We start from the raw sequence: 55,566 nt of genomic DNA, 5'->3' as shown, positions 1-55,566 counted from the left end.
TCGACGATCTGTATGCGCAGATCTGGGAAAGCTTTGACGACGGGCTGGAGCTCGATCCGGACGAGCTTTCCGGCCTGAAAACCGACAAGGCGCTGAAACTGATCCAGCAGGATCTCGGCCCTCAATTTGCGCTGGCCAGTTTCGGCAAGCCGGTGAGCGCCGAAGAACCGTGGCAATGCGTGCTGGTGCGCAGCAGCGAAATTACCCAGTACCTGATGCTGTGCAACGAGTTGCAGCTGCGCGCCGAGGTGTGCGGCCGCTGACCGAATACATACCACCCCATAACGACACAACCAATAAAAACCATGAGCTGTAGACGCATACCCATCGCCATCCTGACCGGCCTGCAGCTCATGCTCGGGGCTGGCGCGCTGGCTGATACCTTCACCGGCACGCTGGGCGGCAAGCCGGTGGTGGTCGAGCTCACCACCGATCAGAAGGGCAAGCTGGATGGCGGGCAGTATGGCTATCTGTCGCAAGGGCGGGTACTGCTGCTGCGCAAAAGCGAGCGCGCCGGCCTGCTGGAAGAATACCGTGTCAAATCTCCCGGCGACGACGTGGTGAGCGGTTACTGGTCATTGCGGCGCGCCGGCCGGGGCTGGGAGGGACAGTGGCTGAAACAGCCGGGGGCAAGCGGCCTGCCGCTGCGCCTCGAACCTGCGGTCTTGCCCGAAGAAACGACGCAGGCCCTGGGGCAAACCATTCAGCCCAGCTTGCGCCCGGACCCCTTCAACCTGCTGCTGGCGCAAAGCCCGGCACTGGCCATTCGCACCGGTAAAACACAGAGCCAGGCAGGCCTGCGCATCACCCCCTTGCGCTGGCAACGCGGCGAAGCACTGGCAGCCAGCAGCGTGCAGCTGGCTGAGCCAGCGGAGTCCGGTGATGCCTCGATCAATGCGGCACTGCGCTTGCGGCTGCAAGGGAATATTGTCGACGCGGAACACTGTTCGGCCGCGGCGGGGGATTTTCAGGACTTCCAGCAGGAAAGCACGATCACTCATTCCAGCGCCCGTTACCTGAATGTGCGCACGCAAACAGAATACAACTGTGGCGGTGCCCATCCGAACGCAGGATACAGCAGCAGCGTTTATGATCGCCAGAGCGGCCAGGAGATCGATCTGGGCACGCAGGTGTATCAGATTGACGGGCCACGGCAGGCGGCGTTCCGCCAGTTCGTCGCCACGGTGCTCAAACGGGAGCTGAACAAGGAAGAACGCGGCGACGACTGCTATGCCGGCTTTCTCGCAGACCCGGCCGGTACGGATTACCCCTGGTTGCGGCTGAACGGCATCGATGGCAAGGGCGTAATCATCAGCCTCGACTATGCGCACGTTGACCAAGCCTGCGGACTCGACATCACCCTGCCCTACGCCAGCCTTGCGCGTTTCCGCCGAACCGATGCGCCCGCCCACTTTGGCAAGCCCTGACATGAAGACACGCACGCACGCGCATCCCTTGGGCTACGCCCTGCTGTGGCTGCTGATCGCCGCGCCCGGCTTTTTCCTGTTTTACGGGCAGGCCAACCACTACGCCTCAACCCTGCCGGCCAGCGCGGTCGGCAATATTGCGTTTGCGTGGGAGCGGCAATGGATTCCCTTCTGGCCGTGGACCATCCTGCCCTATTGGTCGATCGATCTGATGTACGGAATTTCGATCCTGATCTGCACCGCCCGCAGCGAGATCCGTACGCAGGCCTGCCGGCTGCTGCTGGCGACCGCGCTGTCCTCGCTGTGCTTCGTACTCTGGCCGCTGCGCTTTGGCTGGGACCGCCCCGAAGTCGGCGGATTGTTCGGGCAGATGTTTGCGGCACTGGGATTGTTCGACAAGCCGTTCAACCAGGCGCCGTCGCTGCACATCAGCCTGCTGTTCATCATCTGGCTGCGCTTTGCAGCGCATCTGCCGGCACGCTGGCTGCCGCTGCTGCACCTGTGGTGCGTGCTGATCGGGCTATCCGTGCTCACTACCTGGCAGCACCATCTGCTCGACATTCCCACCGGCATCGCCATGGGCGTGCTGGTGTGCTGGCTGCTGCCGCTTGCGCCAGTGCGCTGGCAGCGCTGGCATACCGCAGCGCCAGCGCGGGCTCGCAGTCTGGCACTGCGCTACCTGCTGGGCAGTGCCAGCTGTGCGATGCTGGCAGGATGGTGGCAAGGCTGGGGCTGGCTGTTGCTGTGGCCGGCAGCCGCACTGGCCGTTGTCGCATTCGGTTATGCCGTGGCCGGCCCGGCGGTGTTCCAGAAAACCGGCGGCCGGCTGCGCATCGCCGCCAGCTGGCTCACCGCACCGTACCGCTGGGGCGCCAAGCTGGTGCGACGCTATTTCCTGCAAGCACTACCCGGCGCGGAAGAGGTCGTTCCCGGCGTCTGGCTCGGGCCGATTACCGCCGCGCGGGAAGTGCGTTTTGCCGGCGTACTGGACCTCACCGCCGAATACAACGCGCTGGCACACCCCGCCGCCGACTACCGCAGCCTGCCACTGCTGGATCTGCTGCCGCCCACGCCCGCCGAGCTGCTGCACGGCGCGCAGTTGCTGGAAGAGCTGCGCCTGCGCCATCCCGGCCAGCCGCTGCTGGTACATTGCGCGCTGGGGATGTCACGCAGCGCCGCGATCGTTGCCGCCTGGCTGATCCACTACCGCCACGTCGAAGACGCGCCAGCCGCACTGGCCCTGCTGCGCGAACGCCGCCAGCGTGTCACGCTGCGCGAGCATCATCTGCAGGAGCTGGCCTCCCTGCCCGCCCGCGGAGAGCAGCCATGATTGAGCGCAATGCGCGCGAAGCCGCCGCGCTGATGGCAGCCCTGCTGGAGAGTGTTCGCCCGCTCACGCTGCTTACCCCGCTGCTGCTGTGTAGCGCCGGACTGCTGGCCGACGGTGCCCCGCGCTGGAGCTGGCTCATGCTGCTGCCGCTTGCCCTGGCGCAGCTGGTGCACGGCTGGCGCCTGTGGCTGGATGCCGGCTATTTCCGCCTGCTTGCGCAGGATGCCGTGACGCTGGCAGGGCTGGATGAGCACCTGCATCACGTCTTCGGACGTACGCCCCCTGCCGTGCCGCGCAGCCTGGCCGAGCGAATCGGCGGCACCCGCGCACTGCTGCGCCGCTATGCGGCCCTGACTCTGGCCTGCTGGCTGGCCGCCCTGCTGCTGCCACTGCATGCGCTGCAGGCGCTGTTCAAATAGCGAAAAAAATCGAAAATCGCCCGAAAGCAAACCGCTCATCGGCCTGCCACCGCAGCATGACGCAAAAACTTACACCCGGCACCGTATATACACCAATACGTATGCAATCAAAACTCAATTAAATCGGTGACTTCATAGCAATACCCTAGAAAATGTCAGAATGCCAATGACATTGCTGTGGCGCAGCTAAAACCTTAGGGTGAACGCCGTATATGTTCGCGAGCGAAGAATACCTACAGTACGTCCATCGCTGCACCGGACACCACGCCCCGGCCGAATCAGGCTAGAGCGAGCAGCGCTCGCCAAGGGAGAGCATCACCTTCCCCGGCTCGGGCGCTCCGGGATGATCTGTCAGATCCGGATCAGAGCCAGCGATGCGCGAGGCGGGACCCTCGCGTCAGACCGGCCGCCCAGGCAGTTGGTCAGGGAGTTGGCAGTACCGTTTTTTGCAAGAGCTTCATCATTCCTCCTTCGCGCCACACCTCGGCAGGGTGTGGCGATTTTGTTTGTGCTGCTGGCCTAACTTACGGCCCCGGAGATCCGGCACACCCATGTACCAGCAGCGATCACGCCTAGCGCCAGACCATGCTGGATTACCCGCACCACGCCTTGGCGGCTGCGCACGCTGAAAATCAGGAATATCAAGGGCAGCGCCAAAAGCGTGCCGATCGGGCTCACCCAGCGTGCCCACTCAGGGCCATAGTTATACAGCACGGTGCTGATGCGAAACATGATCGCCACACCGAAAATCAGCGGCACCGAAAGCACGCACAGCAGCACGTAGGCAAGCCAGCCACGCGTCTGGCGGCAATAACTGAGTCCGGCAGAACACAGCAGTAGCGCAAACGTCTGATAGATCAAAAAAGGCATTTCCGTCCCCCTGCAAGCACTACTGCTTCAGAATGTATTTCCGCACCGCCGCATTGTGCTCATCCAGTGTCGCGGAAAATTCCGAGCTGCCGTCACCGCGCGCGACAAAATAGAAGGCTTTGGTCTGCGCCGGCTGCGTGGCAGCCAGCAGTGCCGCGTCGCCGACCATGGCAATCGGCGTGGGTGGCAGGCCGCCACGGGTGTAGGTGTTCCACGGCGTATCGGTCTGCAGGTGGATTTTCTTCAGGTCGCCGTCAAACGCTTCGCCCACGCCATAGATCACGCTGGGGTCGGTCTGCAGACGCATGCCGGTTTTCAGGCGGTTGATGAACACACCGGCGATCAGTGGGCGATCTTCGGCCTTGCCAGTTTCCTTTTCGATCAGCGAGGCCAGAATCAGGGCTTCCTGCGCACTCTTCAGCGGCAGGCCGGGCGCACGCGCCCCCCAGGCGGCATCGAGCTTTTCCTGCAGCAGCACATGGGCGCGGCGCAGCAATTCCAGCGTCGAGCTGCCCTTGTCGACCTGATAGGTGTCGGGGAAAAATTGGCCTTCCAGGCTGGGCGCATCGATAGCCAGTGCCTTGGCAATCTCGGCATCGCTCATGCCGCGAATATCGGATTTCAGCTCGCGGTTGCCTTCAAGCTGCCGGCGCAGTTCGCGCCAGTTACGCCCCTCGACCAGCGCCACACGCACCATGCTGGTATCGCCCTTGCCGATTTTCTCCAGCAGCTCCAGCGGACTGGGAGCCAGCGACAGATGATAGCTGCCGGCCTTGAGGCTGCCGGCCTGCCCCGTGAGGCGTGCGAGCAGGACGAAAAGTTCGGGTTGGTCGATGACCTGCTGGGCTTCCAGCTGCCCGGCCACGCTCTTGAGGCTGCCCGGCTGCAGCACGAAATCCTTCGGAATTGCCACCGTCAGCGGGCGCTGCGCCCAGGCATAGAACGCGGCGCCGCCGACCACCACAGCCAGCAGCAAAACCACCAGCACAATCGCCATCAGCCGGCTCAGGGGATGCACACGGGCAGGCGGGGCCGCACTGCGCGGCTTACTCGTCCTGGGTTTGTTCGGATTGCGGGCGGCCATGCTGGCGTTTCACCTCGAAAAAGCGTTGTACATTGTCCAGCTCGCGCGAGCGATACATCGGCGGCAGGCTCTTCCAGATCAGTTTGCCGTACTGTTTATCAACCAGGCGGTTATCCGCAATCATCAGAATGCCGTTGTCGGTTTCATCACGTATCAGGCGCCCGGCACCCTGCTTGAGCGTGATCGTGGCGTGTGGCAGCTGCAGATCCATGAAGGCACTGCGGCCACTGGCATTCACCTTGTCGATGCGGGCCGACAGCACCGGATCATCGGGGCTGGCAAAGGGCAGCTTGTCGATCACCACCAGCGACAGCTGCTCGCCCTTCACATCGATGCCTTCCCAGAAAGTCTGGCTGGCAACCAGGATGGCGTTCGGCGAGCGGCGGAATGTATCCAGCAGTTCGCTGCGCGAACCATTGCCCTGCAGCAGCAGCGGCCAGTCCAGCCCCTCGTCCTTCAGGCGCGCCTCGACCAGATCGTGGGCTTCGCGCATCGCACGCAGGGAAGTAAACAGCAGGAAGGCATGCCCCTGCGTAAGCTTGAGCAAGGGCCACGCCTTATCGATGACCTTGGGGGTGAAACCCGGGGTATTCGGCTCGGGCATGTCGCGTGGCACGTACAGCACGGCCTGCTGCTTGTAATCAAACGGGCTGTCCCAGCATGCCTCGCGTGCATCCCACAAGCCCAGCTCGTGCTTGAAATGCTCGAAGCGCCCGTTCACCGCCAGCGTCGCCGAGGCAAAGATCCAGGCTCGCGGATGGAGTTTCAGCTGCTTGTTGAAGAGGTCGGCAATATTCAGTGGTGTGGCATGCAGCATGAAACCGTGCGTGCTGACATCGATCCAGTGCACGTAATCGTCACGGTCGGTTTTCTGCCAGTTGCGGATCAGCTGGATCTGCTCGAATGCCCGCTCCTGGCATTTCTGCAGCGACTCAGATCGCTCGGCCTGTTTGGCCAGCAATTCGTGCAGGTCTTCCAGCTTGCCAAGCAAGCTGTCCAGCCCGGCGGCAAAACCCTCGACCTTGTCGAGCTGATGCTGGGGCTGGCGGGTTTGTTCCTTGAACACCAGCCGCAAGTCACGCACGGCTTTTTCCAGCTCCTCGGCGGCGCTGGGCAGCGCGACAAAATCCTTGGCCACGACAATCGCCTCGGCACGCGCATCGCGCGCCAGCTCGACGATCTGCCCGGACGCAAGCGACTCGCCGAAGAACAGGCTGGCCACGTCGGGCAGCTGGTGCGCCTCATCGAAAATGATGGTATTGCACGCCGGCAGCAGTTCGCCGGCACCTTCATCCTTGAGCCACACATCGGCAAAAAACAGATGGTGGTTGACCACCACCACATCGGCTTCCTGCGCCTCCTTGCGGGCCTTGAGGACGAAACACTCGCTGTGGTTGGGGCAGTCCTGACCCAAACAGTTGTCGCGGGTGCTGGTGACCTGCGCCCAGACGGTCGAATTCTCATCGACGCCGGGACAGCCGGCCTTGTCACCGCTATTGCTGAGCTTGGCGTAGCGCTTGATTTTCTGCAGATCGACCGCGTCCTCACGGCGCAGGAAACGCCCCTCGGTTTCCACGCGCGCCAGATGATAGTGACAGATGTAATTGCTGCGCCCCTTCAGCAGCGCCACGGTCACCGGCACGCGCAACAGATCGCGCACGGCAGGGAGATCGCGGGCGAACAGCTGGTCCTGCAGCGTCTTGGTGCCGGTGGAAACAATTACTTTGTCGCCCGACATCAGCGCGGGCACCAGATAGGCAAAGGTCTTGCCGGTGCCGGTGCCGGCCTCGGCGATCAGGATGCCGCGCTCCTCGATGGTGTCAGCCACCGCCTGGGCCATTTCCAGCTGCGGCTGGCGCAGCTTGTAGCCGGGAAAGGCATCGGCAAAGGGGCCATTGTCGGCAAAAATCTCGTCCAGCGTCATCGGGGCATCCACAAGTCAGCCGCGATTGTAGCAAGCCGGCCGCGGGAATGTGCCGCCATAGATACACCTATATGTAATGACATACAGCCTTTGCTTGAACTCAATCTCAGCAATATACCCATGGGTAGTGGCAACAGTGTGGCCCTGCTCACCCGAGGCGGCTGGCGACCTGCAACAGGCTTGGGTATGCTCACCATCTTTCTGCAGGCTGACCTGATGACTACCGAACCCTTGGTAAAGCCTCCGCTGCCACGCATTCTGCTCACGATCCTGATCCTGTTCGGCGGCTGGTTTATCACGACCATCACGCTGTTCGTGATCGGCGTGGGGCATATGAATACCCGCCTGCCTGCCTGGTATGGCTGGAGCTCGCTCGTCTGCAGCCTGCTGCCGCTCGCGGGCTTTGTCATCTGCACGCTGATCGGCCTGTTTCGCTGGACCCACCTCTGGCTGCTGCTGGCGCTGGCCCTGCTGGCCTTGAGCTGGCTCGGCACTCTCGCCGTCAATCAGCTGGTGCACATCCTCAGTCCGCAGAGCTTCCAGCTGCCGGCTGCGGAACCCGGGCAATAAACCCCACCTCTGCCGCCACCCCGTTACCGGGCGCTACCGGTACTTACAGGCGGATGAACGCCGCCGTTTTATGCTGCCGTACATGACGACCTCATTCAGCCCACGCTCTTTCCGTGCCCTGCTTGCCTTGCTGGTCCTGGCGATGCTCGCTTCCTGCATTGCGGCGCCGTGGCCGGATGAACTACTGCTGCAGCATATCCTCACGGCGGTATTTCTCGCCAGCTGGGCCGGCCTGCAGAAGCGGTACGCATTCAGCCGCAGCAGCACGCTGCTGATCGCGGCCTTCCTGCTGCTGCACATCTTCGGCGCCCGCTGGCTCTATTCAAATGTGCCCTATGACCGCTGGCTGCAGGCCTGCTGCCAAACCGACACCCGACACCTGTTCGGCTGGACACGCAATCACTACGACCGGCTGGTGCACCTGGCCTACGGCCTGTGCTTTACCCTGCCGCTGGCCGAATTCTTCCGCCAGCGCGGGCGTACCCAGCGGGACAGCCTGCTGCAGGCCGTGCTGTGGATCATGGTCAGCAGTCTGTTTTACGAGTGGTTCGAATGGGGTATCGCACTGACCCTGTCTCCTGCCGAAGCCGAAGGCTACAACGGCCAGCAAGGCGATCTGTGGGATGCGCACAAGGACATGCTGCTGGCCACCCTGGGCAGCCTTGTCGCAGTCATGACCTGTAGCCGCCCTCTCTACGGGAAAGACCCTAGAAAGAAATAAACAAGGAAAATCAGCGCCTTGCGCCCAGGAAAAACCCCTTCATCCCGCGGCCAGACTGGGCCAGAGTGCGCGACTGACCCAGATCAATTTCTTACAACCCTTCCCGGCGTAGCGTGCCTGCTTCTGGTTTTTTACCGTCCCAAGCAAGGAGCTAGGCCATGAGTACCAGCGCATTCTTTATCCCCTGCGTGAACCTGATGGGTGCCGGCTGTCTGACCGACGCCGCCAAAGCAGTGCAATCCTACGGCTTCAAGAAAGCCCTGATCGTCACCGACAAGCCTCTGGCGCAACTGGGCATCGTGCAGAAAGTCAGCGAGCTGCTGGCCCAGTACGGCGTTGGCACAGTCGTGTTTGACGGCGTTCAGCCCAATCCGACCACGGGCAATGTGGCCGAAGGCCTCAAACTGCTGCAGGATAACGGCTGTGATTTCGTGATTTCACTGGGCGGCGGCTCGCCGCACGACTGCGCCAAGGGCATCGCGCTCGTCGCCGTGAATGGTGGCCACATCAAGGATTACGAAGGCGTCGACAAATCCGCCAAGCCGCAGCTGCCGCTGGTGGCCATCAACACCACCGCCGGCACCGCCAGCGAAATGACCCGCTTCTGCATCATCACCGATGAAAGCCGTCACGTGAAAATGGCCATTGTGGACAAGCACACCACGCCGATCCTGTCGGTCAACGATCCGGAGCTGATGCTGAAAAAACCCGCCGCATTGACGGCCGCCACCGGCATGGACGCCCTCACCCACGCCGTCGAAGCCTATGTATCGACCATTGCCACACCGATCACCGATGCCTGCGCCCTGAAGGCGGTTGAAATCATCAGCCAGTCACTGCGCCGCGCCGTTGCCGATGGCAGCGACATCGAAGCCCGCGAGCAGATGGCCTACGCCCAGTTCCTCGCCGGGATGGCCTTCAATAACGCCTCGCTGGGGTATGTGCATGCGATGGCGCATCAGTTGGGCGGCTTCTACGACCTGCCGCACGGTGTGTGCAACGCCATCCTGCTGCCGCACGTGCAGGCCTACAACAAGCAGGTTGCCGCCAAGCGCCTCGGCGACGTGGCCCGGGCGATGGGCGAGAAGGTCGACGGCCTGAGCGATGATGCCGCTGCCGACGTCTGCCTTGCGGCCATCCGCAAGCTGTCTGCCGACATCGGCATCCCGTCTGGCGTGGCGCAACTGGGCGCCAAGGCCGAAGACATCCCGACGCTGACCGAAAACGCACTGAAAGATGCCTGCGGCTTCACCAACCCGAAACAGGCGACTGCGGAGGAAATCAGCGCGATTTTTGCCGCGGCGCTGTAAATTGCACCATCCATGACAAAGCCCCGCAATGCGGGGCTTTGTCATGGGTATATGGATGCAGCCTTTTGTAAACGGATTCCACAAACCCATACACTAACCAGTATATAAAGCCGATCAGCGCCCCCCCCGGCTGCTGGCCATTATTGTTCGACCTTGTAGCCCTTGATTCTGGCAAATTCGAAAATACCCTTCTCCGCAGTCCGGACGTCCTCTTCCACCGAATTCATCTCGGCCTTGAGTTTGTTCAGTTGACCCGCATCCCCGTTGCCTACCGCCCTACGCACACGCGGCAACAGATCCAGCCATGCCTGATAGCCATCGCTGATGGCTTTGACATGCTTGCGCATCTGCGCTGTGAAAAAGCGTGCGAAAGTGATCAGGTTTCCAGGGTAAGAAAAGGACGCCAGCAGTTAGTTTTGCGACGTCTCAACGAAAGAACAGGCATCCACAGCACAACCATCAATAGTTAGAAGAATGCCATAGATCAGCTAAGGTTAACGTTCAGCCCTAGTTTGGAGTTCCCTGATGAAACCCACTCGACTCTGCATGCTCCTCCTGCCACTGACACTTGGGGCTTGCGCCAATGATCCAAACAGCCACGGCAACAAGGAGATGGCCATCGCGCAATTGCAACCGGCCACAGGACAAACCATCTCCGGCAAGGTAATGCTGCATGAAAAAGATGGTCAGCTAATGCTGCATGTGATGCTTGCCGGCCTTAAGCCCGACTCCGAACACGGCTTCCATGTCCATGAAAAGGGCGATTGCAGCAAGGCGGACTTCACCAGTGCCGGCGGTCACTTCAATCCTGCCAGCAGCAAGCATGGCAGCCACGCAGGAGAACATCATGCAGGTGATCTGCCGAACCTGGTGGCAGATGCCAGGGGCAATGTCGACCAGCACATCATGGCACATGGCCTGACATTGCACGGCAGTGAAAATGGCGTTATTGGACGAGGATTCATCGTTCATGCCAATCCGGATGACTACAAGAGCCAACCCGCTGGAAATTCGGGGGCGCGCATTGCATGCGCGCGAATCGACCAGATGGGAATGTAATGTAACGACGGGAGCCCAGCCTTGCGAAAGACCAGAACCGCGAAGGTTGGTGCCGCCAGCCGGGGTCGAACCGGCACACCAAAAGGCGAGGGATTTTAAGTCCCTTGTGTCTACCAATTTCACCATGGCGGCATCAGGCACCCGGTCGGCATAACCGGGGGATGGATGCGAAAAAAGCCGCTGCTTGAGCGGCTTTTTCAAAACTGGAGGCGCGAGCCGGAGTCGAACCGACCTACACGGATTTGCAATCCGGTGCATAACCGCTTTGCTATCGCGCCAGAGAAAAGCTGCTGCTTTTCTTTGGAAACTGGAGCGGGATAAGAGGCTCGAACTCTCGACCTATACCTTGGCAAGGTATCGCTCTACCAACTGAGCTAATCCCGCAAATCGGTGTTCTGTACTCTGCGAAAGTGGAGCGGGATAAGAGGCTCGAACTCTCGACCTATACCTTGGCAAGGTATCGCTCTACCAACTGAGCTAATCCCGCACGCAGGGCACAAAACTAAGCGAATTTGCTGTGGAGCGGGATAAGAGGCTCGAACTCTCGACCTATACCTTGGCAAGGTATCGCTCTACCAACTGAGCTAATCCCGCGCTTGGGCAAATTCGTTTTCTCTGGAGCGGGATAAGAGGCTCGAACTCTCGACCTATACCTTGGCAAGGTATCGCTCTACCAACTGAGCTAATCCCGCACTTGCTTCAAAACTGCTAAAGCATCAGAGGAGGCGCATTATGAATGCAGAACACCCTCGCGTCAACTGCTGCGAGGACTTTTTTTCCCCTTGATGACACGGCGCCCCCAAACCCGGGATTTTTCCCAGCGCAATCAATTTCTTATCACGGCCACGCGCCGGGCGGTACAATCACGGGTTCACCAACGCGCCGGAATTGCTTTGCCATGTACCGTCCTGCTTCTGCCTGCCCGAGCGACCAGCCGCTGATCCGCATCCGCGGAGCACGCACGCACAACCTGAAAAACGTGAATCTCGACATTCCGCGCGGCAAGCTGGTGGTGATTACCGGGCTATCAGGCTCTGGCAAATCGTCGCTGGCCTTCGACACCCTGTACGCCGAAGGCCAGCGCCGCTATGTCGAATCACTTTCCGCGTATGCACGGCAATTTCTGCAGCTGATGGAAAAGCCTGATGTGGACCTGATCGAAGGCCTGTCGCCGGCCATTTCCATCGAGCAAAAAGCCACCAGCCACAACCCGCGCTCGACCGTCGGGACCGTCACCGAAATCCACGACTACCTGCGACTGCTGTTTGCCCGCGTTGGCACCCCCTATTGCCCCGATCACAATCAGCCACTGGCATCACAAACCGTTAGCCAGATGGTCGATCATGCACTGGCCCTGCCGGATGACACCAAGCTGATGATTCTGGCACCAGTGATTGTGGGCAAGAAAGGCGAGAATCTCGACCTGTTCGACGAGCTGCGCGCACAGGGCTTCGTGCGGGTGCGCATCGATGGCGAAGTTCACGAGCTGGATGCGGTCCCCAAACTCGACAAAAACAAGAAACACAGCATCGATGTGGTCATTGATCGCCTGAAAGTGCGTGCAGATTTGCAGCAGCGACTGGCCGAGAGCTTCGAAACCGCCCTGCGCCATGCCGACGGCCGCGCCATTGCCGTGGAGATGGACTCGGGCAAGGAGCACTGGTTCTCGGCCAAATTCGCCTGTCCGGTGTGCAGCTACAGCCTGCCTGAGCTGGAGCCACGCCTGTTTTCCTTCAATAACCCGATGGGGGCCTGCCCGAAGTGTGACGGGCTGGGACAGATCACCTTTTTCGACCCCAAGCGGGTCGTCGCGCACCCGGAACTGAGCCTGGCTGCTGGTGCAGTCAAGGGCTGGGACAAACGCAACCAGTTTTACTTCCAGCTGCTGCTGAATCTGGCCGAGCATTACGGCTTTGACATCAACACGGCCTGGTGCGAGCTGCCGGAACATATCCGGCAAGTCGTGCTGTATGGCTCGGGTCGCGACGAAATCCGCTTCGTCTACCTCAACGAGCGCGGCAGCCGCTTCGAGCGGCTGCACACCTTTGAAGGCATCATCCACAATCTGGAGCGCCGCTACCGCGAAACTGATTCGGCGACGGTGCGCGAGGAGCTGGCGAAATACCAGAACAACTCATCCTGCCCGAGTTGCGAAGGATCGCGCCTGCGCCGCGAGGCACGCCATGTCCGGGTGGGCGAAGAAACCCTGCACGGTATCAACGTACAGTCCTTGAAAAATGCCGCTTTGTTCTTTGATACCCTGCAACTGGAAGGGGCGAAAGCACAGATTGCCGAGAAGATCATCAAGGAAATCCGTGAACGGCTGGGCTTTCTCGTCAATGTCGGACTCGACTATCTGAGCCTTGAGCGTAGTGCAGACACCTTGTCCGGCGGCGAGGCGCAGCGCATTCGCCTGGCCAGCCAGATCGGCTCGGGACTGACCGGCGTGATGTATGTACTGGATGAACCCTCCATCGGACTGCACCAGCGCGACAATGACCGGCTGCTGGCCACACTGATGCGCCTGCGCGATCTCGACAACAGCGTGATCGTGGTCGAGCACGATGAAGATGCCATCCGTGCTGCCGATTTCCTTGTCGATATCGGCCCCGGCGCCGGCGTGCACGGCGGCGAAGTGATTGCCGCCGGCCATCCGGACGACATCATGGCCGAACCCCGCTCGATTACCGGACAGTACCTCAGTGGCGCTCGCCGGATCCACACCCCCGCCGAACGGCGAGCGCCCAACCCCGAGAAATGGCTCAAACTGGAAGGCGCCTCGGGCAACAATCTGAAGGATGTGGATCTGTTGCTGCCGGTTGGCCTGCTGGTCTGCGTGACCGGGGTATCCGGATCCGGCAAATCGACGCTGATCAACGATACGCTGCACAACATCGCTGCCCGCGAACTCAATGGCGCCTCCTGCGAACCGGCGCCCTACCGCGACATTCACGGGCTGGAGCATTTTGACAAGGTAATCAACGTCGACCAGTCACCAATCGGCCGCACTCCCCGCTCAAATCCCGCGACCTACACCGGCCTGTTCACCCCCATCCGCGAACTGTTTGCTGGCGTACCCGCCAGCCGGGAGCGCGGCTATGGGCCGGGCCGCTTCTCGTTCAACGTGAAAGGCGGGCGCTGCGAAGCATGCCAGGGAGATGGCGTGCTGAAGGTGGAAATGCACTTTCTGCCGGACGTCTACGTTCCCTGCGACGTCTGCCACGGCAAACGCTACAACCGCGAAACACTGGAAGTGCACTACAAGGGCAAGAACATCACCGAAGTACTGGACATGACGGTCGAAGTGGCGCTGGAATTCTTCGGCGCCGTGCCCAGTGTGGCACGCAAGCTGCAAACGCTGATGGATGTGGGGCTGGGCTACATCAAGCTGGGCCAGAGCGCAACCACGCTCTCGGGTGGCGAAGCGCAACGGGTCAAGCTGGCGCTGGAGCTATCCAAACGCGACACCGGCCGCACCCTGTACATTCTCGACGAGCCGACCACCGGGTTACACTTCCACGACATCGACCTACTGCTTTCGGTGATCCAACGCCTAACCGCTCATGGCAATACCGTGGTGGTGATCGAGCACAATCTGGACGTGATCAAAACAGCGGACTGGATCATCGACCTCGGCCCGGAAGGAGGCGCCGGTGGCGGACAGATCATTGCCTGCGGCACACCGGAACAGGTGGCGCGCAAACCAAGCAGCCACACAGGACATTATCTTGCCAAGGTACTGGAAACACAGCCAGTCACCTGAAAAGCACTTACTTGATCAGAGGCGGCCGGGCGGCAGATGGGGGGCAATCAGATCAACCCATTTGGCAGCCTGGAGCTTCTGATCCAGCGACCCCTTGTAGAGCATCAGTTCCAGTTTACCCATCGCTTCATCCTGCTGACCGGCTTCAAGCATTCGGGCAATATCCTGCATTGCCGGATCATCGCTGACAAAAACCGGTAGACGGGAAACAGCCTGCGGCATCATTGGCGGCAGTTCCAGCTCGGCATCAGGAGGTGCGGTCGCAGTGAGCTCCTCGTCCAGCGAAAATTCCAGAGCGTGATCCAAATGGTGAGACTTGTCTTTACTTTCGGGATCAACTCCAACTCTCATCTCTGGGGGGGGCAACCCCGCCTGATCATGCATGAGCGAGGCAAAGAGGGCCGCATCGCCCATTGCACCGGCAGTATCGCCTGCGTTGACAGGAGGAGGATGCATGACGTTGAACTGCTGCTCATGCTGCGCATCCAGCGAACGATACAAGGGGTTTTCCGGCTCAAGATCCCGCCCGAGCTCCTGCACCTGCTGCCACAAGCTATCACTGGAGAATTGCAAACGGAAGGCAACGGCACGCTCCTGGAACGCATCTTTCATTCCTAGCTGCACATATACTCCGAAGAGTTTCATCCACAGCGCCAATGCTGCTGGATAGCTCTGGATTTCATGCAGAAGGAGATTGATGGCCTGCTGGCTCAAGCCGTGATCAAGCAGCAGCTGCGCCTCTTCCGCCACGTTTCCGGGCTGGATGACATCCATCTGTGAATCGCCAGCATCATCCCACGCACCTCCGGCACCGCGATGCACAGGAACAGCAATTTCGCTGATATCAAAACCCGTAGACGCGGCATAGTCAGGCAACTGGCTATTCATCTCCCCGCGCGCGGCTTCTCGCGGCGGCAGACGCGACATCGAGGAGGCGATGGTCGCCGTGGTAAAGACTTCTTTCGCCGCATCCGTCCTGATCTGGCGCCTGCGCCAAATCAGGAAAATGACCGGCAAGCCAAATAGCACCAACAGCGGGAGCAGTACCCAGTACCAGGCAAACCCGGCTGACGCCGCATTCGCCGCCACGGGCTGCCCAGTCGCCGCCTGTTGCTGCCGCAGATCGTTTAACTGCTTTTGCAGTTGGCTGATCTGATATTTCAATTGCAAGGTCGCTGCAGCCTGATCATCGGCATCCAGATTCAGTAAACGCTGGCGCAACTCCAGGGTCTGCTCCGGGGTCAGTTTACTGCCGGCAGGGCCGAGTACAGGGGCAGACAATTGCAGGGAATACTGGCCCGAATCAATCTTTTGCACCGGCGCATCTGCAAGCACAGGAGCGGCGCCGAGTGACAAACTTGGCCGAGCCTCCGGATCAGCCGGCACAGGGATAGGCTTGAGGGTAGGCAAGCTCATCGGGCTTGCCTGCTGTGCATCAGGAATGCGAACAGCAATCTCAGCCTCAAGCCTGGCGTTTGGTGACTGAGGCAAGTCGGGATTAAGATCGTAGAGACGCTGGATGAAGTCCTGCCGAGCTCGGCCATCGGAAGAGGTATAGCTGCGCGCGATGCTGTTGACGGTATCGCCGCTACGCGTCAACCAGGTGCCCCCGCGCGCAGGAAGCGCGCGACGCGGAGCACTTCCGTCTGCGGTACGTGCAGTGCCTCGCGCTTGCGGCAAGGCATCGGACACAACATAACTGGCATAGTCGCGCGGATCCAGCAGGACATGATATTCGCGCTGGAAATCCTGGCTTTCACTGCCAGGACAACGGTAGCGGATTGCCAGACGCAGCAGAGGATCCTGCACCGCATCCGCACCACGCACCTGCAAGATCGAAGTCGAGTCATTCAATTGCAACAGGCGCAAACTGGCTGAACCCAATACAGTCATTGGCTCGTCAGAGGAGACAACGGGCCGGACCAGCCTGAAGCAAGAAGCACTCAGCTCCTCACCTGGCGCAGTATTGATCTGGATTTGAGCCGAAAAACGATCCCCGAGCGCCGAGAGCACCCGGATATCGCCGAGCGTTGCGGAACTGGCTAGGGGACTTCCCACCCCCAAGGCAACGAGAACTGCGACTGAATTGCGCCAGCTGAACAAATTGATCTTCTTAATCTAGTTAACAGAATGCAGGACCCACAGACAAACCGGGATCAGACAATATCCAGATGCTCGAGCCCCGATCCGAGCATATCGCGATTTTTGGCATCACTTCCATGCAGTTTAATCTGCAGTCGCAGATCATTCACCGAGTCGGCATTGCGCAGGGCATCTTCATAGCTGATCTTGCCGGCTTCATGCAGATCAAACAGGGACTGGTCAAAGGTCTGCATGCCGATCTCGCGCGAACGCTTCATGATTTCCTTGATCTCGTGCACCTTGCCATCGAAGATCAGCTCGGAAATAAGCGGGGAATTCAGCATCACCTCTACTGCAGCCACCCGCCCCTTACCCGAACGATGCGGAACCAGGCGCTGGGATACAAACGCCCGCAGGTTCAAAGACAGGTCCATCAGCAACTGCGAACGGCGTTCTTCCGGGAAAAAGTTGATGATCCGGTCCAGCGCCTGATTGGACGAGTTGGCATGCAGGGTCGCCATACAGAGGTGGCCGGTTTCCGCGAAAGCAATCGCGTAGTCCATGGTCTCTCGATCGCGGATTTCACCGATCAGAATCACGTCCGGCGCCTGACGCAGCGTATTTTTCAGCGCATTCATCCAGCTATCGGTATCCACACCGACCTCGCGCTGGGTAATGATCGACTTTTTATGCTCGTGCACGTATTCGATCGGGTCTTCAATCGTAATGATGTGATCGTAGGCATTGTCGTTGCGATGCCCGATCATCGCAGCCAGCGAGGTCGACTTGCCCGAACCGGTACCACCGACAAAAATGACCAGGCCACGCTTGGTCATCGCGATATCTTCCAAGACCGGCGGCAGGCCAAGCTCTTCGAGCTTGGGAATCTCGGAATTGATGGTCCGCAGCACCATACCGACACGGCCTTGCTGCATGAAAGTATTGACCCGGAAGCGCCCCAGATTGCCGGGACTGATCGCGAAGTTGCATTCCTTGGTCGCTTCGAAATCTTCTGCCTGACGGTCATTCATGATGGAGCGCGCCAGCTCCTTGGCGTGCTGTGCGGTCAGCACCTGATTCGACACCGGCGTGACCTTGCCGTCAATTTTCATCGCGGGAGGAAAATCCGCGGTAATGAACAGGTCAGACGCATTCTTGCTGCGCATGTGGCGCAGCAAGTCATGCATGAATTTCGCCGCTTGTTCCTTTTCCATTGCGCCACCTTACCCCTTGAAATTGTCCGGCACAGCGGCCTTGGTTCGCGCATCGGCAATCGAGACGACATTGCGCTGCACCAGTGTCTGCAAACACTGATCAAGTGTCTGCATGCCATACTGCTGGCCGGTCTGGATGGAGGAATACATCTGGGCAACCTTGTTTTCGCGGATCAGATTCCGGATCGCAGGAATGCCGATCATGATTTCATGCGCAGCAACACGCCCCGAACCGTCCTTGGTCTTGAGCAGCGTCTGGGAAATCACGGCGCGCAGCGATTCGGACAGCATCGAGCGAACCATTTCCTTTTCGGCGGCCGGAAAAACGTCAACCACCCGGTCGATGGTTTTGGCCGCAGACGAGGTATGCAGGGTCCCGAACACCAAGTGTCCGGTTTCCGCTGCGGTCAGCGCCAGCCGGATGGTCTCGAGATCACGCATTTCACCCACCAGAATCACGTCCGGATCCTCACGCAAGGCCGAGCGCAGCGCATTGGAGAACGACAGGGTGTGCGGGCCGACCTCCCGCTGATTGATCAGGCACTTTTTCGACTGATGAACGAATTCGATCGGGTCTTCGACCGTCAGAATGTGACCGTATTCGTTTTCATTCACGTAGTTGATCATCGCGGCCAGCGTCGTCGACTTCCCGGAACCGGTTGGGCCTGTTACCAGCACCAGACCGCGCGGATTCATCGCGATATCCTGGAAGACCCGCGGGCAGTTCAACTCTTCCAGGGTCAGCACCTTGGAGGGAATGGTCCGGAATACCGCACCGGCACCGCGGTTCTGCACAAAGGCATTGACCCGGAAACGCGCCAGATTCGGGATTTCGAACGAGAAGTCACACTCGAGCGTGTCTTCGTAAGTTTTGCGCTGACCGTCGTTCATGATGTCATACACCATGTCGTGCACTTCCTTGTGCTCCATCGGCGGCAGATTGATCCGGCGCACGTCACCATGAACGCGGATCATCGGCGGCAAACCGGCGGACAGGTGCAAGTCGGAAGCCTTGTTCTTGACGGAAAACGCTAAGAGTTCGGAAATATCCATTTATAATCTCTTCCTCGTTGCGCCCATCTGGCGCGAAACCTGACCGGCTGACGGTCAAGCAGGATGCAGTCTGACGCATTATGACAACGATTTTTACAGCATGGCAAGGCGTGCAGAGCCGCATCGGGATTGCCGCAACGGCTTGTGCCCGCCAGCCTGATGCCATCACCTTGCTCGCAGTCAGCAAGACCTTCCCCGCCAGTGCCGTGCGTGAACTCTATGAATTCGGCCAGCGGCACTTTGGCGAAAATTACGTACAGGAGCTGCAAGAGAAAGCTGCGGCACTTTCTGACTGCCCTGATCTGGTATGGCACTTCATCGGCCCTTTGCAAAGCAATAAAACCAGGATCGTTGCCGAAACGGCAGACTGGGTGCATTCGGTTGACCGACTGAAGATCGCCGAGCGCCTCTCACAGCAGCGCCCGGAACATCTCGCCCCGCTGCAGGTCTGCCTGCAGGTGAATGTATCGGGCGAACAGAGCAAATCGGGGGTCCGCCCTGCAGAGGCTCCCGCACTGGCAAGGGCAATTTCCCGCTTGCCGAATCTGCAGTTACGCGGAATGATGTGCATCCCCGATCCGGACGCCGGACAAGAAGCACTATCGCAACAATTTGCCCTGCTGCGGCAGCTGCAGGAGCAGCTCCGCGCAACGGATGCTCTGCCACTGGATACCTTGTCCATGGGGATGTCCGGTGACCTGGAACTGGCCATCCGCGAAGGCTCAACCATGGTTCGTATTGGAACCGCGATTTTTGGCGCTCGCACCGCCAAGGGATAAGAAAACAATGAAGCTGACATTTATCGGCGGCGGCAACATGGCCATCGCCATTCTCGGCGGCCTGATGCAGCGCGGCTACCGTGGCCAGGACGTTCTGGTCATAGAACCTGATGCTGACAAGCGCCAGCAACTGCAGCAGGACTGGCAGGTCAATGTCGCGGAACCTGGAACAGCCATCCCCGCCAGCGACATCATTGTACTGGCTGTCAAGCCGCAGCAAATGCGCGGTGTGGCTGAAGCGCTGGCCCCCCAGATCGGCAGCGCACTGGTCATCTCGATTGCGGCCGGCATCAAGCTCGAAACACTCGGCCGCTGGCTGGGCGGTCACGGCCGTCTGGTGCGCGTCATGCCCAACACCCCCGCGCTGGTGCAGGCTGGGATTTCGGGCGCGCTGGCCAGCGCCGGCGCCACGGATGCTGACCGCCGGCAGGCCGAAGCGATTCTGGCGGCAATCGGTGACGTAGTCTGGGTCGACAAAGAAAGTGAACTAGACGGCATCACCGCCATCTCCGGCAGTGGTCCGGCCTATGTCTTCTATTTCATCGAAGCACTGCAGGCAGCAGCACGCGCCCAAGGCTTCAATCAGGACACCGCCCGCAAGCTGGCATACCAGACCTTTGCCGGGGCCATCAAACTGGCAATGAATAGCAGCGACGATGCCGAAACCCTGAGACACAAGGTGACCTCCAAGGGGGGCACAACCGAACGGGCCATCAATGCACTGGAAACCAGCCAGGTTCGTGCCACCATCATTGCCGCCGCCTCCGCCGCCGCCGCACGCTCGCGCGAACTGGGTGAAGAGCTCGGGCGCGACCCGCAGGAGTAAGCCACGATGCCTCAGCTGTTGCGTGAAACGCTCTCTTTTCTGCTCCACACGCTGGGCGACTTTCTGGTCCTGCTGCTGCTGGCACGTTTCTACCTGCAGGCTGCGCGCATCCCGTTCAAGCAGCCGATCGGGCAGTTCGTACTGGCACTGACCAACTGGATTGTCCTGCCGGCGCGGCGCATCATAAAACCCATAGGGGTATATGACAGCAGCTCGCTTCTAATCGCTGCCTTGACGGCATACCTTATGCACTTCAGCCTGCTATGGCTGTCGCCGTGGCCCTATCTGTTCGCCGATGTGTTTTCGCAACTGGCACTGCTGGCAGCAGCCCTGCTCGAACTCTTCAAGATGTCGCTGTACCTGCTGTTTGCCGCAGCCGTCGGGCAGGCCATCCTGTCATGGGTTACGCCGTATCATCCGATGATGCCGGTTTTCAACGGGCTGACCGCCCCATTCCTGCGCCCGCTGCGCCGCATCATCCCACCGATCAGCGGTGTAGACATCACCCCGCTGATTCTGATCCTGCTGATCCAGCTGTTTCTCAACGTGTTTGTCGCCGATTTCGAGAAATACCTGCTCTATCAGGTTCGCCTGCCCAGCTGATGAGCACGGTTCACTGGTACCGGCTGCAGGGGGAGTGCATCACATTGCAACTACACATCCAGCCTGGCGCGAAACAGACCGCGGTCGCCGGACTGCATGGGGAGGCCCTGAAAATCCGCCTTGCCGCGCCCCCGGTTGACGGCAAGGCCAACCAGAGCCTGCTGGCCTGGCTTGCCGAGCATTTCGCAGTGCCCCTGCGTCAGGTCGAATTGCTCAGTGGAGCGGGCTCGCGCCAGAAGCGCGTTGCCATCCACGGCAGCAAGATCGCCCCGCAGACACTTCTCACCCCATAAGCAAGGCTCAGTCGCGCCGGTCTTCCAGCGACTGACGCCCATCACGCACTTCGCGGTATTCACCCTCGAGCACATCATCCGGTACGGGGCGCTGCGGCGCAGCTGGGGTTTTCCAGCGCCAGGGCAACAAGAGCAACAGCCCCAGCACGTCCCCACCTAGCCCGGGCAGAATCAGCAGCACGGCTGCAATATAATAGCGGGCGAGTGCAAACAGGGTACCCGGCCCGACCTGACCGCTGCGCAGATCTTTCATCAACGTCAGCGCAAAAGCCAGACGATACTGGCGGATCATGGTGACGCCCAGTACGAACGAGCCGACAATACCGGTCAGCACCCAGCCCCAGCCAATGGCATCAACAGCCGCCGACATCAGGGCGATTTCGGCCACCGGATAAATAATCAACAGAAAAAGGATCAGATACGGCATGCATTCCCCTGAAACAGTCTGGCTGGTGCTGTGCAATTGTCCCGATGAAACGCTAGCGAAGCAACTGGCGCAAACGGTAATTTCTGAACATCTCGCCGCCTGCGTGAACCTGTTGCCCGCATGCGAGTCCATCTACCGCTGGCAGGATGCCATTGAAAGCAGCCGGGAAATACCGCTCCTGATCAAAACCACTGCGGCGCGCTACCCGGAGCTGCAAGCCCGCCTGCACGAACTGCACCCTTACGAAGTGCCCGAAATCATTGCCATCCCCCTGAGTGCGGGCCTACCCGCTTATCTGGACTGGGTTCATACATGCAAACCCTGATTCTATTCTGCCGCAGCGCGCTGCTGATGCTGCTGCTCGCTGCCGGCGCGTACGCCAGCACGAGCGGCAGCAACCTGCTTCCACCCGAAGAAGCCTTCATTCCCAGCGCCCGGCTTATCGATGCCCGGCACATCACCGTGCAATGGCAGATAGCGGACGGGTATTACCTGTATCGCGACCGCATCAGCATCCAGCACAATGGCCAAACCCTTGCTGCCGAGTTTCCGCCCGGCAAGGTCAAGGACGACCCCTACTTTGGCCGCACCACCACCTACAGTCATCAGCTGGCACTGACGGCCAGCAGCCCTGCCAGCCTGACACCGCAAGACCGGATCACGGTGAATTTCCAGGGCTGCGCCGATGCCGGAGTCTGCTACCCGCCGCAAAGCGCCACCCTGACACTGGATGGCAGCGATGGCAGCAAACTCGGCCGACTGCTGGGGGCACGCCCAGCGGGCAGCGCCACCGAGAGCACGTTTGTCCGTGACGAACTCTGGCTCACACTGGGGCTATTTTTCCTCGCAGGACTCGGGCTATCGCTGACCGCCTGCCTCTACCCGCTCATCCCCATCATTTCTGCCATCATTCTCGGTCAACAGGGTATATCCCGCTGGCGCGCCACAGCACTGACATTCAGCTACATACAGGGCATGGCATTGAGCTACACAGCCGCCGGCCTGCTGGCCGCCGCCAGTGGCACGCTTCTGGTCGTGGCCTTCCAGCAGCCGTGGGTCATTGCCGTGTTCGCCGGCTTCTTTGTCGTGATGGCGCTGGCGATGTTCGGCGCCTTCGAACTGCAGCTGCCTTCCAGCCTGCAATCGCGCATTCAGTCGCTCAGCCAGCGCCTTCCGGGAGGACACTTCGGTTCGGTATTTCTGATGGGGGTACTCTCGGCGCTACTGGTCGGTCCCTGCATGGCGCCACCACTGGCAGCGGCCCTCGCCTACATCGGGCAGAGCGGGAACCTGTTGCAAGGGGGGCTGAGCCTGTACAGCCTCGCTCTGGGCATGGGCGCGCCGCTGCTGCTGATCGGCTTTTTTGGCGGCACTATCCTGCCACGCCTGTCCGGCCGCATGATGAACGGCATCCGCAAAGTCTTTGGCGTGATTCTGCTGGGCGTGGCGCTCTGGGTATCGCAACCCCTCTGGCTGCGCTATCTGCCCGCACCGCACAGCACGGCCAGCGCCGGGCGCTTTGTCACCGTCACGACACCACAGCAGCTCGACAGCGAAATCGCAGCCTCCAAGGGCCAGCCACTTCTGATCGATTTCTATGCCGACTGGTGCATCAGCTGCATCGAGATGGAGCGCAACACCTTCCCCGACCCGCAAGTTCAACAGGCCCTGCAGCCCTACCGACTGCTGCGGGTGGACGTTACCGGCAACGATGCCGCTGCACGCGAGCTGCTGCAGCGCTATGGCCTGTTCGGGCCTCCGGCGATCCTATTCATCACGCGGGATGGTCAGCAACAGGACAAGCGCCTGATCGGCTTTCTGCCACCCGACGGGTTTATCGCCGCCCTGCCCGGAACTCCCGAGCCATGAAACATGCACTGATCCCCGTGCTGGCAACCATCCTGCTGGCGGCCTGCAGCCGCACGCAGGATCCGCTGGCGGAATTGCAGCAGGCGGGCGCCAGAACCCTGTCTGGACAGCCATTGGCGCGCCAGCTCCCGGCACGCCCGCTGCTTGTTAACTACTGGGCCAGCTGGTGCGCCCCGTGTCGCGAGGAAATCCCAGCACTCAACCGCTTGCATCAGCGCTATGGCCAGCAGATCCAGTTCGTCGGGGTTGCACTGGATCAGCCCGCCGCCATCCGCACTTTCATGCAACGGATTCCGCTGAACTACCCGGTAATCACAGGGGATAGCCTTGAAATCGGCAAAATCATGCATTCCCAGGGGAATACAAGCAAAGGTATACCCTACACGGCATTGTATGACGGCGAGGGCCGACTCCTGTTCAGCCAGCAGGGGCCGGTCAGCGCTGCAGCGCTGGCACCGGAGCTGGACAAGGCGCTCGGGAAATAAGGGCAGCAAAACTCGGGCCATGCGGCGCAAGCGCCTGGCCGATAAATCTAGAAGCCGCAGAAGACGTCGCGCAGCATGCCGATCACTTCCAGCGTACGCAGATCACCAACACGGTAGTAGACACGATTGGCGTCCTTGCGGGTGCGCAGTACGCCCTTCTCGCGCATCAGCGCCAGATGCTGGGAGATATTGGACTGGGTGGTGCCAACCTGTTCGACAATATCCTGCACACTGACTTCCTTGTCGCCCAGCACGCAGACGATTTTCAGGCGCAGCGGGTGCGACATGGCCTTCATGGCGCGGGAGGTCTGTTCGATGAGCGCATCGTCCTGGATATCAATCAGCGAGTTCATGGTGTTTATCTTTCTAATTTGTCCATCAGGCTGCACGGGCAGAGCCAGTCACCGCCGAATTCAGGTCTGAGCCAGATCAGCAATACTGCGCAAACCGCATTGTCAATCCGGACAATGCGCTAGAATACTACCCGTGTTTGAAATCGGCTCGCAACCTTACGGCGCCAGCGGCGCGACCGGTTGTCAGTTATTTGCCCCAACTTCGGATAAAAATCAATGGCCCAGCAAGTTACTCCCGTTCTGCTTCTGATTCTTGACGGCTTCGGTTACCGCACCGGCGGCGACGACAACGCGATTCTGCTCGCCCGCAAGCACCATTTCGACCGCCTGTTCAGCCAGTACCCGCTCACCACCATCAACGCCTCCGAGCAGCATGTCGGCCTGCCGGCAGGCCAGTTCGGCAACTCCGAAGTGGGCCACCTGAACATTGGCGCCGGCCGGATCGTACAGCAGGACATCAGCCGCATCGACTGCGATGTCGCCGACAAGACCCTGGGGCAGAACGCGGTCCTGAAGGCCGCGGTTGACACCGTACTGGCCAACGGCAAGGCACTCCACATCATGGGCCTGATGTCAGACGGCGGCGTCCACAGCCACGAAAACCACATCCACGGCATGATCGAAGCCGCCGCCGCCGCCGGCGTGAAGAACATCATCGTGCACGCCTTCCTGGACGGCCGCGACACCCCGCCGCGCAGTGCCGAACTCTATCTGAACCGCCTGCAGGCAGTTTGTGATGCCAATAACGCCAAGATCGCCGGCATCGTTGGCCGCTACTGGGTGATGGATCGCGACAAGCGCTGGGAGCGCGTCGAACCGGCCTACCGCCTGATTGTCGACGGCGTTGGCCTGTATAGCGCCGCCACGGCAATTGACGGCCTGAAGGCCGCCTACGAGCGTGACGAAAACGACGAGTTCGTTTCCGCTACCGTTGTGGGTGAACCGGTGCGCATGGAAGACGGCGATGCCGTAATCTTCATGAACTTCCGCGCCGACCGCGCCCGCCAGATCACCACAGCACTGACCGATGCCAGCTTCAGCGATTTCGAGCATGCCCAGCGCCGCGTGGCCTTCAGCTACTTCTGTACTGCCACCGATTACGGCTCGGCCTACAACCATCCGGTGGCCTACACCAAGGCCAAGGTGAAGAACAGCATCGGCGAATACCTCGGCAATCTGGGCCTCAAGCAGATGCGTATTGCCGAAACCGAAAAGTACCCGCACGTGACCTACTTCTTCTCCGGTGGCGAAGAAAAGGAATTCCCGGGCGAAGACCGTGTACTGGTGCCCAGTCCCAAGGTCGCCACCTATGACCTGCAGCCGGAAATGTCCGCCAACGAAGTAGCCGACAAGCTGATCGAAGCGATCCAGAGCAAGCAGTACGACGCCATCTTCTGCAATTTCGCCAATGGCGACATGGTTGGCCACACCGGCATCCTGCCGGCGGCCATCAAGGCTGTCGAAACGCTGGACTCCTGCGTCGGCCGCGTCGTGGATGCCATGCTGGCCGCCGGTGGTGAAGTGCTGATTACCGCTGACCACGGCAACTGCGAAATGATGTACGACCCGAGCTCTGGCCAGGCACACACCCAGCACACCACCGATCTGGTGCCGTTCTGCTACGTCGGCCGCCCTGCCCGCCTGGCTCCGGGCGGCGCATTGAAGGACATCGCCCCGTCGCTGCTGGCCATGATGGGCCTGCCCCAACCTGAAGAAATGAACGGCCGTTCGCTGATTCACTTCCTGTAAGACGTGCGCCTGCATTTTCTCGCACTCTCCTGCACCGCCGCGCTGCTTGGCAGCCCGGCGGTGTTTGCCGTTACCAAGCAGGAAACGGCAGCCCGACAGGACGAGCTGAAAGACCTGCGCGGCCAGATGACACAAATCCGCAAGGAACTGGCCAGCACGGAAGCCAATCGTGCCGAAGCAGCCGATGCGCTCAAGGAATCCGAAAGCGCCATTTCCGAAGCCAACCGTGTGCTGGGCAATCTGGCCAGCGAGCGCCAGCTGAGCGAACAGGAGCTGGCCCGCCTCAATAGCGACATCAGCCGCACCCGTCAAAGCATCGACCGCAGCCGGCAGCGGCTGGCCGAGCTGCTGCGCACCCGCTACAAGGCCGGGAATGTCGAAGCATGGCGCCTGCTGCTCGACCAGCAGGACCCCAACCAGGTCAGCCGCAATCTCGGCTACCTGCGCTACCTCTCCCTGGCACAGCAGCAACTGGCAGAGCGTCTGGCACAACAGCTCGACGAACTCAACGCGCTGGCAGAAGAAATCCGCCTGCGCAACGAAGCTCTGCAGCAACTGGCCCGTGAACAAGCCCTCCAGAAAACCTCGCTACTGGAGCAGCAAGCCCGCAAGCAGGCATTGCTGCGCCAGCTTTCGCAGCGCATCGACAGCCAGCGCAACCAGCTGGAGAAACTGCAGGCCGATGAAAAGCGCCTGACCGCACTGGTTGACCGGCTCAATGCACTGCTCAAAAAGCAGGAAGCCGACCGGGTTCGTGAAGCGGCCCGCCGGAAAGCGGAAGCAGAAAAACGTGCCCGCGAGCAGGCGCTGGCGGAGCAGAAAGCCCGCCAGAGCGGCAAACCGGTACCGCCACGCCCCGCCGTGCAGCCGCAGCAAGTCGACGAACTCCCCGACAGCAGCCAGGCCGCCGCCCGCTTTGCGGCCCTCAAGGGCAAACTACGTCTGCCGGCCAAGGGCAGCATCACCGGGCGCTTTGGCAGCAGCCGCGGCGAAGGTGGCAGCTGGAAAGGCGTGTTCATCCAGACCGCGGGGGGTGTGCCGGTCCACGCCGTGGCCACCGGCCGGGTCGTGTTTGCCGAATGGCTGCGCGGCTTTGGCAACCTGATCATCGTCGACCATGGTGGCGGCTACATGAGCCTGTATGGTGCCAATGAAAGCCTGCTCAAGCAGGTGGGTGACCCTGTCAGCGCCGGCGATGCCATCGCCACCAGCGGCAATAGCGGTGGAATGGGCGAAACGGGTGTATATTTCGAAATCAGACAAAATGGCCGGCCATTAGACCCGATGAGCTGGGCTGGTTGATCCCTCAGGAAAAACAGATGCCATCTAGCACTACCCCTGCTTCCCGCAACCGCTTCGGCAAGATTGCCCTGCTGCTGGCCGGCGCCGGCTTGGGCACGGTACTGAGCCTGTCCTTCACCGCGATTGCGGACAAGGAAACCGGCACTTCGCTGCCCGTCGACGAACTGCGCGCCTTCTCCACGGTATTCGGCCTGATCAAGCAAAGCTATGTCGAACCGGTCGAAGACAAGAAGCTGATCAACGAAGCGATCAAGGGTATGGTCTCCGGGCTTGACCCCCACTCCAGCTATCTCGACGCCGAAGCCTTCAAGGATCTGCAGGAAAGCACGCAGGGTGAGTTCGGCGGCCTCGGCCTGGAAGTGAACATGGAAGACGGTCTGGTCCGCGTGGTCAGCCCGATCGAAGACACGCCGGCTTTCCGTGCCGGTGTGAAAGCGGGCGACTACATCGTCAAGATCGACGACACCCAGGTACAGGGCCTGGCACTGAATGAAGCCGTGAGCAAGATGCGCGGCAAGCCGGGTACCCAGGTCACCCTGACCGTGATGCGCAAGGGCGAAAGCAAACCGCTGACCTTCACCCTCAAGCGCGCCATCATCAAGGTGGTTTCGGTGAAGTCCAAGCTGGCCGAGCCGGGAATCGGCTACGTGCGGGTGACCCAATTCCAGGAACACACCACCAAGATGCTCGGTGAAGCACTGAGCAATCTGTACAAGGAAAACAAGGCTCCGCTGAAAGGGCTGGTGCTGGATCTGCGCAACGACCCGGGCGGCCTGCTCAATGGCGCAGTTGGCGTCTCCGCGGCCTTCCTGCCCAAGGATGCCCTAGTGGTCTACACCGACGGCCGCACCCCGGACGCCAAAATGAAGCTCTACGCCAGCAAGGATTACTACAGCCGCGGCGGCAAGGATGAGCTGGCCGGTCTGCCGCCAGAGCTGAAATCGGTACCGCTGGTCGTACTGATCAACGGCGGTTCGGCTTCGGCATCGGAAATCGTCGCTGGCGCACTGCAGGATCACAAGCGCGCCCTAATTGTCGGCACGCAATCCTTTGGCAAGGGCTCGGTACAGACCATCCTGCCGATCGACAGCAAGACCGCGTTGAAGCTGACCACCGCCAAGTACTTCACGCCGGCAGGCCGCTCGATTCAGGCCAAGGGGATCACACCGGACATCGAGGTCAAGGAAGCCACGCTGAACAGCAAGGGTGATGACGCCGCAGGCTGGCGCCTGACCGAGGCCGACCTCGCGGGCCATCTGGACAACCCGACCGACAGTGAAGCCGGCAAGAAAAATGGCAGCAAACCGGCCGCCACGGCAACTCCGGCACCAGCGCCAGCAAAACAGCCGCGACTGAAGGCCAGCGAAACCAGCGAAGATGACTTCATTGCCACCCGCGAGCTGGCCTCGAAGAACGACTACCAGCTGCAACAGGCCATCAGCGTACTGAAGGTGCAACAACTGCTCATGCAGAAGGCCGCTTCGGCTCCCGCCATCAAAAAATGATCTCTGCCATCAGGCAGCAAACAACGCCCCTTCGGGGGCGTTGTGCTTTGCGGCGACAGCTTATCGGCAAAAACGATAAGGCTTATTGCATTGCAGCGTGCTTTTTCCGGTGGCAAAGCCTACATTGAGTCAGAGGCCGCAAGGGGCTGCGACCAAGGAGGCATCATGAAACCGTCTGGCGAACTGCTCAAGCAGCGCGAAATCGTGTTCTATCACCTGCCCACCGATCAGGCCGTTCAGGCCGCCCGCTATCTAGGGCGACTGCCGGGCGTGATCGCTCAGGCTCATCCGGAAAAACACAGCATCACCGTCAGCTACCAGATTACCGAGCACACACTGGAGAGTCTGGAAAATGGCCTGCTGGCTGCCGGCTTCCATCTGGACGGCAGCATCATGCAGAAGATCAGGCGGGCACTCGCGCACTACTGCGAGGATGTACAGCGCGACAACCTCGACATCCCCGAGCACAACATCAAAACCCGTGATGTTTACGTCAAGGTCTGGGAACACCACCCGCATGGCGACCACGATGACACGCCGGAAGAACTACGGCGCTATCTCTAGTCACATACCCATCAATGTATGCGCCTGAAATTTATTTAGGGATTAGCACTCAGAAGTATACCCAGAAAAGCTCTTCTCGCACGGCAGAATCTGCCCCGCATGGGTGCAGATTCTGACCAACAGCGCATGTCATTTCCATACCACCCTCCTTTCATGCAGACTAGAATCACTGACCGCTGTGGTCATCATTCCGGGTAACGCCCATGTTCAAGTTCGTTCTGCGTCTGCTGATGCATTTTCTGTTCCGCGTCGAAGTGCGCGGAGACCAGTCCGTGTTCGGCCCGCCCAAGACACTGATTGTCGCCAACCACGAGTCCTTTCTCGACGGCCTGCTGCTGGGGCTGTTTCTGCCGGTACGCGCCACCTTTGTCGTGCACGCGCAGGTCATGAAAAACCGCTGGTTCCGCCTGGCGCTGGCCAATGTGCCGCATCTGGTGGTTGAACCCGCCAATCCGCTGGCGATGAAGGCCGTGATCCGCCTGCTGGAAAAGGGCGAAAACGTGGTCATCTTCCCCGAAGGCCGCCTCACCGACACCGGTTCGCTGATGAAGGTCTACGACGGCGCGGCCTTCGTTGCCGCAAAAACCGGCGCACGCATCGTGCCCGTACGCATCAGCGGTGCCGCGCACAGCTATTTCGGCCGCCTCTCGGGACTCTACCCGCTGCACATGCTGCCCAAGATCAGCCTGCATGTGCTGGCCCCCACCGCGCTGCCCATGCCGGAAGGGCCGAATGCCAAGGCGCGCCGGCGCCGTGCCGGCGAAGCCATGCGCCAGTTGCTGCAAAACATGCTGGTGCAAACCCGCCCGCGCCGCACGCTGTATCAGGCATTTTGCGATGCTCGCGACAGCTTCGGACGCAAATTCCGCCTGGCCGAAGACATCAACATGGTCGAAGAGACCTATGGCAGCCTGACCACCAAGATCGCCGCGCTGGCACGCCTGACCGAGCGCCACACCAGCCCGCGTGAACATGTCGGCGTGCTGATGCCCAACGCCGTCGGTAGCGTGGCACTGGTACTGGGGCTCTCCGCCCGCGGTCGCGTACCGGCCATGCTCAACTACACAGCAGGCCGCGACGGCATTATCGCAGCATGTACGGCCGCCCAGGTCAAGACTATCCTTACCTCGCGCAGCTTCATCGCCAAGGGTAAACTCGACGACCTGATTGCCGATCTACCCGGCATCCGCGTGCAGCATCTGGAAGACCTGCGCGGTGAAATCACCCTGCTCGACAAGCTCGGCATCCTGTTTGCCCGAACCTTCCCGCGAGCCATGGGTGTGGTCGACCAGCAGCCCAACGACCCGGCGGTGATCCTGTTTACTTCCGGCTCGGAGGGCAAGCCCAAGGGCGTCGTTCACAGCCACGACAGTCTGCTGGCCAATGTGGCACAGATCCGCGCAGTCGGCGATTTCACGCCGCTGGACAAATTCATGGTGGCTCTGCCGCTGTTCCATTCCTTCGGACTGACGGCTGGGGCACTGCTGCCGGTCCTGACGGGCTGCAAGGTGTTCTTCTACCCCAACCCGCTGCACTACCGCCTGATTCCCGAGCTGATCTACGACCGCAACTGCACCGTGATGTTCGGCACCAGCACCTTCCTCGCCAACTACGCCAAATACGCACATCCCTACGACTTCGGCCGCCTGCGCTACGTCGTGGCCGGTGCGGAAAAACTCGGCGAAGAGACCCGCCGCGTCTGGATGGAGAAATTCGGCATCCGCATTCTGGAGGGCTACGGCGTAACCGAATGCGCACCGGTAATCGCAGTCAACACGCCGATGGCCTGCCATAGCGGCACCGTCGGACAGTTGCTGCCAGGGATCGAACACCGCCTGATTCCGGTACCCGGCCTTGAACAGGGCGGGCTGCTGGAAGTACGCGGCCCCAACCTGATGCTGGGCTATCTGCGCTACGAGCGTCCGGGCGTACTCGAATTCCCCGACGGCGAAAGCGGGCATGGCTGGTACAGCACCGGCGACGTGATCGATTTCGACGAAGACCGCTTCGTGCGCATCGTCGGCCGCGTCAAGCGCTTCGCCAAGATTGCCGGCGAGATGGTTTCGCTGGAAGTCTCGGAAAAGCTGGCGCTCACCGCCAGCCCCGATCACAGCCACGCCACCAGCAGTCGGCCGGATGCAAGCAAGGGCGAAGCCATCGTGCTGTTTACCACCGACCGCGAACTCAAGCGCGAGCAACTCGCCGAAGCCGCGCGCCAGACCGGCCAGACCGAGCTGGCAATCCCGCGCGAAATCCGCGTACTGGAAGCCATACCGCTGCTTGGCACCGGCAAGACCGACTACGTCACGCTGAAGAAGCTGGCCGAAACCCGCTGATCGGGGCTATCGCCAATTGGCCACTCCCTTACAGTTGGGCACACTGATCGCTGTCCAACTGTTAGCGGAGTGATCATGTCCCGTGCCAACTGGGGCTCGAAACTGGGCTTCATCCTCGCCGCAGCCGGCTCGGCTGTCGGCTTGGGCGCCATCTGGAAATTTCCCTACATCGCCGGTAAAAATGGGGGCGGAGCGTTCCTGATTGCCTATCTGGTGTGCGTTTTCACGCTGGGCGTGGGCATGCTGCTTGCCGAAATGCTCATCGGCCGGGCTGCCCGCAAATCGGCCACCACGGCCTACCGCGAGCTGAAGAACAAGGCCTGGGCCTGGGCCGGGCGACTCTCGGTGCTGTGTGTCTTCATCATCCTGTCCTATTACAGCGTGGTCGGCGGCTGGACCATCGCCTATATCCTGCGTTCGATCAGCGGGGAAGCCATTACCGCCGATACGGCCGCGCTGAAATCGGCCTTCGGCACCTTCATCGCCGACCCGCTGGACGCCATCCTCTACTGCGCAGCCTTCTTCGGCATTACCATGGCCATCGTGCTGGGCGGCGTGCAGGCCGGCATCGAGCGCATGAGCAAAATCCTGATGCCTGCGCTCTTCTTCCTGATGCTGGTGCTGATCGCGCGGGCTCTGACACTGCCTGGTGCAATGGAAGGCGTCGCCTACTTCCTCACTCCGGACTGGAGCAAGGTGGACGCGACCATGCTGCTCGACGCCATGGGGCTGGCGATCTTTTCGTTGTCCATCGGCGGCGGCATGATCATCGCCTACGGTTCCTACCTCTCGCCGGATACCAAACTGGTCGGCGCTACCGTCTGGGTTTCCGTACTCGCCACACTGGCCTGCCTGCTGGCTGGCCTGATGGTGCTGCCGGCGGTATTTGCCTTTGATGTCGATCCGGCCGCCGGCCCCGGGCTCACCTTCATCACCATGCCGGCGATTTTTGCCAAGATGCCGTTTGGCCAGCTGTTTGCCGTTGCGTTCTTCTGCCTGCTGCTGTTCGCGGCCCTGACGTCGTCGGTCTCGATTCTGGAGCCGATTGTTGCCTTCCTGATGGACGAATTCGGCTGGGAGCGCAAGCCGGCAGCAATCGCCATAACCCTTGGTGCCTTCGTGCTGTCGATCCCGGCGGCGCTGTCGTTCGGCGTGCTGGAAAAGACGCTGATTTTCGGCAAGACGCCGTTTGACCTGATGGATTACATTGCCTCCAACGTGCTGATGCCGGCCGGTGGCCTGCTGGCAGCCATCTTTGTCGGCTGGGCCATCTGGCCGCGGGTCCGCCAGGAGCTGCAGGCAGAAGGGGCTGCCGCGGTACTGCCGGCGCTCCGCATCGTATGCGGCTTTATCGCCCCGCTGGTGCTTGGCTACATCTGGATTCACGGACTGTAAAACAGCACCACAGATACTGACAGGTCACCTCCGGGTGGCCTGTTTCACATTCGGCTGTGAGAAATTCACAAGCGCCCCGAATGCGGCTTTGGCACAATGCCTGCGACATTCCCTGCACCAGCCATGACCAGTACCGCTTTCACCCTCACGCCCATCGGCCACATCAGCACGCCATTTCCGGACAAGTTCGGCATCCCGCGCCAGCCGCGGCTGGCCCCCCACGCCCGCGGCATTCTGCGCCTGGATGCGCCCTATGCCAGGCCTGAGGCCGTACGGGGACTGGACGCGTTCTCGCACGTCTGGCTCAGCTGGGTGTTTCACCAGACGGCCGGCCAGTGGAGTCCGACGGTGCGCCCGCCGCGGCTGGGCGGCAACCAGCGGGTCGGCGTCTTTGCCAGCCGCAGCCCGTTTCGCCCCAATCCGCTGGGACTGTCGCTGGTCGAGCTGCTCGATATCGACACCCGCGATGGCGTGGCTCTGACTTTCGGCGGGATCGATCTGGTCGATGGCACACCGATTCTGGACATCAAACCCTATATTCCCTTCGTGGAAAGCCAGCCGCAGGCTCGCGGCGGCTTTGTCGACGGCCCGCCAGCCGAGCTGCCGGTGATCTTTGCCCCAGCAGCCGAGCTGACCCTGGCAACGCTGCACAGCCGCCATCCCGAGCTGCGCGAGCTGATCCGCGAAGTGCTGGCCCAGGATCCGAGGCCTGCGTATGCCGATGATGCCCAACGCCAGTATGGCGTGCGGCTGTATACCCTGGATGTGAAATGGCGCTGCACCGAACAGGGCGCCCTAGTCGAAGAGATCATTCCCGCATGAAACGCCGCACACTCCTTTCCCTGCTGTTTGGTACAGCCCTGCTGCTGGGCTGCGCCACGACCGAGGCCCCCGAACCATCCAAGCCCGCGACGGTGCCCCAGCCGAAAAAAATCCGCATCGGGCTGGCGCTGGGCGGCGGCGCGGCCAAGGGCTTTGCCCACATTGGCGTGATCAAGATGCTGGAAGCCAATGGCATCAAGGTCGACGTCGTTACCGGCACCAGCGCGGGCAGCGTCGTCGGTGCGCTGTACGCCAGCGGCATCAATGGCTTCGAGCTGCAGGAAAAAGCCTTTGCACTGGATGAAAGCCAGATTCGCGACGTGAGCCTCCTATCGGGCGGACTGGTCAAAGGTCAGAAGCTGCAGGATTACGTCAATACGCTGGTGAAAAACCAGACCATGGAGAAATTCCCCAAGCCGTTTGCCGCCGTCGCCACCAACCTCGATACCGGCGAACGCATGGTCTTCGGCAGCGGCAACACCGGGCAGGCCGTGCGCGCCTCCAGCAGCATTCCAGGGGTATTCGAGCCGGTCACGATTGCCGGCAAACGCTACATCGACGGTGGCGTGGTCAGCCCGGTGCCGGTCGATGCGGCACGCCAGCTCGGTGCCGATCTGGTGATTGCCGTCGACATTTCCAGCAAAGCGGCCAACGGCAAGCCCAACAGCATGGTCGGCAACGTGAACCAGGCCATCATCATCATGGGGCAAAAGCTGGGTGAACAGGAAATGACCCGCGCCGATCTGGTGGTACGCCCCAAGGTCGGCAAGATCGGGGCTGCGGACTTCGACCAGAAGAATGTCGCGATTCTGGAAGGGGAAAAAGCCATGCTGGCACTGATGCCGGAGCTGAAGCGCAAGCTGGCCGAAAAGCAGAAATAATCATCAAGGTATCGCCATGTAGGCCAATAACAGAAAAGCCTGCAGGGCCATACCCAATCAATCCACCTTTAGCCAGACCTGATAGCTGCGCAGCTGCGTGCGATTGCCGCTGGTCATGCCGCTGCTGCTGGTACTACCCTCCTGACGGGATTCCCCGATCAGCTGCCATTGCCCCGGACTCACCAGCACTTCGGCCTCGGAGCCGGCGCTGCTGATGCTGCCGTCGGGACGGAAACGCCCGGCCTGCGGCGAAAGCAGTACGCGGATTTGCGCCCCCTGCTGCTGGGGGCGGGCATAGAAACCGCTACCTGTACTCACCCATTGGCCACCACGCACCGGCAAGGCCGAGCCCGGCCACCAGCTCCAGACCGGGTAATAACGGCTTTGCCCGAGCTGGATCCATGCCTGCCCGCCATCCTGCGTCGTCACCACCGAACGATTCACCAGCCGCGTCGCTTCGTGGAGCTGCGCCAGCCGCAGCGCGAGGACCGCGCTGCTGCCCTCGCTGCCGATCAGTACCTTGCCGCGCACCGCAGCTTCCCAGGCGTCCAGATCATCGACCTGGCGCTGCTCGACCGTCAGCGTCAGATTGCGGGCTGCCTGATCCAGCGTGGCCAGCACTTCACGAATCCGTGCCAGGGTTGCAGCATCGGGGGCTCGCACCAGCAACTGCTGGTAAAACGGTGTGAAGGCAGCCTCCGGAAACGTCCGCTGCAAGGCGCTGGCCAGCTCCTGAGCACTGCGGTGTTGTGGCGACAGCGTCACCACCTCGTCGGCCTGCACACTGGCAGCCAGCAAGCACAAGGCCAGCAATCCCTGTCTAGGCATGTTTTCTCCTCAGGTCAAAGCACGACACTTTCGCCTGCTTACACCATGCAATCACTACCATTCTCAACACGCGTGCCATAATGCTAGTACCTTCCCTGCACGATGGCAGCCATGCTGAAACAACGTTTCGAAACCCTCGCCGGCTGGGTCGACTACTTCAGCCACCAGGAAATACCGCTACTGCAGTACACGCTTAAAGCACTGCGGGAATTATCCGGCCGCATGGAAGAAGTCAGCGTGCGCGAAATCGCGGCATTGATTCGCCATGATCCGCTGCTGTCACTGAAGGTCCTGCGCTATCTGCAGGCGCATCGCCACAATGCGCAGATCACCGACGTGACCACGCTGGAGCGTACGCTGATGATGCTGGGAATCAAGGGCTTTCTCGGTGCACTCTCCAGCGGCAATACGGTCGAGCAGCAGCTCGAGCGGATTCCGCCGGCGCTGTATGGCTGCCACTCGGCCTGCTACCGTGCCTACGCGGCCAGCAAGTACGCCGAAGCAATCTGTAGCCAGCGTCATGACATCGACCCGGCCGAAGTCATGACCGCAGCACTGCTGCACGACTCGGCAGAAATTCTGGTCTGGTACGAAGCCCCGCAGCTGGCCGCGCAAGTCATGCTCCTGCAGCAGAAAAACCCCGGGCTGCGCAGCCGTGATGCCCAGCGACAGATTTTCGGCACCACGGTACTGGACATGCAGATGGCGCTCGCTCATGCCTGGCATTTCCCCAAGCTGATCACCCATCTGATGGACGAATCTTTCCGTGACGAACCCCGCGTGCGCACCGTACTGGTTGCCAACTCGCTGGCACGCCACCTGGCCAACGGCTGGCACGATGCCGCACTACCGGATGATTTCGCCGCTGTCGCCCAGCTGATCAATGGCGACACCGACCGGCAGGCCGCCTACGAGCTGGTGCGCGACACCGCCGTCAAGCTGGCCCGCGAATGGCAGTGGTTTGACGTCACCCCGCCGGCCGCCAGATTGCCGGATCTCGACTAAGCCTTGCCTGATCCTTGCTTAGTCCTGCACGAGCTGAATGGTTAGCTTCTCGCCCTTGCATCCTGCCGTCCAGCGGGCAACACCGCTGGCATCAATTCGCCCGCGGTAAAGCACCTTGCCGGTTTTAGACTGCCTCACCACAAAACGCTGGCCAGCAAATAAGTCACCATTCCCATCGGCATCCTGATAGCGCGCTTCGCCATAAGCAGGAACACAGGCACGAACAGGCTCGGCGTGCGCTGGTATCGTCAGCACCAAAGCGATCATTAACAGTACTGACTTCATTCTTCTGCCTTTACCCCGGTATAGATAAGCTCATAGGCATGCGCACGCTGCACGAAGTGTCCAAGCAACGCCTCGCCCTGCAGGGTTTGCTCCCCCTGCTCCCCCTGCAACTGCAAGGAATCCAGCGGCAGCTCTGGCAGCGGGCCAGAATTGTGCATGCGGATAGTGGCGAGACTACGCTCACCGGGTGCCAGCGTCAGCGTCATCTGCCGGCCTTCGCAACGGACCGGCCTGTCCTCTACGGCCTTGTCCGCCGTAATGACGCGCAACTGGCACTGCTTGGGTATCTGCGCGCCATCCCGCCAGCTGAATATCAGCGTGAGCGGCGCGCTGCTGCGGTTAATCACCGTGAACGATGCCATCGTACTGCAGCCGGCCAGCATTCCGAACGCAGCCAGCGCCAGCACATATCGGATCAGCACGGCAGCAACAGCGCCACAGCCTGCGCTTCGACCGCTTCGCTCGCGCCCACGGGGCCGAGCTTTTCATAGGTCTTGGCCTTCACGTTCACCTGCGCGGCGGTCACCTGCAGATCAGCAGCAATATTCTCGACCATGACCGGAATGTGCGGCGCCATTTTCGGGCGCTGGATCAGGATGCTGGCGTCGACATTGCCCACGCGCCAGCCAGCGGCCTGCACGCGGCGCAGCGCTTCGCGCAGCAACACGCGACTGTCGGCCCCCCGGAATTCTTCGGCGGTATCCGGGAAATGCCGGCCAATGTCGCCCAGCCCAGCCGCACCGAGAATGGCATCGGTAATCGCGTGCAGCAGCGCATCGGCATCCGAATGCCCGAGCAAACCTTTTTCAAACGGAATCGTCACCCCGCCGAGAATCAGCGGGCGGTCTGCCACCATGCGGTGTACGTCCCAGCCTTGTCCGATACGCATGCCTTACTCCTTGTTGCTGAACAGCCCGGCCAGCTGCTCCAGATACTGTTGATCAATCTCATCAAACGCCGCCAGTTCACTGGCATCGACATCCAGCACCGCGATCACCTCGCCGGCCGCATTGCGCACGGGAACGACGATTTCGCTGCGGCTCAGGCTGGAACAGGCAATGTGACCGGGAAAGGCATCGACATCGGACACCCGCTGCGTGGCGTTTTGCGCCCAGGCGCTACCGCAGACCCCGCGCCCGAAGGCAATGCGCGTGCACGCCAGCGGGCCGGCGAAGGGGCCAAGAATAAGTTCATCCCCGGCCACGCGATAGAAACCGACCCAGTGCCAGCCAAAGGTTGTCGCCAGCACCGATGCGGCATTGGCCATGCAGGCAATCAGATCGCGCTCGCCCGCCAGAAGGCTCGCGAGTTGCGGCAGCAACGCGGCATAGCGCTCGGCCTTGCTGCCTTCGGGCAGCGCCAGCACCTCAGCCATGCGCGCTCCGTTCGGCATGCGCCGCCAGAATCAGGCTGGCAAGCTGCAGGTCTTGCGGGTAGGTCACTTTCAGATTCCACGGGCTGCCCATCACCAGTTGCGGCGTATAGCCAGCCTTTTCCAGCGCACTCGCCTCGTCGGTAATGTCCGGCCCCATGCCGGCGCGCAGGCAATCTGCCAGCGGCCCCAGACGGAACATCTGGGGAGTTTGCGCCTGCCACAGGCCGTCGCGCGGGTGGGTCCGGGCAATCGCCTGCTTTTCGCCAGCCAGCTTGAGGGTATCAGCCACAGGCACCGCCAGAATCCCGCCGACCGGGTGATCCCCCAGCCTGGCAATCATGTCCGACACCAATGCCGGGTCCAGGCAGGGTCGTGCGGCATCGTGCACCAGCACCCAGTCGTCAGCCGGCTCGCCCGCATCGTGCAGCGCCAGCAGCCCGTTGAGCACCGACAGCGCACGGCTCGCACCACCACAGCGCAGCACGGTCAGGCGCGTGAACGCCGACCAGTCGGACCCATCCCACCACTCGTCCTCGCGGGAAATCACCACCACGATGCGATCCAGCTCGGGAACGGCGTGCAGCGCCGCCAGCGTATGCCAGATCAGCGGCTGGCCATTCAGATCCAGATACTGCTTGGGTGTGGCCGAATTCATGCGGCTGCCGGAACCGGCAGCCGGCAGCAGCGCCAGCGCCCTCATGCGTGGGCCTCGCCGGCGTCATCCGGCGTCAGCGCCACATAGACCTCGCGAATGTCGACCTCGGGGCAGGCAGCCAGCCAGGCATCCAGCAGATCGGCCACCGGCTGGTCGTCCTCCGCGGCGATGCCGATTTCGCGCACCTTCTGCCACTCGGGCTCCGCCGGTGCGTGCTTGCCTTCGGTGGGCAGCACATAGCGCACCTTGCCTCCCCAGTCCTGCAGCGGCAGGCCAGCCCTTGCAGCCAGCTCGACCAGGGTATCAAGCTGCGCCTTCGATTCAACAACCGCTTCCAGCACATAGGTGGCATGGTTTGACACCGCCCAGGTGCTCAGCACTTCGCGCACCGGCAACTCGATGCCCTGATGGGTCACCACCCCGTTGCCCAGTCCGTCGTTAAGCAGGATATCGCCGTAGCGTACGCCGCAATCGGGCAGAGGCACCTGCGTCACGCGCACGCGCGCCGGATCAAGGCGTTCGCCCAGCAGGACGTCGATCTGCTTGCCGTTGCGCACCCGTACTGCCGCCGCTGCGGCCGGCAGGGCCGGCGGCAGACTTTCCAGCGGCAGCGTGATGTCAAAGACCTGCCAGGCCTGGGCGGCACTGGTCCAGTCGGACAGTGCCGTCGCGGCGATGCCGAGATTCCACCACGCGGCCGTGTCGTCGGGCTTGATCGCAACGACCTTGCGGTTGAAATCGAGCGCCTCGGCCCAGCGATCCTGGAATTTGTACAGCAGCGCCAAATCGAACAGCGTCTGCGGGTCCTGGCCGTCAATGGCCAGCGCCTGCTTGAACAGCGCCTCGGCGTCCTGCTCGTTGTCCTCGTCCCACGCGGCATGCGCGGCAGTTTTAAGCTCGGAGGTATTCATACACACACTCATCGGGTTTGCTCCCCTTCGGCAGCGTCTTCCGCCACGGCTTCATAAATATCGCGCACGACCACGGCAGGACATGCCGCCTGCCACGCGTCCAGCAACTGGTTAAGTTCGGCGGCATCACGAGCCGCCACGGCCACTTCGCGCTCCTGCTGCCAGCCGGGATCCAGATTTTGATCGTGGTGTTCGTGCGGGGTGCCTTCATCACACGCCTTGCACAGGTAACGTACGCTTTGCGTCCAGTCCTGCGCACGCCGGCCGCGCTCATGCGCCAGCTGCCCCAGCATCTGCAAGGGCGCAGGACTGTCGGCAAGACAGTCGAGCACAAAGGTTCTGAGCCCGGATTCCTCCCACACTGCCAGCGCGTCAAAGACGGGCACTTGCTGCCCATCCAGTTCGCGGTAGCCATTCGGAGCACCGTCATGCAACACGATGTCGGCAAAGTGCGCGTGGCTTTCTGGAAAAGGGATATTGATGATGCGCGCCCGCGCCGGGTCAAGGCGCTGCGCCCAGACCACTTCGGCCCGCTCGCCGATGGTAATCCGGATTGGCACCAGGCCCAGCTGCAGATCCGGTGGTAGCGTATCCAGGGGCATGGCAATCCCGAACGCCTGCCAGGCACGAGCCGCAGTGGACCAATCCTGCAGGGCGGTAGCCGCAATTCCGGCATTCCACCAGGCCCCCTCATTCCCGGCATCCAGCTCGGCGGCCCGCAGGCTATGCCGCAACGAATCCGCCCAGCGGGCTTCGTATTTGTAAAACAAGCCGAGATCGAAATGGGTGGTCGTCACATCGGGCGCCAACGCCAGCGCCGCCAAAAAACAACGTTCGGTCTCAGCGTACTGCCCCGCATTCCAGGCCTCATGGGCAGCGGCGATCAGCTCGGCGGCGCTCATGCGGCGGACTCTACGGTGTCCGATTTCGGCTCCAGCGTCCGCCACAGGCAACTGCCCTTGACGATCTTGTCCAGCTCGTCGAGATAGGCCTGATGCGCGGCAAGCTCCTCCGCAGAAGGCGCATCAATGCGCAGGCTGCCGCTGCGCTGGCGGCGCCCGCCAGCACCGCCGGCGGCATCATCGCCACCGGCAAAGTCGATCAGCAGGCTGTCCTGCCCGCGCGTCATCGCCAGATAGACTTCAGCCAGCAGCTCGCAGTCGATCAGCGCGCCGTGCAGCACCCGGTTGCTGCGGTCGATTTCATAACGGTCACACAGTGCATCGAGGTTGTTGCGCTTGCCGGGGAAGAATTCCTTGGCCATCGCCAGCGTGTCGATCACATTGGCGACGTGATCACGGAATTTGCCCAGCCCCAGCCGGCCAAGCTCCATATCGAGGTAGCCTACGTCAAAGGGCGCGTTGTGGATGATGATCTCGGCACCGGCGACAAAATCGAGGAACTGCCGGGCGATATCGGCAAATTTCGGCTTGTCGGCCAGAAATTCGGTCGTCAGCCCGTGCACGTTCAGCGCGCCCTCTTCCGAGTCGCGCTCCGGATTGATGTACATGTGGAAATGCCGCTCGGGGGCGGAGAGCTTGCGGTTGATCATCTCGACCGCCGCAATTTCCAGAATGCGGTTGCCGTCTTCCACGCGCAGACCGGTTGTTTCGGTATCCAGCAGAATCTGCCGCATCGTACTTCCTGAGCTGATATGAGCAAGCCATGATTATACCTTGCCGACTGCCACACCGCGCCGCCACTGTCTTGCGCTATGATTGCGTGAATCCCGGCGGAGTTCTTGCATGAAACAAACACTCACCCAAATTGTTTTTTTCTTCCTGCTGGGCTGTGGCCTAGCCCAGGCTGCAACCACGGACGCGGGCGGCGCGAACGCCGCGGCGGCTTCGGCCACAGCCTCGGCCAGCGAGGAGGCCCATGCAGCCAAAGTCTTCAATCGCGTGGTCACCACATTCCGCACCGGTATCGGCGGCTATACGGCCCAGGACCGCGCCAATTCCGCCGAGCTGCGCATCCAGCGCCTGCTGGCCGAACGCCCGCATGGCAAGTTCACCAGCGAACCGAGCGAGCTGGGCATTGCCATCAAGCTGGATGGCAAGCTGGCTTTTTATCTGCGCGATGCGGACGTTGACACCCTGGCCAATGAAACCCTGGAGCAACGCACCAAGGATGCACTGGCCGCACTGGAAGAAATCCGCCAGGACCAACTGGCACTGAGCGACCCGAAAGAACTGGCACGCTCCATCGCGATCAGCCTGCTTGCCACACTCGTGTTTGTCCTGCTGCTGAAGGGGCTGAGCAAGGCTCGCCGCTGGACGCTGGTGCGCACCCGCCGCTATATCGCCCGGCCGATCGCCCGCAGTACCGGCAAATACACCGGCACCAACGTGCGCTCGCTAGCCACCATGCTGCGGATGGTGGTCAACAGCATTGTCACCCTGATCGGGCTGGTCGGGCTGCATAGCTGGCTGTCGGTGGTGCTGTACGAAATTCCCTACACCCGGGCGTGGAGCGAGGAGCTCAACAGCGCCCTGTTCGGCTTCCTCGAACACGCACTGATGGCGATGCTCAATGCCATTCCGAATCTGCTGATCGCGTGCTTTATTCTGCTGGTTGCGCGTTACATTTCCCGCTTCATCCATTTCGTCTTCGGTAGGGTCGAGCGGGGCGAACTCCATCTGGGCATGTTCGACCGCGATACGGCATCCACAACCCGCCGGCTGCTGTCATTCGTGGTATGGCTGTTTGCCTTTGCAATGATCTACCCCTACCTGCCCGGCGCCGACACCGAAGCCTTCAAGGGGCTATCCGTAATGGTCGGTCTGATGGTGTCGCTGGGAGCATCCGGGATCGTCGGGCAGTTTGCCTCGGGCATGATCATCATCTACTCGCGCGCACTGAAGGTCGGTGAATACGTGCAGATCGGCGAGGTCGAGGGAACGGTCGTGCAGATCGGCCTGTTTGCCACCAAAATCCACACCAACCTGCGCGAGGAAATCAGCATTCCCAATGCCGGCCTGGTGGGACAGAACGTGAAGAATTTCTCCCGGCTGGCCTCGGGTGGCGGTGTAATTACCACCATCAGCGTCACCATCGGCTACGACACGCCGTGGCGCCAGGTCGAAGCCATGCTGCTGGAAGCCGCCCATGCCACCCGGGGCATCCGCCGCACACCGCGTCCGGTGGTGTACCAGACTGCTCTGTCGGACTGGTATGTCGAATACCAGCTGCGGATTGCGGTCGATGAACCACGCCGCAAGTTCGAAATCATCAATGAACTGAATGGCAAGGTGCAGGATACCTTCAACCATTACGGCGTGCAGATCATGTCGCCGCACTACATCGCCGATCCGGAGCAGGAAAAGATCGTTCCCGAACCCCTGCGTGCGCCAGCACCGGCCAAGCCAGAGGCATAACCACGGGTATACAACCACAAGCCATGTAACAATTGATCTGCAACAAGATACCCATAAAAAACCACCGCCCTTTCGCTGAACGTGATTAGGCTACCCGGTCACAACAACAAGGAGTCAAGCGATGAAAATAGTGCATACCCTGCCCCTCGTTGCCCTGCTGCTGGCCGGAGGTGCCTTGGCCGAAGGCGCCCACTGGGGCTATCACGGCCAGCATGGCCCGAAACACTGGGAAGGTGAATGCCAGATGGGCAAGGCGCAATCGCCGATCAATATCCGTACCGCTGCGGCAACGCCGGCCGATCTGCCGGCACTGACTTTCCAGTACCAGCCCTCAGGCGTGCAACTGGTCAACAACGGCCACACCGTGCAGCTGAACATTGCCCCGGGCAGCCGCATCCGCATCGGCGAGGATGTGTATGAACTGCTGCAGTTCCACTTCCACACCCCCAGCGAAGAGCAGATCAATGGCAAACCCGCCGACATGGTCGCGCATCTGGTGCACAAGAATGACCAGGGACAGCTCGCCGTCGTGGCAGTACTGTTCAAGGTGGGCGCCGAAAATGCCGCGCTGAAGTCGTTCTGGAAGGATCTGCCGCGCAAGGAGGGCAAGCAGGAGCTGGATCTGCAGTTCAACGCCTTCGACCTGCTGCCGGAAAACTTCGGTTATTACGCCTTCAGTGGCTCGCTGACCACCCCGCCATGTACCGAAGGGGTACGCTGGCAGGTGCTGAAAGAGCCGGTGACGCTGTCGCGTGCGCAGCTGAATGCCTTCAAGAAGATTTTCCCGATGAACGCCCGTCCGGTGCAGCCGCTGAACGATCGCGAAGTCAAGGCATCGAAATAAGGGTATACAGCCACAGCCCTTTACATGAATAGGCTACATGGCAATACCCAGCAAAAAGCCCCGCGATGCGGGGCTTTTTGCTGTCAGGCGGATGCCCGGCGATTACAGCACCTTGGCAATCGAATCAGCGACGTAGTCGATGTTCTTGCTGTTCAGGGCAGCCAGGCAGATACGACCGGTCGAGACGGCATAGATGCCATACTCGGCGCGCAGCTTTTCCACCTGCTCGGCGGTCAGGCCGGTGTAGGAGAACATGCCGCGTTGCTGGATCACGAAGCTGAAATCCTGCGCCACGCCACGCTCTTGCAGCTTGGCCACCAGACCAGAACGCATTTCGCGGATGCGCACGCGCATGCCGGCCAGTTCGTCTTCCCACTGTGCGCGCAACTCGGCGCTGCCCAGCACTGCCGCAACCACGGCACCACCGTGAATCGGCGGGTTGGAGTAGTTGGTGCGGATCACGCGCTTCAGTTGCGACAGCACGCGGCCGGATTCTTCCTTGCTGGCAGTGATGATGGACAGTGCACCCACTCGTTCGCCATACAGCGAGAAGCTCTTGGAGAAGGAGCTGGAAATGAAGAACTGCAGACCGGAAGCGGCAAAGGCATTCACAGCCACCGAGTCTTCGGCGATGCCGTCGGCAAAGCCCTGGTACGCCATGTCGAGGAACGGCACCAGACCGCGCTCGCGGCAGGCTTCAACCACTTCGCCCCACTGCGCATCCGTCATGTCGGCGCCGGTCGGGTTGTGACAGCAGGCGTGCAGCACGATGACGGAACCCGGTTGCAGGCTCAGCAGCTTGGCGCGCATAGAAGCAAAATCAACGCCGCGAGTGGATGCGTCGTAGTAGGGATAATCTTCCACCTTGAAGCCGGCGGCTTCGAACAGCGCACGGTGGTTTTCCCAGCTCGGGTTGCTGATGTAAACGGTGGCGTTCGGATTCAGGCGCTGCAGGAAATCGGCACCGATCTTCAGCGCACCGGTACCACCCAGTGCCTGGGCGGTGATCACGCGGCCTTCCGCGATGATGTCGCTGCCCGCACCGAACAGCAGGTTCTGTACGCCGCTGTTGTACGCCGGGTTGCCTTCGATGGCCTGGTAGCCGCGCGGCGGCTGAGCAGCCAGACGAGCTTGTTCGGCCGCTTTCACGGCGGCCAGCAGCGGAATCTTGCCTTCGTCGTTGTAATAAACGCCAACACCCAGGTTCACTTTGGTTGTGCGGGTATCGGCGTTATAGGCTTCATTCAGACCCAGGATCGGGTCGCGCGGCGCCATTTCCACGGCGGCAAAAATCGAGGCAGTCATCCTGTGCTCCATCCGGTTTGAAAGGCAGAGCAGCGCCCTGCCGAGGTCAAAATCAGTTGCGAAGTCTAGCACGTTGCCACCCTATGCAGCAGCACCGGCCGTTTCAGCGTGTAAACGGTTTGTCATGCAACAAAAAACCCGCGACAAGCGCGGGCTTTTTGCTGGAGCGTCGCCGGGTTACGGCAGGGCGTTCAACGAAGCCTTGGCAGGCTTGGAGAAGTTGTAGCCGTCGTAACGATCCCAGTTGATCGACCAGGTCATCACGCCGCGGTAGGTCGGATAGGCCTGCGAGGGCTTCACGGTGCCGCAGTTCTTCAGCTGGGTCAGGCAAGTCAGCGCATTATTGACCGTGGTACTGGTCACAAAGCCGGTATTGGCCGACTTCGAACCACTCGGCACACCGAATGCCACCTGGTCAGGACGCAGACCCTTGAATTCCCAGCCAGTGCCGCCAACGGTCTTGAAGCCTTCGATCAGCATCAGCGAACCGCCAACCAGACCATCCACAGTGCCTTCGTTCAGCGCGCTGTTGGAATACGGGCTGTAGAGGCCGCCGTTGTTGTAGTACTGCACGTGGATCACGTTCAGATCGTTGCGCAGGCCATCAATGATCGGCAGATAGGCACCCCAGATGCCGGAGTACGCAACATAACCACCCTGTACATACGGGTGCTCCGGCGCCATCGACAGGTAGAAGGTCGGGCCAACCTTGGCTTTCAGCTGCTTCACGGCATCAACCAGGTTCGGGATGATGTTCGAGCCGAGCGTTACGCCGGCTCCGCTTTCCAGATCCAGATCGATACCGTCAAAACCGTACTTGGTGATGATGGCGTACAGGCTGTTGACGAAGTTGGTGACGTTTTCCTTGGTCGACAGGGTCATGCGGCCTTCCTGGCCGCCCAGCGACAGCACGACCTTCTTGCCCTTGGCGCGCTTGGCGGCCACATCGGCGATGAATTCGGCTTCGGTACCGGCATTCTTGTCGAGGTTGAAGGCAACCGCACCGTTACCGGCATCGTCGGCAAAGGAGATCATGATGACATCCCAGTCATCCGATACGTCGCGCAGGCGGATGGTATCGCCTGACGGGTTGGTGAAGTTGTGCCAGTAGCCGATCAGCGCATGCTTGGGCAGATCGCCAACAACCGGGGTCGGCGTAACGGTCGGAGTCGGAGTGGCCGTCGGAGTCGGAGTAGCCGTCGGGGTTGCCGTCGGAGTCGGGGTTGCCGTCGGAGTCGGGGTTGCCGTCGGAGTCGGAGTAGCCGTCGGAGTCGGGGTTGCCGTCGGGGTCGGGGTTGCCGAACCGCAAGCGCCCAGATCCTTCCATACGCCCCACTCGCCGGACTTGGTCGGATCATCACCCTGAGTCCACCACTTGGATTCGTAGTTGCGGCCGTTGAACGTGACACGGACGCCGCCATTGTAGGCGGTTGACGAACTCCAGGCCTGGTAGCAGCTTGTGCTCACCGGGGTCGGCGTGGCGGTCGGGGTGGCCACCGGTGTCGGAGTAGCCGTCGGTACCGGGGTCGCGGTCGGGGCTGGCGTCGCTGTCGGCGTCGGAGTGGCGGCCCCTCCGGTTACTTCTTTCCACAGGGTCGGCGTAGCTGCCGGATTCCAGTTGGCTCCGACATAGGCTGTGTGCGTAACCAGAGCCTGATAGGTTTTGCCACTATAAGTGACTACCGTGCCGGCTGTGTAGGTAGAGCCTTCCTGCCAGTCAGCGGCCCAGAGTGCCGAGCTCACCAGCAAAGACACCAGCAGTGCCGTAATGCGCGTTGTTTTCCTCACGATACTCTCCATCTTCCTGATTGTTTTTTATGCCGGCCGATAGGCGGCACACAATCATAAAGCGGATGTAGTCACAATGGAACAACTACGAAAAAATCAGGATATGCTGATACCCGTCATGCACTGACACGGCTGCACCGAATCCGAGTTGCCGAATGAATTGCGGTTGCGGCATGCACGCGGCATTGACCGCAACCCGCAGGGGATCAATCAATGTGACTTGGCTGGCTTTTCGGCCGGCTTGGCGGCCTCTACCCCCTTCTCAGCCCCATGCGCAGGCTCTGCTGGCGCAGCTTTGCCGCTAGCCCCCGGTCGCAGACAATCCTGCAAGGCAGAGGACCCTGTGGCACCGCCGGATTTCACGGTGCAATCACCGGACAGGCGTGGCAGTGCCGCCCCCTGTACCGCCGGCGCCGGAGCGGCGACACCAGATGATTCCACGCCGCGGGCCGCCTCGGGAGCAGTCCCGACTCCCTTGAGACGCTTTTCCAGTGACTCGACCTTGTATTCCAGCTCTTCGACGTGATCTTTCTTGGCGCGCAACTGCACCTTGGTCTCCGCCAGCTCGGCATCCAGCTCATGGTATTTCTCGCCAGACTTCTCCAATGCAATCTTGAGTTTTTCAATCTGATCCAGATAGAACTGCTTCTCGAAATTGCGCTTGGCCATCCCTGCGGCGATACCGGCAAGCAGGGCAATGATGACCAGGAGGAACGCCCCACCGCCAATGAGGTGCAAGCGGTAACGCTGCATAAAGGAGACAGGAGAAGATTCGTGCACTTCGCTTTCGGACATTGCTTGCTCCAAACCGGAAAAGGGCCAGGCCGTGGGTGGCAAACCAGCATAGCCCGCCCCGACGCTGCAGCATAGCCGAGCCACAGGTGGTGTGCTAAATCGCAGCAATGCCAAAACAAAAAAGCCAGTTCATTGCTGAACTGGCTTTGGATTTGGCTCCCCGACCTGGGCTCGAACCAGGGACACACGGATTAACAGTCCGTTGCTCTACCGACTGAGCTATCGGGGAATAAAAAGGGCTGGCTTTAGGGGCCAGCCCCTTGTATTCTTTGGCTCCCCGACCTGGGCTCGAACCAGGGACACACGGATTAACAGTCCGTTGCTCTACCGACTGAGCTATCGGGGAATCGGTATGGGCGCTATAATAGTCACCCGTTTTTTTCCTGTCAACACCAAAGCGGCATTAATTTTGGCGAACAGCGCGTAACTGCAATGAAAATAATCAACAAATCACTGATTGCACTCATCATTCTCGCTGCACTACTGGCCGCAGCACCTTTGCTGCTTCCTTTGAATTTCTTTGCCCCGCAGATCGAACGGCATGTCAGCAGGTTCGTTCATGGCAAGGCGACCATCGGGCATGTGGGTTTCCGCTATGCGCCGATGCCGGAGCTTATTCTGGGGCAGCTCGTCATCGACAATCGCGAAACGGCAATGATCGAGACGCTGGCCATCCCGCTTAGTCCGGCCATGCTGCTGGACGAATCCATATCCCTGCGTGAATTGCGCATTGAAACAGCCAACCTTTCCAGCGATTTTGCCCGGCTGCTCCCACAGCGACTGCACGGCGAAGGCAGCGCACTGACCGTTGATGGCATTACCTTCAGCAATACCACGGTCTATCTCGACAAAAGCAGTATCGGCCCCCTCAACGGCAAGGTGCAGTTCTATAAAGATGGCCGGCTTTCAGAAATCCAGCTCTCGGCCGATGAAGGGCGCAGTCAGATGCGGATTGCTCCGGCAGAACAAGGACAGTTTCTGGTTGAGTTCACGACAAGAGCCTGGACTTTGCCGCTCCGTCACCCGGTGACCTTCGATAGCCTGCGCCTGGCCGGCAAGACCGACGCGCAAGGCGTCAATATTGACGCGATCCAGGCTTCACTCTACGGCGGCAACCTCACCGGCAATGCCAGATTGAGCTGGGAAGGCAATTGGACCGTCAGCGGGCAACTGCAGGCACGGCAACTCAATGCCAAACCCTTGCTCAGTCTGTTCAGCCCGGTAACCCATGCCAGCGGCAAGCTCGACGGGGAGGCCGCCTTCCGCGCGACGGCCAATCAGGCGCTGGCACTGATGGATACTCCCTCCGCTCAAGGCGTTTTCCGAATCAGCGAAGGCCAGTTGCACAATCTGGATCTTGTTTCGCCGTTGAAAGCCCAGCAGGACATGACCCTGCAGCATGGAGGCCAGACCGCATTCAATACCCTTACCGGCAATTTCGCCTACAGCAGCCACGTCATGACACTGAGCGCACTCGGGCTGGACTCTGGCAAATTCCGCGCTCGCGGCAATGCCAGCATCAAAGGAGAGCAACTTTCCGGCCAGGTGAGTGCCCAGTTGATCAGCGGGCCAGTCGCGCTCTCCGGGCAAATTGGCCTCGGCGGTACCCTGAGCACCCCATCATTGCGCACCGGCGGCTCCGCCAGGCCGGGTGTCAGCGAAAAACCGGAACAAAGCCCCGGCGAAGAAGCTCCGCAGTAAACCCAACGCCCCGATCCGGGGCGTTATACTTGATGGCATTCACTTTGCCCACACAGGAAACCCAGCGATGGCATGGCAGTCTTTTCTTGATGCTCACGGCGCCACTCTCAACGAAGGGCGGCTGACATTTCCGCAACAATCCGCCTCCCCGACCGATCCGCTCGAACAAGGGGCTGCGCTGATTCCGCTCGCCCATCTCGGCCTTATCCGCTTCAGTGGCGAGGAAAGTGCAAGCTTCTTGCAGGGGCAGTTATCCAGCGACATCCGCGAAGTGGATGGCACACATTGCCAGCTTTCCAGTTATTCGACCCCCAAGGGGCGAATGCAGGCCAGCTTTGTCGTGTTTCGGCGCGACAATGATTATCTGCTGCAGGTGTATGGCGATCTGCAAGAAAGCATCCAGAAGCGGCTGGGCATGTTCATATTGCGCAGCAAGACGCGCACCAGCGATGCCAGCACTGAACTGGCCGGGCTGGCACTGATTGGGGCGCAGGCAGAACAGCTCATCATCAGTACGTATAGCCCGAAAGCTCGCATCGAAAAAGGAATACAGGAAGATACTCAAGGTGGTATATCGATACTGCGCCTGAGCGAACATGTCTTCCATCTGTTCATGCCTTTTGCGCTCCTCGCCACAGAATGGCAAAAGCTGACCGCCGCCGGCGCACGCGCCGCAGGAACGGATTCCTGGGCACTCAGCCAGATTCGCAGCGGCACCCCTTGGGTAAGCAAGGCAACCTACGAAGAGTTCGTTCCTCAGATGGCCAATCTGGAGCTGGTCGGCGGGGTCAGCTTCAACAAGGGCTGCTATCCCGGGCAGGAAATCGTGGCGCGTACCCAGTATCTGGGCAAAACCAAGCGCCGAATGTATCGCTGCACCGTCAAGGGCACCGAGCCACTGGCTGGACAACATGTCTACAGCGCCGAACTACCCGATCAGTCGGCCGGCACCATCATGCTGGCAGCCCCAAGCGGCAACCTGGAGTGGGAAGTACTGGTGGTTGCGCGCATCGATCATATCGAGCAAGGGCTGCACCTGGGCAGCATGGACGGCCCACTGCTCGTCAAACAGCCACTACCGTACTCGCCCGATTAATCAGCACGTTAGCCAGCCAGCCCTGAGCTGCGTATAATCACCCGTTCACATCACTATCAAAGGATCTGCACCCATGGGGTTTCTCGCTGACAAGAAAATCCTGATTACCGGTCTCTTGTCCGACCGCTCGATCGCCTACGGCATTGCTGAAGCCTGCAAGCGCGAAGGCGCCACGCTGGCATTCACTTATGCCAACGAGGACCTCAAGCAGCGCGTGACCGACCTGGCCAAGCGTTTCGACACCGATCTGGTGCTGCCGTGTGATGTAGCCAGCGATGAACAAATCGAGGCCGTCTTCACCGAGCTGGCCAAACACTGGGATGGCCTGGATGGCTTGGTGCACTCGATCGCCTTTGCTCCGCGCGAAGCACTGAAGGGCGACTATCTGGATGCCGTCAGCCGCGACGCGTTCCGCATCGCTCACGACATTTCGTCCTACAGTTTTGCCGGCCTGGCGAAAGCCGCCCGCCCGATGCTGCGTGAAGGCGCATCGCTGGTGGCACTGTCCTATCTTGGCGCCACCCGTGCGATTCCGAATTACAACGTGATGGGCCTGGCCAAGGCTTCGCTGGAAGCCAATGTGCGCTATATGGCTGCGGCCTTGGGCGGTCAGCAGATTCGCGTGAATGCCATTTCCGCCGGCCCGATCAAGACGCTGGCTGCCGCCGGCATCGGTAACTTCAGCCAGCTGCTGAAGCGCGCGGCCGAAGGCACACCGCTGAAGCGCAACGTTACCATTGAAGAAGTCGGCAATGTGGCAGCCTTCCTGCTCTCGCCGCTGTCCTCCTCGATGACCGGTGAAGTCATCATGGCCGACGCGGGCTTTAGCCAAGGCGCCGGCGCCATGGCCGAGTAATCGCCACAGCCCCCCCCCCCGAAACGCCCGTTCACCGCGGGCGTTTTTTATTGCACGGAGAAGAGCGATGTGTCAGTTGCTTGCGATGAACTGCAATGTCCCCACGGACATTGCCTTTTCCTTTGAGGGCTTCCGCCGGCGAGGCGGCCAGACCGATCAGCACGGCGATGGCTGGGGCATCGGTTTTTTCGAGGATGATGGCTGGCGGGTCTTCCTTGACCACCTGCCCTCGGCGACCTCTCCCGTTGCCGAGTTCATCCGCAACTACCCGATCAAAAGCCACAATGTGGTCGCCCACATCCGCAAAGCGACGCAAGGCAAGGTCAGTCTCGCTAATACCCACCCCTTTCGACGCGAACTTTGGGGAGAGGAATGGCTCTTCGCGCACAATGGAAACCTGGCCGATTTCACTTACCATGGCACGCGCTTTCAGGCCATCGGCAACACCGACAGTGAGCAGGCATTCTGCCTGTTGCTGGATCAACTGGCAGAACGCTTCCCGACCAAGCCGGCACATGGCGAGCTCGCGCACGAGTTTGCCCGAATTGCGGGCAGCCTTACTACTTATGGCACCTTCAACTGCCTGCTGGCAGTCGGCCGACAGCTCTACACGCACTGCAGCACGCAACTGCATTATCTGGTGCGCCAGGCGCCATTCAGTACAGCCCACCTGAAAGACGCCGATGTCAGCATCGACTTCAGCCGCCACACCACCCCGGATGACCGTGTGGCAATTATCGCCACACTACCGCTAACTGATAATGAATGCTGGTCTGCATTTCAGTCTGGCGAGGTTGCCTGTTTCGAGGATGGCAGCAGAGTTCTCTGAGTATCAGCTTTCCAGCTGATACAACCTGATCAGTTCGAAGATCGAAGGATCGAAATACTCGCCATGTTCGTCAAACTGCCGAACCAGGAAACTGAGCTTGTCATTGGGCAATTGCGATTGCACAAACCGATCCCGCACTTTTTTCATCGCCTTGGCCCGTTCGGCAAGATGCTCGCGGCGGGTTTCAATGAAAATGCGCTCCCTGCGGTGCGCCAGCAGCGACAAATATAACCACCCCATCAGCAATCCACCGATCAGCCAGTGCTCGGAGAAAAATGCCAACAGCGACATGATCACGAGGGCCAGATACCAGATTTGATCGGCATGATCAAAATGCGGGAGCAGCAAGGACAGGCTGGGCCAGCGACGTTTCAGGTGTGCGCGCAGCCGCGCATCATCCAGAGCATCCCGCTTCTTGTGGCTGATCGCCTGATCAAGTGCCAAGGTGATGTACCAACCGGTTATCAACCTGGTCTGCAGCCAGGGCGTAGCGAGATAGGTATTGGCCTTTTCCGCTAGCAAGGCTTTGAATGCATCGCTGGTCAATGGCGGAATCTGCTCGCTGTAAGGGCTTGCCAGTGAATGCTGGACAAGCAAGGGAAAACCGCCAGTATCGATCAGAGTATTACGCCGGTCCTGCAAGATGCCTTGCTCCACCGGATGGCCCGGACTGTCCAGGCGGATGTAGTGCTGCAGCAGTTGTTCAAGCTCGGCAAATCCGGGATTGCGCCCGGGTTCACTGCGCAGTTTCGCGCGCAATCGACTGATTTCGGCATGAATAACCTGAGCAAGAGACTCAGCCTCGGGCACCCAAGGCTGGCGCAGGAGGCTTTCAGCCTTCTCCAGCGAGTCGTCGAAATGGCGATAATAGCCCTCATAGTAGCGGGCCAGTTCCACGCCATCCCGTGAAGGATCTCCCGTCACCAACGGAGGGGTTGGCGGCTGACGTTTCAGATCGACACAGATGCGGTTTACCTGTGTTTCCAGATTGTTATTGATGCCGGCATAGGCAAACACCGCATCCAGTTCATGTCGCCGGCTACGCCATTCCTCCAGCGCATTCCAGATACTCCAGTCGGCCATTCCTCTTTTCCTCGCTCCAGCCAGTCTCTGCTAGCTGGCCACGCCATTTTGTCAGGCTGGAGTGTAACGCGAAGCATGCCTGCGCGCAGCCTCGCATCCTGCGCTGTATGCTCAGCCTTTCTTGCCCTTGCGCTTATAGCGCTGTTCAATGGCGTCGCACAGGTGTCGCAAAATCTGCAGTCGCGCGTGGTACTTGTTATTGGCACCGATCATATGCCATGGCGCATAAGGCGTACTGGTACGCTCGATCATGTCACTGGCAGCCTGAATGTAATCCTCCCACTTTTCGCGGTTGCGCCAGTCCTCCTCCGTGATCTTGAACTTTTTCCACTCGATCTGCTGGCGCTCCTCGAAGCGACGCAACTGCTCCTGGTTACTGATCGCCAGCCAGAATTTGACCACCAGTACGTTTGCATCATCCAGCTGCGCCTCAAAATCATTGATTTCGTTATATGCGCGCATCCATTCGGCAGGCGCTGCAAAGCCCTCCACGCGCTCGACCAACACACGCCCATACCATGACCGATCAAAAACTGTCAGTTGGCCATGCGGTGGCAAGTGCCGCCAAAAGCGCCACAGATAGGGTTGCGCACGCTCTTCCTCGGTTGGAGCCGCGATCGGCACTATCCGGTATTGGCGTGCATCAAGCGCCGCGGTAATGCGACGGATACTCCCCCCCTTGCCCGCCGCATCCATACCCTCGAAAACGGCAACAATGGCAAGATCCGCAAAGCGCGGATCGCGTGAAAGGCCATTCAGACGCCCCTGCAGCGCCTCCAGTTCCTTCTTGTATTGATCCTTATCGAGCTCATGATCAAGTGGCAGACGATCCAGCAAGCGAATACCGTCAATCGATGAAACCAGTGGTGGCGCATCGACGCGCCGCTGTTTGACACTGGTACGTGCCAGTTGATGCTGCATGGTTTCAAGGATCTGCCGGCCGACAGACAGGTTACGGTAATTGCCATCAGCCGCCTCGACCACACGCCATGGCGCATCGGCAAGATTCGTGCGCATCAGGAGATCGCGGTAATACTCGATCTGGTTGCCATAATCCTTGAGGAACTGTTTATCACTTTCCGTCACTCGCCAAGCTGTTTTCTTGTCACCCTCGAGTCGTTTGAGCCGTTCCTTCAATTGTCCTTGCGAAAGATGCAGCCAGAACTTGAGAACCAGCACGCCTTCATCAGCCAGCATCTTTTCCAGCCGTACGATTCGCTCGATCCGGCGGTCGTATTTCGCTGCATCTTTCTCGCCATTCCAGGCCCAGAACGGCTCGGCATACCAGCCACCAAACAAGACTCCGATCCGCCCCTTTGGCGGAAGCACTCGCCAGAAGCGCCAGAAGGGCGGCCGGTCGGCCTCCTCATCCGTGGGAATACCAAAGGCATCTGTACGAACGTAACGGGGATCCATCCACTCTGTCAGGAGATTGGCTGTTTCGCCACGCCCCGCGGTCGGAACCCCGCCTAGAATGATGACCACAGGAAAATCGCCACGTTCTTTCAATTCGTACTGCACGCGCAGCAGCGCCTCACGCAGCAGCCCCTCTTCTGCTTTATAGGTCTGCTTGTCGATCGAATGCCCCAGTTCAGCCGATTCAAACATGACGCCCCCTTACAGGAAATTGTATTCACTGATTATGGGAGCAATACGACAGCACCACAAGCAAGGTTCAGGCATTTCAACCATCCGCCGCGCATAAAGCAAAAGCCCCGACCATTGCTGATCGGGGCTTTCTCTTTGGGGAGTCTGGCGATGTCCTACTTTCACACAGGCAATCTGCACTATCATCGGCGCTGAGGCGTTTCACCGTCC

The 55,566-nt window shown here is 60.6% G+C and carries 54 protein-coding genes and 8 tRNA genes (1 of these 62 only partly in view); 31 read left to right on the top strand and 31 right to left on the bottom strand.

Annotated elements, in window-relative coordinates; genetic code table 11:
- The 4 genes in view from INR99_RS11250 to INR99_RS11235 are tightly spaced (at most 42 nt apart) and all read left to right on the top strand, a layout consistent with a single transcriptional unit that may run on beyond the window.
- On the top strand, positions 1-263 hold the 3' portion of the coding sequence (locus INR99_RS11250; protein WP_194116442.1) for a hypothetical protein. The gene continues 226 nt to the left of window position 1, outside the view; 263 of the gene's 489 nt are visible here — the last part of the coding sequence; its start codon lies off the left edge, out of view; it ends in the stop codon at positions 261-263.
- A gap of 42 nt (positions 264-305) precedes the next feature.
- Entirely contained in the window at positions 306-1,427 is a 1,122-nt protein-coding gene (locus INR99_RS11245) for a hypothetical protein (protein WP_194116441.1), read from the top strand.
- Position 1,428: 1 nt separating this feature from the next.
- A complete protein-coding gene (locus INR99_RS11240; RefSeq protein WP_194116440.1) occupies positions 1,429-2,757 on the top strand; it encodes a phosphatase PAP2/dual specificity phosphatase family protein in 1,329 nt (442 codons plus the stop codon).
- On the top strand, positions 2,754-3,176 hold the full coding sequence (locus INR99_RS11235) for a hypothetical protein (RefSeq protein ID WP_194116439.1): 423 nt from the start codon (positions 2,754-2,756) through the stop codon (positions 3,174-3,176). Before INR99_RS11240 ends, INR99_RS11235 begins: the two co-directional genes overlap by 4 nt.
- Before the next feature lie 519 nt (positions 3,177-3,695).
- Here INR99_RS11235 and INR99_RS11230 read toward each other — a convergent pair.
- The 3 genes from INR99_RS11230 to yoaA are packed head-to-tail and all read right to left on the bottom strand — an operon-like array spanning position 3,696 to position 7,054.
- Complete coding sequence (locus INR99_RS11230; protein WP_194116438.1) at positions 3,696-4,046, bottom strand: hypothetical protein; 351 nt, start codon at positions 4,044-4,046, stop codon at positions 3,696-3,698.
- A 19-nt stretch (positions 4,047-4,065) separates the two neighbouring features.
- A complete protein-coding gene (mltG, locus tag INR99_RS11225) occupies positions 4,066-5,043 on the bottom strand; it encodes an endolytic transglycosylase MltG (RefSeq protein ID WP_194116437.1) in 978 nt (325 codons plus the stop codon).
- A 49-nt stretch (positions 5,044-5,092) separates the two neighbouring features.
- A complete protein-coding gene (gene yoaA, locus INR99_RS11220; RefSeq protein ID WP_194116436.1) occupies positions 5,093-7,054 on the bottom strand; it encodes a DNA repair helicase YoaA in 1,962 nt (653 codons plus the stop codon).
- 186 nt (positions 7,055-7,240) lie between these two features.
- Between yoaA and INR99_RS11215 the strand changes: the two genes are divergently transcribed.
- The 3 genes from INR99_RS11215 to yiaY all read left to right on the top strand — a co-directional run bounded on the left by INR99_RS11215 (position 7,241) and on the right by yiaY (position 9,655).
- On the top strand, positions 7,241-7,624 hold the full coding sequence (locus INR99_RS11215) for a hypothetical protein (protein WP_194116435.1): 384 nt from the start codon (positions 7,241-7,243) through the stop codon (positions 7,622-7,624).
- Between the two features lie 82 nt (positions 7,625-7,706).
- Positions 7,707-8,345, top strand: a complete 639-nt coding sequence (locus INR99_RS11210; RefSeq protein WP_194116434.1) for a DUF2238 domain-containing protein — start codon at positions 7,707-7,709, stop codon at positions 8,343-8,345.
- 158 nt (positions 8,346-8,503) lie between these two features.
- Entirely contained in the window at positions 8,504-9,655 is a 1,152-nt protein-coding gene (yiaY, locus tag INR99_RS11205) for an L-threonine dehydrogenase (protein WP_194116433.1), read from the top strand.
- Positions 9,656-9,795: 140 nt separating this feature from the next.
- Here the strand turns inward: yiaY and INR99_RS11200 are convergent, their stop codons facing one another.
- Positions 9,796-10,002: a hypothetical protein gene (locus tag INR99_RS11200; protein ID WP_194116432.1), complete on the bottom strand. Its 207-nt coding sequence runs from the start codon at positions 10,000-10,002 to the stop codon at positions 9,796-9,798.
- Between the two features lie 265 nt (positions 10,003-10,267).
- On the opposite strand from INR99_RS11200, the gene INR99_RS11195 reads away from it, so the two are divergent.
- Positions 10,268-10,714 (top strand): superoxide dismutase family protein, encoded by a 447-nt coding sequence (locus tag INR99_RS11195; RefSeq protein ID WP_228098249.1) that lies wholly within the window; start codon positions 10,268-10,270, stop codon positions 10,712-10,714.
- Positions 10,715-10,761: 47 nt separating this feature from the next.
- Here INR99_RS11195 and INR99_RS11190 read toward each other — a convergent pair.
- The 6 genes from INR99_RS11190 to INR99_RS11165 all read right to left on the bottom strand — a co-directional run bounded on the left by INR99_RS11190 (position 10,762) and on the right by INR99_RS11165 (position 11,406).
- A tRNA-Leu gene (locus INR99_RS11190) sits at positions 10,762-10,846 on the bottom strand.
- A 72-nt stretch (positions 10,847-10,918) separates the two neighbouring features.
- Positions 10,919-10,992, bottom strand: a tRNA-Cys gene (locus tag INR99_RS11185).
- Between the two features lie 30 nt (positions 10,993-11,022).
- Positions 11,023-11,098, bottom strand: a tRNA-Gly gene (locus INR99_RS11180).
- Between the two features lie 27 nt (positions 11,099-11,125).
- A tRNA-Gly gene (locus INR99_RS11175) sits at positions 11,126-11,201 on the bottom strand.
- Between the two features lie 31 nt (positions 11,202-11,232).
- Positions 11,233-11,308, bottom strand: a tRNA-Gly gene (locus INR99_RS11170).
- Positions 11,309-11,330: 22 nt separating this feature from the next.
- A tRNA-Gly gene (locus INR99_RS11165) sits at positions 11,331-11,406 on the bottom strand.
- A 206-nt stretch (positions 11,407-11,612) separates the two neighbouring features.
- On the opposite strand from INR99_RS11165, the gene uvrA reads away from it, so the two are divergent.
- Positions 11,613-14,477 carry an excinuclease ABC subunit UvrA gene (gene uvrA / locus INR99_RS11160; RefSeq protein WP_194116430.1) on the top strand — a complete coding sequence of 955 codons (2,865 nt, stop codon included), beginning with the start codon at positions 11,613-11,615 and terminating at the stop codon, positions 14,475-14,477.
- Between the two features lie 15 nt (positions 14,478-14,492).
- On the opposite strand, the gene INR99_RS11155 is transcribed toward uvrA, so the two are convergent.
- From INR99_RS11155 to INR99_RS11145, 3 genes are read right to left on the bottom strand one after another with little or no spacing between them, the layout of a single operon-like run.
- A complete protein-coding gene (locus tag INR99_RS11155) occupies positions 14,493-16,580 on the bottom strand; it encodes a type IV pilus assembly protein FimV (protein ID WP_194116429.1) in 2,088 nt (695 codons plus the stop codon).
- Positions 16,581-16,633: 53 nt separating this feature from the next.
- Positions 16,634-17,773 (bottom strand): PilT/PilU family type 4a pilus ATPase, encoded by a 1,140-nt coding sequence (locus tag INR99_RS11150; protein WP_194116428.1) that lies wholly within the window; start codon positions 17,771-17,773, stop codon positions 16,634-16,636.
- Positions 17,774-17,782: 9 nt separating this feature from the next.
- Entirely contained in the window at positions 17,783-18,826 is a 1,044-nt protein-coding gene (locus INR99_RS11145) for a type IV pilus twitching motility protein PilT (RefSeq protein WP_194116427.1), read from the bottom strand.
- Between the two features lie 80 nt (positions 18,827-18,906).
- Between INR99_RS11145 and INR99_RS11140 the strand changes: the two genes are divergently transcribed.
- The 4 genes from INR99_RS11140 to INR99_RS11125 are packed head-to-tail and all read left to right on the top strand — an operon-like array spanning position 18,907 to position 21,327.
- Entirely contained in the window at positions 18,907-19,605 is a 699-nt protein-coding gene (locus tag INR99_RS11140; RefSeq protein ID WP_194116426.1) for a YggS family pyridoxal phosphate-dependent enzyme, read from the top strand.
- 7 nt (positions 19,606-19,612) lie between these two features.
- Positions 19,613-20,431, top strand: a complete 819-nt coding sequence (gene proC, locus INR99_RS11135) for a pyrroline-5-carboxylate reductase (protein ID WP_194116425.1) — start codon at positions 19,613-19,615, stop codon at positions 20,429-20,431.
- A gap of 6 nt (positions 20,432-20,437) precedes the next feature.
- Entirely contained in the window at positions 20,438-21,034 is a 597-nt protein-coding gene (locus INR99_RS11130; protein WP_228098248.1) for a YggT family protein, read from the top strand.
- Positions 21,035-21,078: 44 nt separating this feature from the next.
- On the top strand, positions 21,079-21,327 hold the full coding sequence (locus tag INR99_RS11125) for a DUF167 domain-containing protein (RefSeq protein WP_265588335.1): 249 nt from the start codon (positions 21,079-21,081) through the stop codon (positions 21,325-21,327).
- A gap of 7 nt (positions 21,328-21,334) precedes the next feature.
- Here the strand turns inward: INR99_RS11125 and INR99_RS11120 are convergent, their stop codons facing one another.
- Positions 21,335-21,754, bottom strand: coding sequence for an FxsA family protein (locus tag INR99_RS11120; RefSeq protein WP_194116423.1), 420 nt, complete (start codon positions 21,752-21,754; stop codon positions 21,335-21,337).
- Between INR99_RS11120 and cutA the strand changes: the two genes are divergently transcribed.
- Genes cutA through INR99_RS11105 form a run of 3 tightly spaced genes read left to right on the top strand, consistent with a single transcriptional unit; the run spans position 21,753 to position 24,108 of the window.
- Positions 21,753-22,079 carry a divalent-cation tolerance protein CutA gene (cutA, locus tag INR99_RS11115; RefSeq protein ID WP_194116422.1) on the top strand — a complete coding sequence of 109 codons (327 nt, stop codon included), beginning with the start codon at positions 21,753-21,755 and terminating at the stop codon, positions 22,077-22,079. The genes INR99_RS11120 and cutA overlap by 2 nt on opposite strands.
- Positions 22,067-23,623, top strand: coding sequence for a protein-disulfide reductase DsbD (gene dsbD, locus INR99_RS11110; RefSeq protein WP_194116421.1), 1,557 nt, complete (start codon positions 22,067-22,069; stop codon positions 23,621-23,623). Before cutA ends, dsbD begins: the two co-directional genes overlap by 13 nt.
- A complete protein-coding gene (locus INR99_RS11105) occupies positions 23,620-24,108 on the top strand; it encodes a TlpA family protein disulfide reductase (protein WP_194116420.1) in 489 nt (162 codons plus the stop codon). The genes dsbD and INR99_RS11105 overlap by 4 nt, the downstream gene beginning before the upstream one ends.
- A 47-nt stretch (positions 24,109-24,155) precedes the next feature.
- Here INR99_RS11105 and INR99_RS11100 read toward each other — a convergent pair whose 3' ends face one another.
- The gene (locus INR99_RS11100; RefSeq protein ID WP_194116419.1) at positions 24,156-24,461 is read right to left on the bottom strand and encodes an ArsR/SmtB family transcription factor; all 306 of its coding nucleotides are present in this window, start codon (positions 24,459-24,461) and stop codon (positions 24,156-24,158) included.
- Positions 24,462-24,677: 216 nt separating this feature from the next.
- On the opposite strand from INR99_RS11100, the gene gpmI reads away from it, so the two are divergent.
- From gpmI to INR99_RS11060, 8 genes are all read left to right on the top strand, one after another.
- Complete coding sequence (gene gpmI, locus INR99_RS11095) at positions 24,678-26,210, top strand: 2,3-bisphosphoglycerate-independent phosphoglycerate mutase (RefSeq protein WP_194116418.1); 1,533 nt, start codon at positions 24,678-24,680, stop codon at positions 26,208-26,210.
- Positions 26,211-26,213: 3 nt separating this feature from the next.
- Positions 26,214-27,512: a peptidoglycan DD-metalloendopeptidase family protein gene (locus INR99_RS11090; protein WP_194116417.1), complete on the top strand. Its 1,299-nt coding sequence runs from the start codon at positions 26,214-26,216 to the stop codon at positions 27,510-27,512.
- 17 nt (positions 27,513-27,529) lie between these two features.
- Entirely contained in the window at positions 27,530-29,017 is a 1,488-nt protein-coding gene (locus INR99_RS11085; RefSeq protein ID WP_194116416.1) for a S41 family peptidase, read from the top strand.
- Between the two features lie 165 nt (positions 29,018-29,182).
- The gene (locus INR99_RS11080) at positions 29,183-29,581 is read left to right on the top strand and encodes a hypothetical protein (protein WP_194116415.1); all 399 of its coding nucleotides are present in this window, start codon (positions 29,183-29,185) and stop codon (positions 29,579-29,581) included.
- 203 nt (positions 29,582-29,784) lie between these two features.
- Positions 29,785-31,917 (top strand): bifunctional acyl-ACP--phospholipid O-acyltransferase/long-chain-fatty-acid--ACP ligase, encoded by a 2,133-nt coding sequence (aas, locus tag INR99_RS11075; protein WP_194116414.1) that lies wholly within the window; start codon positions 29,785-29,787, stop codon positions 31,915-31,917.
- Between the two features lie 75 nt (positions 31,918-31,992).
- Positions 31,993-33,312 (top strand): sodium-dependent transporter, encoded by a 1,320-nt coding sequence (locus tag INR99_RS11070; protein ID WP_194116413.1) that lies wholly within the window; start codon positions 31,993-31,995, stop codon positions 33,310-33,312.
- Positions 33,313-33,435: 123 nt separating this feature from the next.
- On the top strand, positions 33,436-34,134 hold the full coding sequence (gene tsaA / locus INR99_RS11065; protein ID WP_194116412.1) for a tRNA (N6-threonylcarbamoyladenosine(37)-N6)-methyltransferase TrmO: 699 nt from the start codon (positions 33,436-33,438) through the stop codon (positions 34,132-34,134).
- Positions 34,131-35,015, top strand: coding sequence for a patatin-like phospholipase family protein (locus tag INR99_RS11060; RefSeq protein ID WP_194116411.1), 885 nt, complete (start codon positions 34,131-34,133; stop codon positions 35,013-35,015). Before tsaA ends, INR99_RS11060 begins: the two co-directional genes overlap by 4 nt.
- 57 nt (positions 35,016-35,072) lie before the next feature.
- Here the strand turns inward: INR99_RS11060 and INR99_RS11055 are convergent, their stop codons facing one another.
- A complete protein-coding gene (locus tag INR99_RS11055; protein WP_194116410.1) occupies positions 35,073-35,843 on the bottom strand; it encodes a hypothetical protein in 771 nt (256 codons plus the stop codon).
- 111 nt (positions 35,844-35,954) lie between these two features.
- On the opposite strand from INR99_RS11055, the gene INR99_RS11050 reads away from it, so the two are divergent.
- On the top strand, positions 35,955-36,848 hold the full coding sequence (locus INR99_RS11050) for an HDOD domain-containing protein (RefSeq protein ID WP_194116409.1): 894 nt from the start codon (positions 35,955-35,957) through the stop codon (positions 36,846-36,848).
- An 18-nt stretch (positions 36,849-36,866) separates the two neighbouring features.
- Here the strand turns inward: INR99_RS11050 and INR99_RS11045 are convergent, their stop codons facing one another.
- From INR99_RS11045 to dnaQ, 8 genes are read right to left on the bottom strand one after another with little or no spacing between them, the layout of a single operon-like run.
- Complete coding sequence (locus tag INR99_RS11045) at positions 36,867-37,133, bottom strand: hypothetical protein (RefSeq protein WP_194116408.1); 267 nt, start codon at positions 37,131-37,133, stop codon at positions 36,867-36,869.
- Entirely contained in the window at positions 37,130-37,555 is a 426-nt protein-coding gene (locus INR99_RS11040) for a hypothetical protein (RefSeq protein ID WP_194116407.1), read from the bottom strand. Before INR99_RS11040 ends, INR99_RS11045 begins: the two co-directional genes overlap by 4 nt.
- The gene (gene ispF, locus INR99_RS11035) at positions 37,549-38,022 is read right to left on the bottom strand and encodes a 2-C-methyl-D-erythritol 2,4-cyclodiphosphate synthase (RefSeq protein WP_194116406.1); all 474 of its coding nucleotides are present in this window, start codon (positions 38,020-38,022) and stop codon (positions 37,549-37,551) included. Before ispF ends, INR99_RS11040 begins: the two co-directional genes overlap by 7 nt.
- 3 nt (positions 38,023-38,025) lie before the next feature.
- Positions 38,026-38,508, bottom strand: a complete 483-nt coding sequence (gene msrC / locus INR99_RS11030; RefSeq protein ID WP_194116405.1) for a free L-methionine (R)-S-oxide reductase MsrC — start codon at positions 38,506-38,508, stop codon at positions 38,026-38,028.
- On the bottom strand, positions 38,501-39,208 hold the full coding sequence (ispD, locus tag INR99_RS11025) for a 2-C-methyl-D-erythritol 4-phosphate cytidylyltransferase (protein ID WP_194116404.1): 708 nt from the start codon (positions 39,206-39,208) through the stop codon (positions 38,501-38,503). Before ispD ends, msrC begins: the two co-directional genes overlap by 8 nt.
- A complete protein-coding gene (locus INR99_RS11020; protein WP_194116403.1) occupies positions 39,205-40,086 on the bottom strand; it encodes a tetratricopeptide repeat protein in 882 nt (293 codons plus the stop codon). The genes ispD and INR99_RS11020 overlap by 4 nt, the downstream gene beginning before the upstream one ends.
- Positions 40,083-40,976 carry a tetratricopeptide repeat protein gene (locus INR99_RS11015; RefSeq protein WP_194116402.1) on the bottom strand — a complete coding sequence of 298 codons (894 nt, stop codon included), beginning with the start codon at positions 40,974-40,976 and terminating at the stop codon, positions 40,083-40,085. Before INR99_RS11015 ends, INR99_RS11020 begins: the two co-directional genes overlap by 4 nt.
- Positions 40,973-41,710 carry a DNA polymerase III subunit epsilon gene (dnaQ, locus tag INR99_RS11010; protein ID WP_194116401.1) on the bottom strand — a complete coding sequence of 246 codons (738 nt, stop codon included), beginning with the start codon at positions 41,708-41,710 and terminating at the stop codon, positions 40,973-40,975. Before dnaQ ends, INR99_RS11015 begins: the two co-directional genes overlap by 4 nt.
- Positions 41,711-41,819: 109 nt before the next feature.
- On the opposite strand from dnaQ, the gene INR99_RS11005 reads away from it, so the two are divergent.
- Together INR99_RS11005 and INR99_RS11000 are read left to right on the top strand one after the other, a co-directional pair.
- Positions 41,820-43,451, top strand: coding sequence for a mechanosensitive ion channel family protein (locus INR99_RS11005; protein ID WP_194116400.1), 1,632 nt, complete (start codon positions 41,820-41,822; stop codon positions 43,449-43,451).
- Between the two features lie 121 nt (positions 43,452-43,572).
- Entirely contained in the window at positions 43,573-44,295 is a 723-nt protein-coding gene (locus INR99_RS11000; RefSeq protein WP_194116399.1) for a carbonic anhydrase, read from the top strand.
- Positions 44,296-44,397: 102 nt separating this feature from the next.
- Here the strand turns inward: INR99_RS11000 and INR99_RS10995 are convergent, their stop codons facing one another.
- The 5 genes from INR99_RS10995 to INR99_RS10975 all read right to left on the bottom strand — a co-directional run bounded on the left by INR99_RS10995 (position 44,398) and on the right by INR99_RS10975 (position 48,529).
- Positions 44,398-45,600 (bottom strand): amino acid aminotransferase, encoded by a 1,203-nt coding sequence (locus tag INR99_RS10995; protein ID WP_194116398.1) that lies wholly within the window; start codon positions 45,598-45,600, stop codon positions 44,398-44,400.
- Between the two features lie 177 nt (positions 45,601-45,777).
- Complete coding sequence (locus INR99_RS10990; protein WP_194116397.1) at positions 45,778-47,400, bottom strand: chitinase; 1,623 nt, start codon at positions 47,398-47,400, stop codon at positions 45,778-45,780.
- Between the two features lie 198 nt (positions 47,401-47,598).
- Positions 47,599-48,183 (bottom strand): hypothetical protein, encoded by a 585-nt coding sequence (locus tag INR99_RS10985; RefSeq protein ID WP_194116396.1) that lies wholly within the window; start codon positions 48,181-48,183, stop codon positions 47,599-47,601.
- Positions 48,184-48,336: 153 nt separating this feature from the next.
- A tRNA-Asn gene (locus tag INR99_RS10980) sits at positions 48,337-48,412 on the bottom strand.
- Between the two features lie 41 nt (positions 48,413-48,453).
- Positions 48,454-48,529, bottom strand: a tRNA-Asn gene (locus tag INR99_RS10975).
- Positions 48,530-48,615: 86 nt separating this feature from the next.
- On the opposite strand from INR99_RS10975, the gene INR99_RS10970 reads away from it, so the two are divergent.
- From INR99_RS10970 to INR99_RS10955, 4 genes are all read left to right on the top strand, one after another.
- Positions 48,616-49,884 (top strand): AsmA family protein, encoded by a 1,269-nt coding sequence (locus tag INR99_RS10970; protein WP_194116395.1) that lies wholly within the window; start codon positions 48,616-48,618, stop codon positions 49,882-49,884.
- A gap of 67 nt (positions 49,885-49,951) precedes the next feature.
- Positions 49,952-50,980 (top strand): CAF17-like 4Fe-4S cluster assembly/insertion protein YgfZ, encoded by a 1,029-nt coding sequence (gene ygfZ, locus INR99_RS10965; RefSeq protein WP_194116394.1) that lies wholly within the window; start codon positions 49,952-49,954, stop codon positions 50,978-50,980.
- Between the two features lie 73 nt (positions 50,981-51,053).
- Positions 51,054-51,836 (top strand): enoyl-ACP reductase FabI, encoded by a 783-nt coding sequence (locus INR99_RS10960; RefSeq protein WP_194116393.1) that lies wholly within the window; start codon positions 51,054-51,056, stop codon positions 51,834-51,836.
- Between the two features lie 67 nt (positions 51,837-51,903).
- Positions 51,904-52,665 (top strand): class II glutamine amidotransferase, encoded by a 762-nt coding sequence (locus INR99_RS10955; RefSeq protein WP_194116392.1) that lies wholly within the window; start codon positions 51,904-51,906, stop codon positions 52,663-52,665.
- 3 nt (positions 52,666-52,668) lie between these two features.
- On the opposite strand, the gene INR99_RS10950 is transcribed toward INR99_RS10955, so the two are convergent.
- Together INR99_RS10950 and pap are read right to left on the bottom strand one after the other, a co-directional pair.
- Positions 52,669-53,748, bottom strand: a complete 1,080-nt coding sequence (locus INR99_RS10950) for a hypothetical protein (protein ID WP_194116391.1) — start codon at positions 53,746-53,748, stop codon at positions 52,669-52,671.
- 111 nt (positions 53,749-53,859) lie between these two features.
- Positions 53,860-55,356 carry a polyphosphate:AMP phosphotransferase gene (pap, locus tag INR99_RS10945; protein WP_194116390.1) on the bottom strand — a complete coding sequence of 499 codons (1,497 nt, stop codon included), beginning with the start codon at positions 55,354-55,356 and terminating at the stop codon, positions 53,860-53,862.
- Positions 55,357-55,566 lie beyond the last annotated feature (210 nt).

The organism is Chitinilyticum piscinae (assembly GCF_015223195.1).
Classification (GTDB): Bacteria; Pseudomonadota; Gammaproteobacteria; order Burkholderiales; family Chitinibacteraceae; genus Chitinilyticum; species Chitinilyticum piscinae.
This window is presented reverse-complemented; position numbering and strand designations above follow the sequence as displayed.

Bases quoted from the DNA above. Each gene is read 5' to 3' on its own strand.
- INR99_RS11245 (WP_194116441.1), top strand. From the start codon at position 306: ATGAGCTGTAGACGCATACCCATCGCCATCCTGACCGGCCTGCAGCTC.
- INR99_RS11240 (WP_194116440.1), top strand. From the start codon at position 1,429: ATGAAGACACGCACGCACGCGCATCCCTTGGGCTACGCCCTGCTGTGG.
- INR99_RS11235 (WP_194116439.1), top strand. From the start codon at position 2,754: ATGATTGAGCGCAATGCGCGCGAAGCCGCCGCGCTGATGGCAGCCCTG.
- INR99_RS11230 (WP_194116438.1), bottom strand. From the start codon at position 4,046: ATGCCTTTTTTGATCTATCAGACGTTTGCGCTACTGCTGTGTTCTGCC.
- mltG (WP_194116437.1), bottom strand. From the start codon at position 5,043: ATGGCGATTGTGCTGGTGGTTTTGCTGCTGGCTGTGGTGGTCGGCGGC.
- yoaA (WP_194116436.1), bottom strand. From the start codon at position 7,054: ATGACGCTGGACGAGATTTTTGCCGACAATGGCCCCTTTGCCGATGCC.
- INR99_RS11215 (WP_194116435.1), top strand. From the start codon at position 7,241: ATGCTCACCATCTTTCTGCAGGCTGACCTGATGACTACCGAACCCTTG.
- INR99_RS11210 (WP_194116434.1), top strand. From the start codon at position 7,707: ATGACGACCTCATTCAGCCCACGCTCTTTCCGTGCCCTGCTTGCCTTG.
- yiaY (WP_194116433.1), top strand. From the start codon at position 8,504: ATGAGTACCAGCGCATTCTTTATCCCCTGCGTGAACCTGATGGGTGCC.
- INR99_RS11200 (WP_194116432.1), bottom strand. From the start codon at position 10,002: ATGCGCAAGCATGTCAAAGCCATCAGCGATGGCTATCAGGCATGGCTG.
- INR99_RS11195 (WP_228098249.1), top strand. From the start codon at position 10,268: ATGGCCATCGCGCAATTGCAACCGGCCACAGGACAAACCATCTCCGGC.
- uvrA (WP_194116430.1), top strand. From the start codon at position 11,613: ATGTACCGTCCTGCTTCTGCCTGCCCGAGCGACCAGCCGCTGATCCGC.
- INR99_RS11150 (WP_194116428.1), bottom strand. From the start codon at position 17,773: ATGGAAAAGGAACAAGCGGCGAAATTCATGCATGACTTGCTGCGCCAC.
- INR99_RS11145 (WP_194116427.1), bottom strand. From the start codon at position 18,826: ATGGATATTTCCGAACTCTTAGCGTTTTCCGTCAAGAACAAGGCTTCC.
- INR99_RS11140 (WP_194116426.1), top strand. From the start codon at position 18,907: ATGACAACGATTTTTACAGCATGGCAAGGCGTGCAGAGCCGCATCGGG.
- proC (WP_194116425.1), top strand. From the start codon at position 19,613: ATGAAGCTGACATTTATCGGCGGCGGCAACATGGCCATCGCCATTCTC.
- INR99_RS11130 (WP_228098248.1), top strand. From the start codon at position 20,438: ATGCCTCAGCTGTTGCGTGAAACGCTCTCTTTTCTGCTCCACACGCTG.
- cutA (WP_194116422.1), top strand. From the start codon at position 21,753: ATGCATTCCCCTGAAACAGTCTGGCTGGTGCTGTGCAATTGTCCCGAT.
- INR99_RS11120 (WP_194116423.1), bottom strand. From the start codon at position 21,754: ATGCCGTATCTGATCCTTTTTCTGTTGATTATTTATCCGGTGGCCGAA.
- dsbD (WP_194116421.1), top strand. From the start codon at position 22,067: ATGCAAACCCTGATTCTATTCTGCCGCAGCGCGCTGCTGATGCTGCTG.
- INR99_RS11105 (WP_194116420.1), top strand. From the start codon at position 23,620: ATGAAACATGCACTGATCCCCGTGCTGGCAACCATCCTGCTGGCGGCC.
- INR99_RS11100 (WP_194116419.1), bottom strand. From the start codon at position 24,461: ATGAACTCGCTGATTGATATCCAGGACGATGCGCTCATCGAACAGACC.
- gpmI (WP_194116418.1), top strand. From the start codon at position 24,678: ATGGCCCAGCAAGTTACTCCCGTTCTGCTTCTGATTCTTGACGGCTTC.
- INR99_RS11085 (WP_194116416.1), top strand. From the start codon at position 27,530: ATGCCATCTAGCACTACCCCTGCTTCCCGCAACCGCTTCGGCAAGATT.
- INR99_RS11080 (WP_194116415.1), top strand. From the start codon at position 29,183: ATGAAACCGTCTGGCGAACTGCTCAAGCAGCGCGAAATCGTGTTCTAT.
- aas (WP_194116414.1), top strand. From the start codon at position 29,785: ATGTTCAAGTTCGTTCTGCGTCTGCTGATGCATTTTCTGTTCCGCGTC.
- INR99_RS11070 (WP_194116413.1), top strand. From the start codon at position 31,993: ATGTCCCGTGCCAACTGGGGCTCGAAACTGGGCTTCATCCTCGCCGCA.
- tsaA (WP_194116412.1), top strand. From the start codon at position 33,436: ATGACCAGTACCGCTTTCACCCTCACGCCCATCGGCCACATCAGCACG.
- INR99_RS11060 (WP_194116411.1), top strand. From the start codon at position 34,131: ATGAAACGCCGCACACTCCTTTCCCTGCTGTTTGGTACAGCCCTGCTG.
- INR99_RS11055 (WP_194116410.1), bottom strand. From the start codon at position 35,843: ATGCCTAGACAGGGATTGCTGGCCTTGTGCTTGCTGGCTGCCAGTGTG.
- INR99_RS11050 (WP_194116409.1), top strand. From the start codon at position 35,955: ATGCTGAAACAACGTTTCGAAACCCTCGCCGGCTGGGTCGACTACTTC.
- INR99_RS11045 (WP_194116408.1), bottom strand. From the start codon at position 37,133: ATGAAGTCAGTACTGTTAATGATCGCTTTGGTGCTGACGATACCAGCG.
- ispF (WP_194116406.1), bottom strand. From the start codon at position 38,022: ATGCGTATCGGACAAGGCTGGGACGTACACCGCATGGTGGCAGACCGC.
- msrC (WP_194116405.1), bottom strand. From the start codon at position 38,508: ATGGCTGAGGTGCTGGCGCTGCCCGAAGGCAGCAAGGCCGAGCGCTAT.
- ispD (WP_194116404.1), bottom strand. From the start codon at position 39,208: ATGAGGGCGCTGGCGCTGCTGCCGGCTGCCGGTTCCGGCAGCCGCATG.
- INR99_RS11020 (WP_194116403.1), bottom strand. From the start codon at position 40,086: ATGAGTGTGTGTATGAATACCTCCGAGCTTAAAACTGCCGCGCATGCC.
- INR99_RS11015 (WP_194116402.1), bottom strand. From the start codon at position 40,976: ATGAGCGCCGCCGAGCTGATCGCCGCTGCCCATGAGGCCTGGAATGCG.
- dnaQ (WP_194116401.1), bottom strand. From the start codon at position 41,710: ATGCGGCAGATTCTGCTGGATACCGAAACAACCGGTCTGCGCGTGGAA.
- INR99_RS11005 (WP_194116400.1), top strand. From the start codon at position 41,820: ATGAAACAAACACTCACCCAAATTGTTTTTTTCTTCCTGCTGGGCTGT.
- INR99_RS11000 (WP_194116399.1), top strand. From the start codon at position 43,573: ATGAAAATAGTGCATACCCTGCCCCTCGTTGCCCTGCTGCTGGCCGGA.
- INR99_RS10995 (WP_194116398.1), bottom strand. From the start codon at position 45,600: ATGACTGCCTCGATTTTTGCCGCCGTGGAAATGGCGCCGCGCGACCCG.
- INR99_RS10990 (WP_194116397.1), bottom strand. From the start codon at position 47,400: ATGGAGAGTATCGTGAGGAAAACAACGCGCATTACGGCACTGCTGGTG.
- INR99_RS10985 (WP_194116396.1), bottom strand. From the start codon at position 48,183: ATGTCCGAAAGCGAAGTGCACGAATCTTCTCCTGTCTCCTTTATGCAG.
- INR99_RS10970 (WP_194116395.1), top strand. From the start codon at position 48,616: ATGAAAATAATCAACAAATCACTGATTGCACTCATCATTCTCGCTGCA.
- ygfZ (WP_194116394.1), top strand. From the start codon at position 49,952: ATGGCATGGCAGTCTTTTCTTGATGCTCACGGCGCCACTCTCAACGAA.
- INR99_RS10960 (WP_194116393.1), top strand. From the start codon at position 51,054: ATGGGGTTTCTCGCTGACAAGAAAATCCTGATTACCGGTCTCTTGTCC.
- INR99_RS10955 (WP_194116392.1), top strand. From the start codon at position 51,904: ATGTGTCAGTTGCTTGCGATGAACTGCAATGTCCCCACGGACATTGCC.
- INR99_RS10950 (WP_194116391.1), bottom strand. From the start codon at position 53,748: ATGGCCGACTGGAGTATCTGGAATGCGCTGGAGGAATGGCGTAGCCGG.
- pap (WP_194116390.1), bottom strand. From the start codon at position 55,356: ATGTTTGAATCGGCTGAACTGGGGCATTCGATCGACAAGCAGACCTAT.